43 protein-coding genes and 1 tRNA gene (2 of these 44 only partly in view) are annotated in these 57671 nt (G+C 70.5%); 27 read left to right on the top strand and 17 right to left on the bottom strand.

Features of this window, described 5'->3' with window-relative positions; genetic code table 11:
* A protein-coding gene (locus Q8A52_RS41785) for a DHA2 family efflux MFS transporter permease subunit (RefSeq protein WP_316762068.1) crosses the window boundary here: on the top strand, positions 1-504 show its 3' end. It extends 978 nt beyond the left edge of the window; only the last 504 of its 1482 coding nucleotides appear in the window; its start codon lies beyond the left edge, outside the window; it ends in the stop codon at positions 502-504.
* Here Q8A52_RS41785 and Q8A52_RS41780 read toward each other — a convergent pair.
* A complete protein-coding gene (locus Q8A52_RS41780; protein WP_316762065.1) occupies positions 435-1073 on the bottom strand; it encodes a hypothetical protein in 639 nt (212 codons plus the stop codon). The two genes, Q8A52_RS41785 and Q8A52_RS41780, sit on opposite strands and share 70 nt — an antisense overlap.
* Before the next feature lie 145 nt (positions 1074-1218).
* Here Q8A52_RS41780 and Q8A52_RS41775 point away from each other — a divergent pair, with 145 nt between their 5' ends.
* From Q8A52_RS41775 to Q8A52_RS41765, 3 genes are read left to right on the top strand one after another with little or no spacing between them, the layout of a single operon-like run.
* The gene (locus Q8A52_RS41775) at positions 1219-2592 is read left to right on the top strand and encodes a hypothetical protein (RefSeq protein WP_316762063.1); all 1374 of its coding nucleotides are present in this window, start codon (positions 1219-1221) and stop codon (positions 2590-2592) included.
* Positions 2593-5175: a tetratricopeptide repeat protein gene (locus tag Q8A52_RS41770; protein ID WP_316762060.1), complete on the top strand. Its 2583-nt coding sequence runs from the start codon at positions 2593-2595 to the stop codon at positions 5173-5175.
* Positions 5172-10190: a hypothetical protein gene (locus tag Q8A52_RS41765; RefSeq protein WP_316762057.1), complete on the top strand. Its 5019-nt coding sequence runs from the start codon at positions 5172-5174 to the stop codon at positions 10188-10190. Before Q8A52_RS41770 ends, Q8A52_RS41765 begins: the two co-directional genes overlap by 4 nt.
* Positions 10191-10279: 89 nt before the next feature.
* Here the strand turns inward: Q8A52_RS41765 and Q8A52_RS41760 are convergent, their stop codons facing one another.
* Positions 10280-10717: a hypothetical protein gene (locus Q8A52_RS41760; RefSeq protein WP_316762055.1), complete on the bottom strand. Its 438-nt coding sequence runs from the start codon at positions 10715-10717 to the stop codon at positions 10280-10282.
* 637 nt (positions 10718-11354) lie between these two features.
* Between Q8A52_RS41760 and Q8A52_RS41755 the strand changes: the two genes are divergently transcribed.
* A tRNA-Met gene (locus tag Q8A52_RS41755) sits at positions 11355-11429 on the top strand.
* Between the two features lie 82 nt (positions 11430-11511).
* On the opposite strand, the gene Q8A52_RS41750 is transcribed toward Q8A52_RS41755, so the two are convergent.
* The 3 genes from Q8A52_RS41750 to Q8A52_RS41740 all read right to left on the bottom strand — a co-directional run bounded on the left by Q8A52_RS41750 (position 11512) and on the right by Q8A52_RS41740 (position 15745).
* Complete coding sequence (locus tag Q8A52_RS41750; RefSeq protein ID WP_316762052.1) at positions 11512-12486, bottom strand: alpha/beta hydrolase; 975 nt, start codon at positions 12484-12486, stop codon at positions 11512-11514.
* Positions 12487-12832: 346 nt separating this feature from the next.
* Positions 12833-14230 carry a dihydrolipoyl dehydrogenase gene (gene lpdA / locus Q8A52_RS41745; protein WP_316762050.1) on the bottom strand — a complete coding sequence of 466 codons (1398 nt, stop codon included), beginning with the start codon at positions 14228-14230 and terminating at the stop codon, positions 12833-12835.
* Between the two features lie 294 nt (positions 14231-14524).
* Complete coding sequence (locus Q8A52_RS41740) at positions 14525-15745, bottom strand: hypothetical protein (RefSeq protein ID WP_408649349.1); 1221 nt, start codon at positions 15743-15745, stop codon at positions 14525-14527.
* 515 nt (positions 15746-16260) lie between these two features.
* Here Q8A52_RS41740 and Q8A52_RS41735 point away from each other — a divergent pair.
* Positions 16261-16599: a hypothetical protein gene (locus tag Q8A52_RS41735; RefSeq protein WP_316762048.1), complete on the top strand. Its 339-nt coding sequence runs from the start codon at positions 16261-16263 to the stop codon at positions 16597-16599.
* A gap of 77 nt (positions 16600-16676) precedes the next feature.
* On the opposite strand, the gene Q8A52_RS41730 is transcribed toward Q8A52_RS41735, so the two are convergent.
* Positions 16677-18089, bottom strand: a complete 1413-nt coding sequence (locus tag Q8A52_RS41730; protein WP_316762045.1) for an FAD-binding oxidoreductase — start codon at positions 18087-18089, stop codon at positions 16677-16679.
* Positions 18090-18163: 74 nt separating this feature from the next.
* Positions 18164-21388 (bottom strand): tetratricopeptide repeat protein, encoded by a 3225-nt coding sequence (locus tag Q8A52_RS41725; protein WP_316762042.1) that lies wholly within the window; start codon positions 21386-21388, stop codon positions 18164-18166.
* 220 nt (positions 21389-21608) lie between these two features.
* Between Q8A52_RS41725 and Q8A52_RS41720 the strand changes: the two genes are divergently transcribed.
* On the top strand, positions 21609-22163 hold the full coding sequence (locus Q8A52_RS41720; RefSeq protein WP_408649348.1) for a DoxX family protein: 555 nt from the start codon (positions 21609-21611) through the stop codon (positions 22161-22163).
* Positions 22164-22243: 80 nt separating this feature from the next.
* Complete coding sequence (locus Q8A52_RS41715) at positions 22244-22993, top strand: class I SAM-dependent DNA methyltransferase (RefSeq protein WP_408649347.1); 750 nt, start codon at positions 22244-22246, stop codon at positions 22991-22993.
* 80 nt (positions 22994-23073) lie between these two features.
* Here Q8A52_RS41715 and Q8A52_RS41710 read toward each other — a convergent pair whose 3' ends face one another.
* From Q8A52_RS41710 to Q8A52_RS41700, 3 genes are all read right to left on the bottom strand, one after another.
* On the bottom strand, positions 23074-23835 hold the full coding sequence (locus tag Q8A52_RS41710; RefSeq protein WP_316762039.1) for an SDR family oxidoreductase: 762 nt from the start codon (positions 23833-23835) through the stop codon (positions 23074-23076).
* 484 nt (positions 23836-24319) lie between these two features.
* A complete protein-coding gene (locus Q8A52_RS41705) occupies positions 24320-25447 on the bottom strand; it encodes a PP2C family protein-serine/threonine phosphatase (protein ID WP_316762037.1) in 1128 nt (375 codons plus the stop codon).
* Positions 25440-26483: an FUSC family protein gene (locus Q8A52_RS41700; RefSeq protein ID WP_316762035.1), complete on the bottom strand. Its 1044-nt coding sequence runs from the start codon at positions 26481-26483 to the stop codon at positions 25440-25442. The genes Q8A52_RS41705 and Q8A52_RS41700 overlap by 8 nt, the downstream gene beginning before the upstream one ends.
* 236 nt (positions 26484-26719) lie before the next feature.
* Between Q8A52_RS41700 and Q8A52_RS41695 the strand changes: the two genes are divergently transcribed.
* The 5 genes from Q8A52_RS41695 (at position 26720) to Q8A52_RS41675 (ending at position 32995) form a co-directional block, all read left to right on the top strand.
* Positions 26720-27214: a molybdenum cofactor biosysynthesis protein gene (locus tag Q8A52_RS41695; protein WP_316762032.1), complete on the top strand. Its 495-nt coding sequence runs from the start codon at positions 26720-26722 to the stop codon at positions 27212-27214.
* A gap of 88 nt (positions 27215-27302) precedes the next feature.
* Positions 27303-27608, top strand: coding sequence for a trypco2 family protein (locus Q8A52_RS41690; protein ID WP_316762029.1), 306 nt, complete (start codon positions 27303-27305; stop codon positions 27606-27608).
* 71 nt (positions 27609-27679) lie between these two features.
* Positions 27680-30802, top strand: a complete 3123-nt coding sequence (gene fxsT, locus Q8A52_RS41685; protein WP_316762027.1) for an FxSxx-COOH system tetratricopeptide repeat protein — start codon at positions 27680-27682, stop codon at positions 30800-30802.
* A gap of 479 nt (positions 30803-31281) precedes the next feature.
* Positions 31282-32655, top strand: coding sequence for an MFS transporter (locus tag Q8A52_RS41680; RefSeq protein WP_316762024.1), 1374 nt, complete (start codon positions 31282-31284; stop codon positions 32653-32655).
* Between the two features lie 109 nt (positions 32656-32764).
* On the top strand, positions 32765-32995 hold the full coding sequence (locus Q8A52_RS41675) for a hypothetical protein (RefSeq protein ID WP_316762022.1): 231 nt from the start codon (positions 32765-32767) through the stop codon (positions 32993-32995).
* Positions 32996-33145: 150 nt separating this feature from the next.
* Here the strand turns inward: Q8A52_RS41675 and Q8A52_RS41670 are convergent, their stop codons facing one another.
* Both Q8A52_RS41670 and Q8A52_RS41665 read right to left on the bottom strand, forming a co-directional pair.
* On the bottom strand, positions 33146-33445 hold the full coding sequence (locus Q8A52_RS41670) for a hypothetical protein (RefSeq protein WP_316762020.1): 300 nt from the start codon (positions 33443-33445) through the stop codon (positions 33146-33148).
* A gap of 228 nt (positions 33446-33673) precedes the next feature.
* Positions 33674-34630, bottom strand: coding sequence for a hypothetical protein (locus Q8A52_RS41665; protein ID WP_316762018.1), 957 nt, complete (start codon positions 34628-34630; stop codon positions 33674-33676).
* Positions 34631-34924: 294 nt separating this feature from the next.
* Between Q8A52_RS41665 and Q8A52_RS41660 the strand changes: the two genes are divergently transcribed.
* From Q8A52_RS41660 to Q8A52_RS41650, 3 genes are read left to right on the top strand one after another with little or no spacing between them, the layout of a single operon-like run.
* A complete protein-coding gene (locus tag Q8A52_RS41660) occupies positions 34925-35431 on the top strand; it encodes an SRPBCC family protein (RefSeq protein WP_316762016.1) in 507 nt (168 codons plus the stop codon).
* Positions 35431-36489, top strand: coding sequence for an LLM class flavin-dependent oxidoreductase (locus Q8A52_RS41655; RefSeq protein ID WP_316762013.1), 1059 nt, complete (start codon positions 35431-35433; stop codon positions 36487-36489). The genes Q8A52_RS41660 and Q8A52_RS41655 overlap by 1 nt, the downstream gene beginning before the upstream one ends.
* Positions 36486-36992 carry a winged helix-turn-helix transcriptional regulator gene (locus Q8A52_RS41650; protein ID WP_316762011.1) on the top strand — a complete coding sequence of 169 codons (507 nt, stop codon included), beginning with the start codon at positions 36486-36488 and terminating at the stop codon, positions 36990-36992. The genes Q8A52_RS41655 and Q8A52_RS41650 overlap by 4 nt, the downstream gene beginning before the upstream one ends.
* 90 nt (positions 36993-37082) lie before the next feature.
* On the opposite strand, the gene Q8A52_RS41645 is transcribed toward Q8A52_RS41650, so the two are convergent.
* The 3 genes from Q8A52_RS41645 to Q8A52_RS41635 form a co-directional block, all read right to left on the bottom strand.
* Positions 37083-37592, bottom strand: a complete 510-nt coding sequence (locus Q8A52_RS41645) for a hypothetical protein (protein WP_316762009.1) — start codon at positions 37590-37592, stop codon at positions 37083-37085.
* Positions 37593-37657: 65 nt separating this feature from the next.
* Positions 37658-38446 carry an ArsR/SmtB family transcription factor gene (locus tag Q8A52_RS41640; RefSeq protein ID WP_316762116.1) on the bottom strand — a complete coding sequence of 263 codons (789 nt, stop codon included), beginning with the start codon at positions 38444-38446 and terminating at the stop codon, positions 37658-37660.
* 179 nt (positions 38447-38625) lie between these two features.
* A complete protein-coding gene (locus tag Q8A52_RS41635) occupies positions 38626-39405 on the bottom strand; it encodes an SDR family NAD(P)-dependent oxidoreductase (RefSeq protein ID WP_316762006.1) in 780 nt (259 codons plus the stop codon).
* A 165-nt stretch (positions 39406-39570) separates the two neighbouring features.
* On the opposite strand from Q8A52_RS41635, the gene Q8A52_RS41630 reads away from it, so the two are divergent.
* The 9 genes from Q8A52_RS41630 to Q8A52_RS41590 all read left to right on the top strand — a co-directional run bounded on the left by Q8A52_RS41630 (position 39571) and on the right by Q8A52_RS41590 (position 50774).
* Positions 39571-39747 (top strand): hypothetical protein, encoded by a 177-nt coding sequence (locus Q8A52_RS41630; RefSeq protein WP_316762004.1) that lies wholly within the window; start codon positions 39571-39573, stop codon positions 39745-39747.
* Positions 39748-39996: 249 nt separating this feature from the next.
* Positions 39997-40449, top strand: a complete 453-nt coding sequence (locus tag Q8A52_RS41625; RefSeq protein ID WP_316762001.1) for a MarR family winged helix-turn-helix transcriptional regulator — start codon at positions 39997-39999, stop codon at positions 40447-40449.
* A gap of 10 nt (positions 40450-40459) precedes the next feature.
* Positions 40460-40882 (top strand): SRPBCC family protein, encoded by a 423-nt coding sequence (locus Q8A52_RS41620; RefSeq protein WP_316761998.1) that lies wholly within the window; start codon positions 40460-40462, stop codon positions 40880-40882.
* A gap of 304 nt (positions 40883-41186) precedes the next feature.
* The gene (locus tag Q8A52_RS41615) at positions 41187-44090 is read left to right on the top strand and encodes a SpoIIE family protein phosphatase (protein WP_316761995.1); all 2904 of its coding nucleotides are present in this window, start codon (positions 41187-41189) and stop codon (positions 44088-44090) included.
* Positions 44091-44287: 197 nt separating this feature from the next.
* On the top strand, positions 44288-45193 hold the full coding sequence (locus tag Q8A52_RS41610; protein WP_316761992.1) for a LysR family transcriptional regulator: 906 nt from the start codon (positions 44288-44290) through the stop codon (positions 45191-45193).
* Between the two features lie 140 nt (positions 45194-45333).
* Positions 45334-46692: an MFS transporter gene (locus Q8A52_RS41605; protein WP_316761987.1), complete on the top strand. Its 1359-nt coding sequence runs from the start codon at positions 45334-45336 to the stop codon at positions 46690-46692.
* 59 nt (positions 46693-46751) lie between these two features.
* Positions 46752-48398, top strand: a complete 1647-nt coding sequence (locus tag Q8A52_RS41600; protein ID WP_316761984.1) for an acyl-CoA dehydrogenase family protein — start codon at positions 46752-46754, stop codon at positions 48396-48398.
* Positions 48391-49593 carry a CaiB/BaiF CoA transferase family protein gene (locus Q8A52_RS41595; protein WP_316761981.1) on the top strand — a complete coding sequence of 401 codons (1203 nt, stop codon included), beginning with the start codon at positions 48391-48393 and terminating at the stop codon, positions 49591-49593. Before Q8A52_RS41600 ends, Q8A52_RS41595 begins: the two co-directional genes overlap by 8 nt.
* 2 nt (positions 49594-49595) lie before the next feature.
* Complete coding sequence (locus tag Q8A52_RS41590) at positions 49596-50774, top strand: acyl-CoA dehydrogenase family protein (protein ID WP_316761979.1); 1179 nt, start codon at positions 49596-49598, stop codon at positions 50772-50774.
* Between the two features lie 32 nt (positions 50775-50806).
* On the opposite strand, the gene Q8A52_RS41585 is transcribed toward Q8A52_RS41590, so the two are convergent.
* The gene (locus Q8A52_RS41585) at positions 50807-52570 is read right to left on the bottom strand and encodes an MOSC and FAD-binding oxidoreductase domain-containing protein (protein WP_316761977.1); all 1764 of its coding nucleotides are present in this window, start codon (positions 52568-52570) and stop codon (positions 50807-50809) included.
* Between the two features lie 867 nt (positions 52571-53437).
* On the opposite strand from Q8A52_RS41585, the gene Q8A52_RS41580 reads away from it, so the two are divergent.
* On the top strand, positions 53438-53920 hold the full coding sequence (locus Q8A52_RS41580) for a cupredoxin domain-containing protein (protein WP_316761975.1): 483 nt from the start codon (positions 53438-53440) through the stop codon (positions 53918-53920).
* A gap of 26 nt (positions 53921-53946) precedes the next feature.
* Here the strand turns inward: Q8A52_RS41580 and Q8A52_RS41575 are convergent, their stop codons facing one another.
* Entirely contained in the window at positions 53947-54996 is a 1050-nt protein-coding gene (locus tag Q8A52_RS41575; RefSeq protein WP_316761973.1) for a PP2C family protein-serine/threonine phosphatase, read from the bottom strand.
* Between the two features lie 525 nt (positions 54997-55521).
* Here Q8A52_RS41575 and Q8A52_RS41570 point away from each other — a divergent pair.
* Positions 55522-57671, top strand: the 5' portion of a protein-coding gene (locus Q8A52_RS41570; protein ID WP_316761971.1) for an excinuclease ABC subunit UvrA. 235 nt of this gene lie beyond the right edge of the window; 2150 of the gene's 2385 nt are visible here — the first part of the coding sequence; it begins with the start codon at positions 55522-55524; its stop codon lies off the right edge, out of view.

The raw sequence follows: 57671 nt of genomic DNA, 5'->3' as shown, positions 1-57671 counted from the left end.
CGCGGGTCGCGCATCCCGCTGCTGATCGCCGGGGCCGGTATCACCGCAGGCGGCGCGCTGGCGGTGCCCGCCACCCGCTCCGGCGGCGGCCCGGGCGTCCTGCTCTACGCGGCGTACGCACTGTTCGGACTGGGCTTCGGATTCGTCAACGCACCCATCACCGACACGGCGGTCTCGGGTCTGCCGCGCGCCCAGGCGGGGGTGGCCGCCGCGATCGCAGCGACCAGCCGTCAGGTCGGCGCCGCGCTCGGCATCGCGGTGAGCGGCGCCGTGATCGCGGCCGGGGCGCGCCCCGCCGTCTGGTGGATCACCGTCGGCTGCGGTCTGGCCATTCTCGTCCTGGGCATCCTGACCTCCGGCCCCTGGGCTGCTCACCGGGCTGGAGACGGCGGCAACGCAGCCGACGGGCAACCTCCGGGCCGGGCCGAGCCCCTTCACGAGATGCGGAACGACAGGCCCGGGTCGAACGGCTCGAAGGTGCCCTCGGTGAAGGACAGCAGATAGTGACCCGGTTCACGGAACAGCGCGTTCCGGCGGTCCAGCACCAGCAGTTGGCGGACGATCGTCACCTCCGCCTCCAGTACCACCTCCACCTGCTCGACCTCGGGCGGGCGCCGGACCAGGCAGTGGACCACACGACCGTGCGGGGCCAGCTCGACGTTGCCCTCGCACGGGCTGAAGTCCCACGTCATGCGGGGCTGCCCCACCCCGTAGGTGACAACGGTCTCGGAGATCGGGACATCGGTGTTGTCATGCGAAGGCGCCAAGTATGCCCCGAGCACGCGGGGATGACGGTACGTCACCGTGAGGCGCAGACGCTCGTAGCGGGCGCCGTCCCCCAACCGGTCGAGGTCGTAAGGGAACGTGACGTACGAATAGGCCCAGCGGTCCCAGCCGACCTGGTGGACGAGCCGGTCCAGGGTCTCGGCGTCGGCGTCCATCACCGTGGCGTGGCCGAAGCGGATGGCCGACTCCAGCCGCCGACGGCGGTCGGCGGCACCCATCACGGCGTCCTCGGAGTACAGCTCGTGGCGACCGGCCGGTCCCCGCGTGCTCTGCGGACCGTCGCTCATCCGGCCAACTCCCTTCCCCGCGGCCCGCCGTGGCCGGTGCCCGGCAGCCTAGCGCGAACATATGCGCACCGCTGCGACCGCGATGTCCCATCGGGCCCGATCTGACACACTGATCTGCCTGGGCACCGGCGCATGCGGAGGTGGCGTGGAGACGCGGGCGGCCGACGGCGAAACGGACCGGCAACTCGCCGACTTCCTGGGGGAGGACGCCGCCGAGGGGCTGGCCCAATGGCGGCGCTCCTCCGGATGGGCGGTGTCCCTGCCCGCCGCGCCGTGGACGTCGCGCGGCTACACCGACGCCTTCGTCGCCTCCCTCGTACTGCGGCCCCCGGGCGGCGACGATCTGAACCTCGTGGCCAAGGTCGTACCACGGGACAACCGGCGTGAACCGGACGCCCACCGGCGGGCGTTGGACGACGCGGCCGCCCAAGGCACTCCCGGTGCCGCCGAGTTCGCTCGGAGGCACTTGGTGGAGCTGGTGGCGCAGGCCGGACCGGTGGACACCCCGGCGGGCCGGACCATCTACTTCCAGCACCTGGCCGGGGGAACCGCGCTGTGCCGGCCGGTGGCCGACCTCGAGCGTCCGCGTCAGGCCGAGGAACTGGTCGACACATGCCTGATGGTGGCCCGGGCCGTCGCGGCCGAATGGAACGGTTCCGTACGGCGGACCGAGCAAACCGTGGCGGCGTTCCTCGACGAGGAGTTACGGGGTCCGCTGAGCGGCACGGGATCGGTGGACCGGTGGGCGGCGGTCGCCGGGCTCACCGGGCCGGCCGTCCGCTGGATCGTCACGGCGGAGGATCCCGAGCCACTGCCCAATCCGCTGCCGACGGCCTTCGGACGCACCGGCCAGGGCGACCGGAAACTCGACGTCCTGACCGCATGCGTCCACGGTGATCTGCACCTCGGGAACATCCTGGTGGTGCAGGACGAACAGGGCGGCGTCCAACCACAGACCTTCCGCCTCATCGACCTGTCGACATACCGCTGTGTCGGTCCGCGCGTACGGGACCAGATCCAGCTGCTGCTGTCCGCGGTGGCCTGGCTGTGGCCGGACCTCTCCGCATTGCAGAGGCAGGCGCTGCTGACGGACCTGACGCATCCGCACACCGCCGCGCACCCGCGGCAGGACCCCCTCGTCGCCCGGCTGATCTCGGGTGTCCATGACGCCACGTGGAGCCTCGTGGAGCCCAAGGGTTTCGGTGATGCCTGGCTGCGTCAGTACACGCCGGCGCTCCAGGCCGCCGCGCTCCGCTTCACCACCTTCACCAGCTTCTCTGCGGAGTTGCGGTGGTGGTTCATGCGTCTGGCCTGCCGGGCCGCCGGGCGATGGGCCGCGCTGACCGGGGCGCGAATCGGCAGCGAACGCCCCCGACTGCTCAAGAACCCGTTCACGGAGCAGCCGTCCACCTCGGCACCGCCGGGCGCCCGTGCCCCGACGCGGCCCGTCGCGCTGGGCGGGAGGCTGCTCGGTGAATTGCCGCGGCTGCGCAGGCCCGATGCGGAAGGGACAGGCTGAGTGGCCAACTCCGACTCCTACATGGGTGACATCACCCGGCACCGCATGGCCCCACTGATCTTCGAGGCATGGAACTCGGATTCCCCGCAGGCCCGCCGACGGCTCGCCGAACACCCGCCCCCAGGGGCGATCGCGCTGCGCTGCCGCTACCGCCACCTGTTGGACACGGCGGTCACCGGAGCGGCCGTGGAACCCGTGGACCCGGAGGAATGGCACCGGGCCCTGACGGCCGAGACCGAGGGGGACACGGCCATCCGCGAGGGCGGGTACGACCGTGCGCACACCGTTTTCGCGGACCTGGCCGCGGCCACCACCTCCGGTGTCACCCGGGTCAACGCCTGGCTCGGCGTGGGAGACGCCCACCGTCACCTCGACACACCGGAGCAGGCCGTCGCGGCCTACCAGCGAGCACTGGGCGACGCCGTTGCGCTCGGATACCGCTTCGGTGAGCTGCGTGCCCTCGTCGCGCTGGGCCATCTGACGAGGATGCACCACAGCGCGGGCCGCGCCACGGAGCGGTTCACCCGGGCCCTCACCCTGGCGGAAGAACTCGCCGACCCGGTGTACGAGGGCAACGCGCTGCTCGGCCTCGGCGAGTGCGAGGACCGGCTGGGCTCCCCCGAGAGGGCTGCGAAGACGTACGAGAGAGCCCACCGGGTGTTCGCGGCCGTTCACGGTGTGACCGGCCAGGCGCACTCGGCGCAGCGGCTCGGCGCCGTGCTGCTGCGCCTGCGCCGACCCGATGAGGCGACCACGTGGCTGGTGCGGGCGGCGCAGCTGTTCGACGCGGACGACGACCCGGTCGGAGTCACCAACGTCCTCGGTGACCTGGGCGATTTCCTGCTGCGCGGGAACGACCCCGACAGCGCCGAGGTCCAGTACCGTGCCGCGCTGACCATCGCCACCGAACGCGGGCTGCCACGGGCCCGTGCCCATGCCCTCCACGACCTGGCACGCGTCGCCCGCTCCCGGGCGGACTGGCACGCCGCGGTGACCGGGTTCGAGCAGTCCCTCGCGGCCTACCGCGAGCTGGACGACCTGCTCGGGGTGTGCACGGCGCTGGGAAAGCTGGCCGAGGCGCGGGAGGCGCTGGGCGAGGCCGGCCGTGCGCTGCGTGACCGGGTGGCCGCTGTGTTCGCCATCGAGGAGTTCCGGGCCACGCACCGCGAGTCGGCCGCCCAGCAGGAGTACCGGGGCCGGTTCGCGGGGGTGTACTCGGCCGCGCTGCGGGCGGCCGTGGCGGTGGGCGACGCGGCTTCGTTCGCCGTCGTCGCCGAGGCGCTGGCCGGCCGGCGCCTGGCCGGACTCGCCCAGGCGCCCCCGGACGCCGCTTCGGTGACCGACGCCGAGTTCGCCCAGGAGATGATCGTGCACGCCGACCAGCGCTGGGCCGCGGGCCGGCGCGGCCCCGTGCCCGGCACCCTCCTGCCGCCGGGCACGGACCGGCGCCGGCGGATCCTGCGCATGATGGGAGCCCTGGCGATACCCCAGGGCTTGCGCGAACCGGCCGAGGAGGCGCTTGAGGACGTCCTGGCGAGCGTGTATCTCCCACCCGCCGAGGACGGTGCCGATCTGATCCGCGATCTGCCGCCGGGCTGTCACGCACTCCAACCAGTCGTGGATCCCGACGCACCGGACCATGTCCACTGGCTGTGGCACAACGCCGAGGGACGTCCGGTCCTCGGCAGCGCTCGGCTCTCCGAGCCGTGCCGACGGCTGCTGGCCGTGTTGCAGGAGGACAGCGCCGAACGCAGTGCTCTGGTCCCGGGGCAGTTGGCACCGCTGGCCGAGCTCGTCCCCGATCGGCTACGGGACCAGCTGGCGGAGCCGGGGGACCACAGACTCCTCCTCCTGCCGGTGGGCGAGTTGTGGCTCGTGCCGTGGGGTGCCGTACCGCTGCGCGACGGACTGCTTCTCGGGCAGGCCGCCCGCTTCGCCGTGTGCCCTTCCCTCTTCCTGCAGCGAGCACTGCGCCGGCGCGGCCCCGCCGGCCCGGCCGACGCACCGGCCGTCTTCTGGCGCAGCCCGTACATCACCCACCACGAGCCCCTTCCGGTCGCCGGGCGCGAACTGGAGCGGCCCGCCGACGCAGGCGCGGTCAAACAGCGCCTGGGCGCCGGCTGTCACACGGTGATCGTGGTCTGCCACGGACGCCTGGTCCAGGGCACCGGCCACTACCTGGAGCTGGACGGCGAGAACTGGCTGCTCCCCGCCGATGTCCTGCGTGGTCTCCCACCACGGCGGCTGTACCTGGTCACCTGCTGGGGAGCGGGGATCCCCGGGCGCGCGATGACCGACCCGGTCAGCATCGCCACCCTCGCCCTGGCCCGGGGCACCGTCGAACTGCTCGCCACCGTGGGGGAGTTCAACGACACCCCGGTGGCCGAGGCGTTCGTACGACAGGTGCTCGACGCGCTGCACGGCGCGCACGGCACTGTGGCCGACGCGGTCCACCACGCGATCTCGGCGGCCTTCGCCTTCCCGGCGATGTGGGACTGTCCCGTCCGGGAATGGGGCGCGCTGCTCCCGATCGGCACCTTCCTCGACCCGACCGCCCCCGACATCCAGGAGGCGACCCGATGAGCCCCATGCCGGCCGGTTCCGCCGACGGCGCACCGAGCCCCGAGCCGTCCGCGCCGACCGTTGGCCCGGACCGCGTCGACACGGCCGCCCAACTCGCGGACCTGCTCGACGACGAGGTGGCGGGGCGCGCCCTGGCCGACTGGGCCCGGCACGGCGGGCACGGAGGTACGGTCCTCCCGGTCGAGCCCCGCTGGCGCCCCTCGGGTGAGAGCGCCACCGGCGCACTGCTCACGGCCGTGACGGTCACCCCCGGCGTGGGGGACGTCGTGGTCAAGGTGTGCGCCGCCGATCAGCGGTCCGAACCGGACGCGCACGCCCGCGCGGAGCGGGCCGGCGGCGACCGGGTGGCGCGGCAGGCGTTCGAGCCGTGGCCGGTGGGCGACGGACGCCTGCTGACCTTCCAGGCCCCCGCGGCCGGCAGCCTGCGCGACGTCGACACCCTGGCGGGGCTGACGGGACAGGACCTGGAGGACGCCTGCGCGCACCTCACCCGATGGCTGCTGACCGGCTGGAACCAGGGGATCCAAGGTGGCACCGCCGTGCCTGCCACCGCCGCCGAGGTACTCGCGGGCGAACTCGGCGCGCTGCTCTCCGAAGCGGGATCGGCACGGGCCTACGGCGCCCGTATCGCGGCCCTGGCCCCCGCCCCGACCTGGATCGAGGTCGACGGGCTTGTCCTGCCCAACCCGCTGGCCATGGCCGCCGGGTCGGAGGGGATCCCCGTCGTGAAGGTCGGCGTCGTACGAGGCCGGGCGCACGGCGACCTGCATCTGCAGAACGTCATGGTGCCGTACCGGCACGGACGCGTCCGGTACGCCGACTTCCGCCTCATCGACCTGGCGACCTTCGCCGAGGACGCCCCGCTGTCCCGGGACATAGCCACCCTGCTGTTGTCGGCTCTGGCACCCAAGGTGCGCGAGAAGCTGCCCGACGAACAGGAACGTGCCCTGTTGCGCTATCTGGTGGATCCGTCGGACCAGCACCTGGAACGGATCGTGCCGGGGGCGGTGCAACTGGTCGAGGCGGTGCGTGGAGCGTGTGAAGAAGCAGTCCCGGACAACTGGCGCGACCATTGGACCGACCACTTCCTCCTCAGCCTCCAGGCCACCGCCCTGCGTTTCACCACCTACGACAACCTCCTGCCCGCCGGGCGCTGGTGGTTCTTCCGGCTGGCGGCGCACGCCGGTGGAGCACTGCTCGCGCAGCACCGGTTGCGCGCGCCCGGCACGGGGACGCCTCTCGCACCTCCCGGATCGGCCACGCCGTCCGGGACTGCAGACCGGCCGGAGGCGGCGGAGGCCACCCTGCTGGCGGTCGACCGGCGAACCGTCCGCATCCTGGAGGCGGTGCTCCCGAGCACCGAGTCACCGGACGTCGCGGCGGTACGGCTGTCGGACCTGTACGTCACCCGCGACGAACAAGCAGGACTGCTGGACCAGTTGCGAGCCCAATGGGCCGGCCGGGACCGGCGGGCCGTCGCCGTGCTGGGGGACCCCGGGAGCGGCAAGAGCTGTGTGCTGTGGGGGCTGCGCCGCGCCCTGCTGGACGAGGGACGAGCCGTGGTCACCATCTCGGCGGCCGCCCTGCTCGGCGGCCCGGACCAGCCCGCCGAGCTCAGCGTGCCCGCGCTGCTCGGGGGGTTGGAGGCGTACCGGCAGCGGCTGGAGCGGGCGGAGCCGGGGCCGCCGCCCGCCCTGCTGCTGGACACCGCCGACCTGCTGTTGCACAACTCCGTGGACGCCGGACGGCTGGTGACGGTGGTCAAGGACGTCCGGGCGACCGGTGTGGCCGTCGTCCTGGCCTGCCGGTCGGCGGAGGCGCGGATGCTGGAGGAGGGGTACGCCGACGGGACCCAGCACCGCATCGCCGAGCTGCTGTGCAAACGGCATCTGGGCAGCTACGCGGACGGCCGGACCGAGGGGGATGCGGACATCCGTGACGGCTGGGCCCCCGCCTCGGAGCTCGGCCGGGCGGTCGACACACATCTGCGCGTCTTCTGCCGGGAGCCCGGCGACCCGGCGCCGCGCCAGGCCGACGGCACGGCGGCGAACCGCCCCCTCGATCCGGCCCGCGCCGGACGGATGCGCCAGATCCTGGCCTCGGCCGTCGCCCGCGGCCTGCCCCTGGGGCAACTGGTCCGGCATCCGCTGTCCCTGCGCATGATCTTCGACCTGTACGCACCGATCGGCCCCGGCGACCAGGACCTGGACGCGACCGGCCTGTTCGACGACTACTGGGAGCACCGGATCGTCGCCGACACCCGGCACACGGTCGGCGACACCGGTCCGACGGGACCCGAGGCGGGCCGCGACCTGTCCACGGCCACCCGCGTCCTGGGGCTGGCCATGCTCCGCGCCGGCAAACCCGAACTGCCGCGCACCAGCGCACGCGAGGCCCTGGCCAAGCGGCTGCGCATCCCACCGCGTGACGGCGACAAGATCCTGTCCGTTCTGCTGCGCCGCGGTGTGCTGCGGGAACTCGAACGCGATCAGCTCGCATTCCACCACCAGGCGTTCGCCGAATACGCGGCCGGACGGGCCCTCAGCCACTCCGGACCCGGCGCGCTGGCACTGGCCGCCGCACGCGTTGCCGAGCGCCCCGAGGACCTGCTCCTGGCCGAGGCCGTCCGGCACGCCTTCCACACCGCCGACCGAGACGGTTCCTACGACTGGTATCCGCCGCTGGGCGCGCTGCTCGACGCCGGCGAGGCGGTGTCCCGGCTGACCGCCCTGCGCATCCACGCCGGTCTGTGCCATCCGCCCGAGCGGGCCGTCGAGCAGGGCGCCCGCGCCCTGACCACCGCAGATCCCGTAGAGACGGTGACCTACCTGACGGTTCTCAACGGCACCAGCCGGCCCGCCTGGTACGCCTGGCCCGTGGTCCTGCGCACCCTGTGGGACCGGGGCGAGGAGGAGACCCGCCGTCGCGTGCTGACCGCCCTCATCCACCTCGCCCGGCAACAGCGCGACGTCGCGGCCGACTTCGTCGCGGACATCCGGCTGCTGCGGTTTCCCGACGCGCAGTCCCTGAAGTGCCTGCCGCCCGGAGGAGCCCTGGTCCAGCTGCTGCTGGCACTGGATGCGGCCGATCCGGAGGCGACCGCGCGGGGCTGCGACCGGCTGATCGAGGCGGCCGCCCGCTTCCGCGACCGTACGGTCTACCAACGCGCCCTGTACGCCCTGGCCCGGCTCACCGAGGAGCAGCCCGGCACCTACGCGGACAGCGCCGCGCGACGGCCCGCTGAGCTGGCCCTGCTGCCGCAGGAGAAACCGTGGGCGGGCGCCTTCGACGACCTGATCGCCGCCGCCGCCGTCGCCTGGGCGGCCGCCCGCCGCGGCGATGTCGTGCCACTGGACATCGCGGCCCGCTGTGCCGCGGCGATGGCGAGCGGCACCACCACGGTGTCCGACCGCGCCCTACTGCGGGGAATCGCCGAACTGCTCCGTATGGAAGGCGAGCAGACGGTCCATCAGGTTCTCGACACCGTCGCCGCTGCCGTCGCCTTCCCGGCTGCCGCGGCCGACGGCGCCAAGTACCTGATCGCGCCGCTGCTGGCCGTCCCCGGCGACCTCCCGGGACCGCGCGCGGCGCGCTCCTGGTGCCGCGCACGCCTGCGTGCCGAACCCGGAACCGACCTGGACGCGGGCGTCACCGGCCTGATCGCCAAGGCGCTCGACACGGACAAGGTGCCCCTTGCCGGCGCCACCGTCGCCGACTGCATCCACCCGGGGACCGAGGAGCCCGTCGAGCCCCGGCCGGGCGAACTCGCGCACTGGCTGGCCCCCTCCTGGTCGCCGGCTCTGACCGCGGCCGCGGCCGGAGGCGGTCACCCGCATGCCCGACTCGCCCTGGGACTCACGCTCGTCGCCACCGACAGCGCCCGGCATCCGGCTCCGGCCCGGCTGCGGGAGGCGGTCGCCCGCAGGGCTGCCGACGGCTCCGGTCATCTTCTCGCCTGGCTGCGCGCCGAGGCCGCCGTCTCCGGGCGCCGCGAGGGTCTGAGGCGGCTGGCCGAACTGGACCGCGACATGCTCAGAAACGGGCTGGACGACCCGGCCCACCTGGACGAACTGCATGCCATCGCGCGACATCTGCAGAGCGTCCCGGGCCCCGACTGGCTGGCCGGCATGCGGCTGCGCCTCCTGCTGGTCTCCTGGGGCCTGCTCGAGCCGGCGACCGCCGAGGACACGGCGGACCAGTTGCGTACCACCCGGCAAGCCGCCTACCGCCGGCAGATCATGGACCTCACCATGGCGCACCTGCCCAGGGCCAACGGCCTGTGGCGCGCCGAGGACCCGCTGCGCGTCCTCACACCCGTCCTCGAAGAGATCGTCGCCCTCGGCAGCGAGCAGCTGCGCCACTACGACCCGGCCGACCACCACGCCCGCCAGATCGTCCTCGCCGGCCACGAGGCGCACCTCTTCCTGTTGGCCCTGCACGCCCATTTCGCCGACCTGTCCACGCCCGCCCTGCGCACCTCCCTCGCACGGGTCGACGAACTCGCCTTCGCCCCGCTCGGCCTCCATCTGCCGCCCGGTGACAAGGAGGCCAGACCCCACTGCTGGCGCCGTCGGCTGCGCCATCTGCCGGCCCTGGCCGTGCGGCTGTCCGGCGCCGGGCACCTGACCCGGGCTCAGGACCTGCTGGACACGGCGATCCGCACGATGAACGAGGCCGATCCCCGGCCCCGGCAGAAGTGGCGCAACCCTGCCGCCAACACCTGGCGCCCCTATCTGCGCATCCTCAGCCGGGTGGAACGGGCCGGGCTCAAGGAAGTGATCCTCGACTACGCCGAGCGGGACTTGTGGATGGCCCGCCATCTCGTCGAGGTCGCCGCTCAGACCCTCGGCGACATCTCCCCGGAGCTGTACGCCCTCATGCGCCACCCGAGCACCCCGACCGCTTTGCTGGAACCCCTGCGCCGCACCGCGTCCTGGGCCGGCCGCGGCGACTTCGGAACGCCGTGGCCGGACATCTTCGCCCGGCTGGACGGGGTTCGATCACCGGACTCCTGATGGCCGCCGCCGCTCAGGTGTCATCGACGTCGCCGACCGTCCCTTCCCCTGGGTGAGGAACTCCGACCGTGTGCCGGGAGCCATCGCCGTCAGCAGAGCGGCGAAGTGGCCACCGCGGCGCAGCCAGTGCCGGCCCCGGTCGGGCAGTGAGGCAGGCGCGGCGGCCCGGACCAACCTCCCGAGCACTCCTGGTGGCGGTATCGGCTCGTAGCGCCGTTCGGACGGTCGGGCGAGGTCAACCAGCGAATCACACGATCGGCGTCGGCACGGACCAGCGGGCCGGGCGCTCGGCGCAGCGCGGGCGGCAGGCTCTGGGGTCCGCACTGCGCCAGCAGTGCCGGCACCTGCTCGGGGTGCAGCGGCGCGAGCGTCGTTCCGTGCAGGCGCCACCACTCCTCCCGTTGCTGTTCGCGCCCACGGTCGGCCAGGGAGACATCGGCATGGTCCAGCACAGCGTCGGGATGCCGGCGAGCGAGCCTCGTCCAGCCGTCGACAGCGTGCGCGAGCGCAGGCAGTTGCTCGCCCACGAAGGAGGCGGAACAGGCCGGGAGCAGGCGCGGGGCCTCGGCGTCACCCCATTGATTGCGCGCGCAGTCGTACGACCAACCGCTCGGCAAGCGCGGTACGACCGCCCGAGGCGAGCAGGTGTGCCAACCGCTTCCGCGGCGCGGCCGGTGCGTCGTCGTACGCCGCCTCCCACCGCTTCGTCCGGCACGGGAAGAACACGGGCGGCGCGCAGGGCGTAACCGGAGACGACCGGGTCGCGGTCGGCCAGCCGCTCGGCCAGGAAGCCGACGTCCTTGCCGGCGAAGGCGGCCAACGCCGCGAGCCGTCCCTCGTACAGCCTCCGCGCGTCCAGGTCGGCGAGCAGCGGGCCGAGTTGCCCGTCGTCGGTCAGCCGGTGTGCAGTTCTCGCGGTGAGGGAGAGGCGGGCCGGAAGGGCAGTGGGTCGAGCGCGGAGACCAGGTGACCCGCGGTGGTCGGCATGCGCCGATTGTGCCAGCGATGATCCGCGCACGCGATCGATCATGTCGTGCGGTCGGGGGCGCCATGAGCCGCAGCATGCTCGTCCCGCGACATGCGAGCAGAGTAGGCGGCCCAGAGACACCGCACCGGAAAAATCCCTGCCGGTCTCGTGGGTGTGGCGTACTGTGGAGTTACCGACGCGGGGTGGAGCAGCTCAATAGCTCGCTGGGCTCATAACCCAGAGGTCGCGTGGTTCAAATCCCGCCCCCGCTACGAAGGGGTGCCGCAGGGCGCCGCCGTGGCGGTCGGAGGGCCGTGCTGGTGACTCCGGCCGCCTCAGCGGGTCTTCAGGGTTTCACTTGCCGTGGAGAGCGTTTCTCAGCGCGCCGACGGCGATCCGGCGGGCCACGTTCGTGGCGTAGCAGTCGCGGAGGCTGTCGAGCATCAGGAAGTCGTGGACCATGCCGAGGACACGGACGGCGGTGACCGGCACGCCGGCCTCCCGCAGCCGGGCAGCGTAGGCCTCGCCCTCGTCGCGCAGTACATCGGCCTCGTCGGTGACGACCACTGCGGGCGGAAGGTCCTTGAGGTCGTCCAGGGAGGCGAGCAGCGGTGCCGCATAGCGCTCCCTGCGCTGGGAGTCGTCGGTCGTGTACTGGTCCCAGAACCACATCATCCCGTCCCGGGTGAGGTAGTAGCCCTCGGCGAACTGCAGGTACGACGGCGTGTCGAAGTTCGCGTCGGTCACCGGGTAGAGCAGCACCTGCGCGGCGAGTCGGACGTCGCCGCGGTCCTTGGCCATCTGGGCGAGAACGGCTGACATGTTGCCGCCGACGGAGTCGCCGCAGACGGCCAGGCGCGAGGAGTCGAGGCCGTGGTCGGCTCCGTGGGCCACGACCCATTGGGCGACGGCGTAGTTCTGTTCGTTCTGGGTCGGGTACTTGGCTTCAGGTGCGCGGTCGTAGACGGGGAAGACCGCTGCCGCGTCGGCGCCCACGGCAAGTTCCCGTACGAAGCGGTCGTGGGTGTTCTCGTCGCCGAAGACCCAGCCGGCGCCGTGGATGTAGAGGATCACGGGCAGGGGGCCGTCGGCACCCTTGGGCTTGACGATGCGGGCCCGGACGGTGCCCCATTGCCCGGCATCGACGCTGACCCAGTCCTCGTCGATGGGGGGCTTCTCCACGCCCTCCCCGGTCTGCAGGCCGGCGAGGATGTCGCGCCCCTGGTCGGGTGGGACCTCGTAAATGCGGGGGTGGGGTGCGGTGGCGTCGACGAGTTCCTTTGCCGCGGGCTCAAGCTGGGGAGTGGGCGGCGGGGGCAGGTGCTGCATGACGAAACCTCCCAGGATTGCAAGTCGGCTGAGGCGGGCCCGATTGATCCGTGATCCCGTTCCCCTGGTCCTTGGAGGGCCGATCCGGACGTGCCGGTGAGTCGGCGACCGGCGCTTGACGAAGCGCTCAAGAGGGGAAGCGACACGGCATTGAGCGGTGCCATATACGTGCTGGGTGATGACGGTCGGACCGAGCACTCGATATCGGCTTTCAGCCTCAGTCTGACACCCCGCACGAGGAACCACGCGTCGTGCGTGGTCCGGTAACCGGGGGACTACGGGCAGTACGAACCAGGTCGGCAACCAGGGAACGACACTGCGAAGCCGCCCCCTCACCGCTGGTGAGTCAGAGGTTGATCATGTGTCCCGCAAGACCGTGCAGGGCGTCCTGGACGGCTTCGCTCAGCGTCGGATGCGCATGGACGTTCCTGATCAGCTCGGTCACCGTCAGATCCCACTTCTGAGCCAGAGTCAGTTCCGGCAGGAGTTCCGTCACGTCGGGGCCGATCAGGTGGGCACCGAGGAGTTCGCCGTGGCGGGCGTCACCGATCAGCTTCACGAATCCGACGGTGTCGCCGAATCCGTGTGCCTTGGCGTTGGCGGTGAACGGGAACTTCGCCACGCGCACATCGAAGCCTTCGGCGCGCGCCTCGCTCTCGGTCCAGCCGAAGCCGGCGATCTGGGGTTGGCAGAACGTGGCGCGCGGGATCATGCGGTAGTCCAGCTCCATGGTCTCGGCGCCGGCGATGCTCTCGGCGGCGACGATGCCCATCGCCTCGGCGGTGTGGGCCAGCATCAGCTTCGCCGTGACATCGCCGATCGCGTAGATGTGCGGCCGGCTGGTACGGCAGTGTCCGTCGACGTCGATGGCCCCCCGCTCGGTGAGCCGTACCCCCGTACTGGACAGGCCGTAGCCGGCGGTACGCGGTTGGAAGCCGGTGGCCTGCAGTACTTTCTCCGCCTCCAGGACCTGGGGACGGCCGCCCCGCTCGACCACCACGCGGACGCGGTCCTCGGCCTCCTCGATGGACTGGACACGTGCGGACGTCAGCACCTTGATCCCGAGTCGTTTGAAGCGCTTGGTGAGCTCCGCCGATACCTCCTCGTCCTCCAAGGGCGCGATGCGGTCAAGGAACTCGACCAACGTCACCTCGGCGCCGTAGCACCGCAGCAGATAGGCGAACTCGACTCCGATGGCTCCTGCACCCGCGATGATCAGGCTTGTGGGGAGGCGGTCGGCGAGGATCTGTTCCTCGTAGGTGACGACCCGCTTGCCGAGCCTCGTGCCGGGAAGCAGCTTCACGGTCGCACCAGTGGCGATGACGCAGGAGCGGAAGGACAGCGTTTCCTCGCGGTCACTCATCCGCACCTGCAGGGTGTGCGGGTCGAGGAAGGTGCCCTGGCCCTCGAACTGCGCGATCTTGTTCTTGCGCATCAGATAGGTGACGCCCTTCGAGCGCCCCTCGGCAACCACACGGCTTCGCTCGTACGCCGCCCGGTAGTCCAGGGTGACATCTCCGCTTGTCTTCACCCCGAACTTCTCGGCGTCGTGCAGGAACAGTTGCGCGACCTCGGCATTGCGCAGCAGGGCCTTGGCCGGGATGCATCCGATGTTGAGACAGACACCGCCCCAGAACCGGCCCTCCACGATGGCCGTGCGAAGTCCCAACTGGGCGCAGCGGATGGCCGCCACATATCCGCCCGGGCCGGCGCCCAGGACTACGACGTCGAAGTCCGTGCTCATCGCTCCACCTCACCGAGGCCGGTGGTGTTCGCGGCCACGTGACAGCCCAGACACCCAGGTAGTTTACCTCCGGCTCGCGCCGCGCGGCTCGTTGTCGATCTCGGCGGAACAGCCGATCCGGGGCCCGGGGACGGTGATGTGCCGAGGCTGTCGAGAGGCGTGCGGGCGGCCGAGCGCGCCCGTACAACGGCGATGGTGCAACGGCTGTTTCTGAGCGGGAGTTCAAGGAGATCGAGGGGCAACGGCACGGCGCCGTCCTGGTAGCTGTGGCCACGGCTGTCTACTGGCTTCCGCCTACGCCGTCATCGTCCTGCCGGCGGCCGGCCCCGGGATGGTCGCCGGATCCTGTGACCGTCTTCCGCCCCGCTTGCCCCGAGGCGCGCGCTGGGGCCACCACAGGACGTACGCGGCGGAGCCCACCGCGAAGGTGAGGCGGATGAGGCCGCGGGCGGAGGCGGAGGGGATCAGCAGGGCGCTGCCGTACAGGGAGATGAGGGCGATCCAGCTGACCCAGGGGACCAGCCGGCGTTGGCCGATCGAGTCCCAGATCAGGGTGCCCAGGAGGACCGAGGCGTTGTAGTACGTGTACACGCTCGGGTCCAGGACGATGCGGGCGTCGGCGGCGAGCAGGACGACCGCCGGCCAGCGGTCCCGGCGCACGGCCAGCGCCCCCAGGGTGATGCCGAGGGCCATCTGGGCGGGACGGTCCCACCAAGGGGTGGCGGTGTCGTACACACCGAACCAGCGGAGGGACGATGCGGGCTGGTTGGGGATCGTGAAGCGGGCCGCGGCCAGGGTCTCCATATGGCTGAGGTAGAAGGGCAGCCAGGCCACGGCGACCAGGCCGAAGGCCCATGCGGCGGCGCGCGGGCGCGTGGGGCGCGGCAGTGCCAGGAGGAGGGGCAGGAAGCCGACCGCCCACGGCTTGGAGGCGACCGCCAGGGCCAGGAACACGCCCACGGCGGTGGCCTTGCCGCGGACCAGCGCGCGTACGGCGAGTGCGGTGAAGAACAGTGCCAGCACGTCGTCGAGGTGCGCGAATCGCACCGAGACCTCGACCCACATGGGGATGAAGGCCGCACCGGCGATCAGCACGCGCTGCTGGAGGCGCTTGTGGTTGAGCCCGGTGCCGCGGTAGTGGTCGGCGGCGGCTCGCCCGACCATGACCAGCAAGTACAGGCCCAGGCCCGACATGAACGCGTCGGCGAGTTTCTCGCCCACGTCGGCGGGGAACGGTGCGAACAGCCCGGCGACCAGGAAGCTGACCGGCCCTATCTGCAGTTCGGGGTGATTGGCGTAGAGCGCGAGACCGCCGCCGGGCACCTGGTTGAAGAGCAGTTGCTGGCCGGTTCTCAGGTAGTGCCAGGACACGCCTCCATGGCGTTCGGCCACGACGAACCACACGGCCGTCCACAACGTCAGCAGCACGTTGTGCCACCGCACCGGATAGCGTCCGATCCGGCCGATCCGCGCCCCGTCCCTGGGCACGGCTTCCGCCGTCTCCCGGTTCCGCACAATCCGTCCTTCCTGTCCGCCCGCGCTCGGCGTCGGGACGGCCGAGGACGCGGGCGCTGCACAGCGTCATCTCTGCAGAGGGACTCCGCATGCTCCGGGTTCCTGAAGACGGTGTTTCTTTAGACGCTTGTGGGTAGTTGAGGGCTCGGCCGGCGGTGTGCGCGACGGCTGTCTACTCGACCGCTCGCTGCTTCGACGGCCACTGGTTCACGACCTACGAGCGGCCGGACCGGGGAAGCGACGAATGACGTTGCCCGACAGCCGTCTTGGCTCTTCTGACGTCGTGTTCTTCCGATCCGCGAGATGCTGCGCGACAAGCTGGACGATACGATGGGAGCCGTATCGGACCCCGCCAATGCCTCGGAAAGCGAACGGCATCCATGGTTCATGTGGGGTGATACGCGCACGGCGTGATGAGCGAGGATTCCGGCCTCGGTGTTCTGTGCGACCGCTGCCGCGGGTGACGGAGCCGTCACGTCCCACCGGTCGCATCGACAGCACCAAAATCAGGTTGAATGATGAACCGGACTCGTCTCGCAGCACTCACGTTCCTCGTCGCCCCCGCGCTCGCGATGGGCCCCGCGGCTGCCGCACACGCCTCCACCGGCGTCGCGCCCGGCGCCACGTCGCGCGCGGCATGTCATATGGAAAAGGAGTCGAACGGCAAGTATCACGTCTGGGGCGTGGGATTCCCCGGTGGCACCAAGGTGACCTACTCGGGATCCTCCTCGGGCACCGTCTCCACGAGCAAGTCGGGGCGGTTCGACCTCGGCGGCCTCAGCGGGAGCAAGTGGGTCGTCAAGACTCCCCATGGGACGACCACGGTCACCTGCACCATGATGATGCACGGCTGACGGGGCGTGACCCCCCCCGTGCGACGACCGCGTGTCGGCGCCGACGTCGCACGGAGTGCCAAAGCTGCCCGGTCGGGTCACACCGCTGCCGAGGGGCGGATGTTCTGGTTCAGGCGGAACAGGTTCGTGGGGTCGTAGGTGTCCTTGACCCGCACGAGCCGTTCGTAGACCGCGTCCGGGTACGAGGCGCGCACCTTGTCCTCGGCACCGTCGCCGGTGAAGTTGACGTACATGGCGCCGTGGCCGTGGTGTGCGATCTCCTCGCGGGTGTTGCGGGCCCAGGTGACATGCGAGTCGAAGTCCGTCGCGTCGGGGGAACGCGCGATCACGTTGCACAGCACACTCGGGTCCCGCTGGCTGAACGCCGTGGACTCGGCGGGCACTCGGGCGAAGGCACCGCCCAGTTGGTGCAGATGCACCTCGCTGGAGGGCGTCGGCGTCGTCAGATGGAGTCGCAGTACGGCGTCGAGCGCGGCGTCGGACGGCTCGATGAACGCCGAGGTGAAGTAGTTGTGGGCGCCGGCCGTCCACAGCGGGTCGAGCATTGTCTGCATGGCCGTGTACGGCATGGGTCCCATGACGTCGGCGATGGGGGTCCCCAGCGTCCGCAGGGGAGCGACGGCCGCCTCACCGGCCGCGGGGTCGCCCGCGTACATGCCGGCCAGGACCACGATGCGGGTGCCGTGGACCTCCGGGGGCAGGAAGGGCAGAGGAGGTGCGGTGGTCAGGTTGATCAGCGTCGTCAGGTCGTCGGGCATGCTCGCGGTCAGCTCGCGCCAGCCCGTGACGACCTGCCGGGCCTGCTCGACGGGATAGATGATCAGGCCGCCCAGGACCTGTGGCCCGACCGGGTACAGCTGGTACTCGAGCGAGGTCACGACGCCGAAGTTGCCGCCGCCGCCCCGCAGGGCCCAGAAGAGTTCGGGGTGCTCCTGCTCGTCCGCGCGCACCACGCGGCCGTCCGCGGTCACGACCTCGGCCGCCGTCAGGTTGTCCGAGGTCAGACCGTGGCGGCGCAGGAGCCAGCCCACGCCGCCGCCGAGCGTGAAGCCGGAGATACCGGTCGTGGAGATCAGACCACCGGTGACGGCCAGGCCGAAGGCCTGGGTTTCATGGTCGAGGTCGCCCCAGGTCATGCCTGCCTGGGCGATCACCCGGCGGCGTACGGGGTCGACGATGGCGCCCTTCATGGGCGACAGGTCGATGACGATGCCGTCCTCGCACGTCGAGAACCCGGCGATGCTGTGGGCGCCGCCGCGCACGGCGACGAGCAGGTCCTGGCTGCGGGCGAATTCGACGGCGCGCATCACGTCCGCGGTCCCCGCGCAGCGCACGATCAGTGCCGGGTGCTTGTCGTGGGCCGCGTTCCAGACGGCGCGGGCCTGGTCGTAGTCGTCGTCGCCGGGGCGGACGACGGTGCCGCGCAGGCTTGCTTCCAGCTCGGCGATGGTGGCGTCCCCCAGGATGCCCTTTGCCGTGTCGATCGACATGGTCGGCTCCTCGGTATGAGTACGGGTGTTTGAACTGATACTCAGGACCGTAGGCAGCGGCTCTTAGCATCCACTCAGCAGCCGCTTTGCCCGGTGGGCGCCGTAGGCAGCGTGCGCCGCAGGAATGCCGGGCCACGGGTGCCGCCGAGGCGGGTGAAGAGGCCGGCGGCCCGGGCGGCCGCGGTCTCGGCGGCGTCGGGGTCGCCCGTCTGCCGCAGGAGTTGCGCCAGCATGAGGGAGACCCAGGCGGCGGCGGAGGTCGAACCGGCGACGTGTTCCAGGTCCTGGGCGCGGGTCAGCAGGGTGCGGGCTCGTGCCGTGTCACCGGCGGCCCGGGCCACGTGCGCGAGGTGGAGCAGGCTGTTGGTGGTGCCGGGGATGTCGTCGGTCTCCTCGAAACCCGCGAGGGCACGGGCGATGGTGGCGTGCGCCCCTTCGGTGTCCCCGTCGGCGAGCTGGAGCAGGCCGAGGCAGCCGAGGGTGATGCCTTCCTCCCGCCGGTCGCCGAGTCGGCGCCTGATCGCCAGTGCCGCGTCGAGGTACTTCCTTGCCGCGTCGTGGTCGCCCCGGCTTCGGTGGATGTTCCCGAGAGTGTTGAGGGCCAGGGATTCCCCGTGCGGGTCGGCGAGCGCGCGGAAGCAGTCGACACTGCGTTCGGCGGCAGCGACGGACCCGCAGGTGTCGCCCTTCAGCCGGTTCGCCCAGGCGAGATTCGCCAGGAGGTAGCCACGCGCCCGGGACGGACCGACCGCGCGGCCGGCGAGGACCGTTTCCTCGAAGAGCACCGAGACCTGTCCCACCGCGTCGTCCGCGACCGCGTATCCGGGTGTCATGACCGGGAAGAACCGGCCGGTATCCGCCTCGACGTCGTCCAGCAGCCGGAGGCCTTCCATGCAGGCTTCGCGGGCCACCGTGCCCTCACCCCGGCAGACGGCCCAGACGCCCTCGAGGTGCGCGGCGACGGCGAGGACGGAGGGGGCGCTCGCCTCGCGGGCGAGCTCGCGGGCCCGGTCGAGGGCGGTGCGGGCGCGGTCCCACGTGCCGTGCATCCAGAGCAGGATCGCCTGCTGGTAGTGGGCGCGTGCGAGCGCCGCCGCGTCCGGCCACCGCTGATGGATTTCGACGATCTGCTCGGCGATGTCCTCCAAGGGGGAGCCGTCCCCGAGGCGGATCGCCAGCACGGCCCGTCCCATCAGCGCTCTCGCCCGCTGCGGGGTGGGTTCCGGTGCGGCGGCCAGGGTGTCTTCCAGCCAGCGGCGGCCCTCGGCGAGACGCCCGCGTTCGGGCCAGAACAGTCGCAGGGCGACGGCCAGACGCAGCGCAGTGTCCGGTTCGTGGCGCAGGAAGGAGCGCAGGGCGGCCCGGAGATTGCCGTAGTCGGCCTCCAGCTCCAGCGATGTCGCTCCCGTGACTCCGGTGGGCGGCTCGCGGTCCCGCGCCTCGGCGAGGGCCAGGTAGAAACGCCGGTGCCTGGCCTCGGTCGCCACCAGTTCTCCGGCGGCCCGCAGGCGCTCCGTGGCGTACTGCCGGATCGTCTCGAGCAGCCGGTAGCGGACCTCGTCCTGCCGGGGCTCCACCCACACCAGGGATTTGTCGGCCAGCCTGCCGAGGAGGTCCAGCACAGGCATGTCGTGGGTACCGTCGGCGCACACCTCTTCCGCCGCGGCAAGGGAGAACCCGCCCGCGAAGACCGCCAGCCGGCGGAACAGGCACCGTTCCTCGTCGTCGAGCAGCCGGTGGCTCCAGTCCAGGGTGGCCAGCAGGGTCTCCTGCCGGGTCGCACCGCGTCGGCTGCCCCGCCCGAGCAGGGCCAGGGCGTCGTCGAGCCGTTCCGCGATCTGGCGCGGGGCCAGCACGTGCACCCGAGCCGCCGCGAGCTCCAGGGCCAGGGGCATCCCGTCCAGCCGGAAACAGATCTGCGCGACGGCCTCCGCGTTCTCCGGGGCCAGCCGGAATCCGGGGACCACGTCGGCGGCCCGCTCCACGAACAGCCGTACAGAGGCGAAACGGCCCAGTTCCTCCACGGGCGGCAGCCGGTGCGGATCCGGCAGACCCAGCGAGGGCACCCTGAAGGTGCGCTCCCCGTAGCTGCGCAGCGGCTCGCGACTGGTCGCGAGTACGAAGACGCCCGGGCAGTGGGCCATGATCTCCGAAGCCAGGGCCGCGCACGCGTCGATCAGGTGTTCGCAGTTGTCCAGCACCAGCAGCATCGCCCGGCCACCCAGCTGTGCGATCAGGGCGTCGCGGCCCACGCCGGACGGTGGGAGCTGTATTCCCAGAGCTGCGGCAACCGCCTCGGGCACGAGGTGCGTCTCCGTCAGTCCGGCGAGGTCCACGAACCAGGCCCCGTCCCGGAAGTCGTCGCCCCGACGGGCCGCCACGGCGAGCGCGAGCCGGGTCTTGCCGCAGCCCCCGGCCCCGGTGAGGGTCAGCAGCCGGCTCCGTCCGAGCAACCGCTCCACCTCGGCCATCTCGCGCTCCCGGCCGATGAGGGCGGTCGCCGGTGCCGGCAGATGGTGCCGTGGGGGCTTCGGCGGCTGTTCCCGGGCCTCGACGGAGTCGGCGAGCAGCCCACGGAAGAGGCTGCGCGTCTGCGGGTCGGGGTCGGCGCCCGTGTCGCGGCGGAGCGCGTCCCGCAGACACTCGTAGTCGGCCAGCGCCTCCCTGCGTCGCCCGGCGTCGGCCAGGACCCGCATCAGCGCCCGGTGGCCGGGCTCGTGCAGAGGCTCCTCGGCGACCAGGGCCCGCAGCACGTCGATCGCTTCGTCTGTGCGGTGATCGCGCTCGAGCGCTTCGCCCAGTCCCAGCCTGAGAGCCGTACGCCGTGCCTCCAGCGCCTCGGCCGCCTCGGCCGCCCAGGGCTCGTAACGGTCCTCGGGCAGCAACCCGGGTTCGGCCAGGGCGAGCGCGGCACGGTAGTCCACGGCGCCGTCGCCGGACGAGGCCTGCCGGGCCGCTTCGTCGAATTCGTCGAGGTCGATCCGCACACCGCCGTCGGGGCCCAGCAGCACCATGTCGTCGCGGAGCACGACGACGTCTCCCGGCGCCCCCGTGCCGGCCAGTGCGCGCCGCACGGCGTACAGCACTTGGTGCAGATTGTTCGACGCGGCCGTCCCGTCGAGGTCCGGCCACAGCAGGTCGTAGAGCCGCTCCCGGTGGATCTGGTGGCCCGGTGACAGGCACAGCAGCTTCAGCAGGCTCCGGGCCTTGCGCAGCCGCCACGCCCCGGCGGCGACCGGACGGCCCTCGACCGCCACGGCGAAGCCGCCGAGGAGCCGGATGTACACCTCATCGGCCATGGCTGCCCTCATGAGCAGGCTACCGCCAGACCGGATCCGGGACCCGTGAAACGGTACGGCCCCGCACGCGCCCAGATGCATGATCATGGCCGCTGCGGAAGGATCGGCAGGGGCGGTCCGCGCCCTGCGGTGCTGCGCTGGGCTCACCGCCGACCGGTGCCTCGGCCTCCGTCCGAGCTGGGGGTAACGCCCTTTCCGGTGTTGTTACCGGAGCATTGACATGTATGTGAAGCACATCTTGCGCCGTCGGTCGGGCCCCACGGAGGACGAAGGCGTCACCACCGCACGGACGTCGTCCGCTGCCGACTGGGGCCTTTTGCTCATCAGACTGACCTTCGGACTGCTGATGGCCGCGCACGGCGCGCAAAAGCTGTTCGGGATCCTCGGAGGACATGGTCTTACGGCGGTCGGCCATTCGTTCGCCGGCCTCGGCTTCCGCCCGGGAAAGCTCTTCGCCGCGATCGCCGGCCTGTCCGAATTCCTCGGTGGCCTCGGCCTGGCCCTCGGACTGCTCACTCCACTGGCGTCCGCCGCCCTGATCGGCGTGATGATCAACGCCATGGCGACCGTCACCGGTGCCCACGGTCTGTGGGAGACGGACGGCGGTGTGGAGTACAACGTCTGTATCACCGTGGTCGCCCTGGCCGTCGCGGCCATCGGACCGGGTCGGCTCGCCGTCGACCGGTTCCTGCCGTGGGGCGCGGGCGGCTGGGGTGCGGCCGCGTTCGCCCTCGGCTTGGGAGGCGCAGCCGCTGCCATCACGTTGAGCCTGTGAGGCCGGTGCGCCCGGCGACTTGGGCGCTGAAGACGTAATTCGTTGGCGGCGCACCCGCCTGCGTGTCAGCGTGTTGCCTCATGGAACAGGACGTATGGACGGAGCAAGTGGCCCGGACGTACGACAATTCGTCCGCGTACATGTTCGCGCCGGAGGTACTGGAGCCGACGGTCGAATTCCTCGCCCGGCGTGCCGAGGGCGGTCCGGCGCTGGAGTTCGCGATCGGGACGGGCCGGGTCGCACTGCCGCTGCGGGAGCGGGGCGTGTCCGTCACCGGGATCGAGCTGTCCGAGCCCATGGTGCGGGAGTTGCGCCGCAAGCCCGGCGGGGACGGCATCCCGGTGACGCTGGGGGACATGTCCGACGTGCGGGTGCAGGGCGAGTTCGGCCTCGTCTACCTGGTCTACAACACCATCGGGAATCTGCTCACGCAGGACGAACAGGTCGCCTGCTTCCGCAACGCCGCGCGCCATCTGCGCCCCGGTGGCCGCTTCGTGATCGAGTCGGGCGTGCCGGATCTGCAGCGGTTGCCGCCGGGGGAGACCGCCCGGCCGTTCCACGTCGGCGAGCACCATGTCGGCTTCGACACCTATGACTTGGTGAACCAGCGCCTGGTCTCCCACCACTATCGCCTCACCGATGGCCGGGCCGAGGTCTTCCACTCCCATCACCGGTTCGTCTGGCCCTCCGAGCTGGACCTGATGGCACGGCTCGCGGGACTCGAGCCGACCGAGCGGTGGGCCGACTGGAGCGCCACGCCGTTCACGGCGGACAGCAGAGCGCATGTCTCGGTGTGGCAGAGGCCGTACGACGGATCCGCGGCCGGGTGACCGGACTGGCGGCATCGATCGCCGCCGGTGAGCCGCTCGGCAAGCTGGATCTCGTCCGTCGCCATGTGCACCGAGGGGACTCACTGAGGGAGCAGCTGCTGTCCGCCGTCGATGTCGTACGTGGCGCCGGTGAGCGCGCCGTTGCACATGATGTGCACGCCGAGGGCGGCGACGTCCGCCGGCCCGACGACCCGTCGGATGGGCAGGGTGGCACGCAACTGCTCGCGCCGGGCCTCGAGTTGTTCGCCCAGGAGTGAGGCTGACAGGGGCGTGTCGACGAAGCCGGCGGCGATGAGGTTGACCCGGGTCGGTGCCAGCTCCAGCGCCAGGTTGGCGATGAGGGCGGGCAGAGCGGCGGTGGCGGCGGACACGACAGCCTTGCCGACACCGGGGCGCCGGCCTCCGGTGCCGCCGATGAACAGCAGCGTGCCGCCGGCCCGGACCTTGCCACGGCTGTAGAGGGCGGTCCCCAGCGTGATGGCCAGGCGCTCGTCGAAGGCGCGTCGGGCGGCTGCGAGGTCCATTTCCGCCAGGGGCATGTAGAAGGGGCCGCCGGCGGTGACCATCACATGGTCGACGGGACCGGACAGCTCCTGGAAGAAGCTCTGCAGGCGGTCGGTGTCGGTGGCGTCGAACGTCGCGGTGCCGAGAGGGTTCAACTCGTCGGCGGCCCGCTGCAGTCGCTCGGGACTGCGTCCGACCAGGATCACCTGGCCGCCGCCTGCGCGGACCTGGCGTGCGGTTTCGAGCCCGATGCCCGCGCCGGCTCCGATCACCACCACCGTCTGGTCGGTGAGATCAGGTCGGCCCCGGGTACCGGGAACGGGCGGTTCGGCAGGCATGGCATCACCTCCGCGGAGGGCCGGCACCTCATGATCGTGCTTCGTGCACTCCGCGTCGTCGTGCTTGAGTGCTGCCCGTCGCTCGTGCCTTCGCCGGGACAGCCTTCGCCCCCATTGTCGCCCGCCGGACCGCTGATCGCTCTTTGCCGGCCCAGCTGTCCGCTCTGCTCACGCCGACCCGCAACAGCCGTGCCGGGAGGGGGTTCGACGGTCCGTCGGGTGGGCCGAGAGGATTCCGGGGACCAAAGCGCAGTGAGGGGGAACGGCATGATTCTGCTCGTCCTGGTGGCGTCCTGGTGCTGGCCGTTGGAGGGTGTGTCTGCGTGGTGTGGGCTGCGCGAGGCGGGCCACGCTGGTCGCGAGCCGTGGCCACCGCGACGTTGACGGCGGGCGAGCCGGCGCGCCGGGCGGGGCGGGGCGGAAGGACCGTAACTCGAGCCCGAGTGAATAGTGCCTGTCCGGCGTGCACGACTGCTCGGCCCGACTACCTGGACCACGGGTATGACGCCCGGTGCGGGCCGGTGTGCTGCTCCAGTACGACGAGAGCGCCGTCGTCGGCCGGTCCGCCCTCGCTGTGCCGCAGCAGGTCTCCGCGCAGGCCCCGCACCATGTCCTCCAGGGGCTCGGCACTGCGGGCGTGCGCGTGGGCGCCGAGGTCGTGGTGACGGCCGCCGCGGTCACGGGCCTCGATGAAGCCGTTGGTGTAGAGCAGCAGCCGGTCGCCCGGACGGAACTCGATGGTCTGGGTGACCGGTTCGGCGCCGACGAGACGGGCGAGCCCGATGGGCGCCCCGGGCGCAGAGGGCGTGTGCGCGCTGACTTTGTCGCCGCGCACCCTCAGCGGCTCCGGTTGCCCGCAGTGGATCACTCGGGCCACGGGCTCGTCGTGGGGGAGTTCCACGAGGACGGCGGTCGCGTAGCGTTCGCTGAACGGCTCGTCCCGCAGCGCGCGGATCTGCCGGGTGGCGCTCGTCTCGAGCCGGTTGCACACATCGGCCAGGCATTCTTCCTCGTGAGCAGCCTCGCGAAAGCTGCCGAGCAGGGTCGCGGAGGCCGCCACCGCCGAGAGTCCCTTGCCCTGGATGTCTCCGACGAGGACCCGCACGCCGTACGGGGTGTGCAGGGCCTCGTAGAAGTCACCGCCCCCGGTGCCCTCCGAGCGCGCAGGTACGTAGGTGGCGCACATGTGCACGGTGCCCATACGGCGGGGCAGGGGGCGCAGCGCGGCCTGCCGTGCGGTGTCGGCGACCGACTGTGCCTGTCGCGACCGGCGTTCGCGCCGGCACCGTACCGAGCACGCCGGCAGCCCGGCCAGTGAGACCACCACCAGCGTCAGGATCGTCACGTCGCCGGTTTCCGTGCTCCATCGCCCCTGGACCAGCTGCACCAGTGCGGTCGTCGCCGTGGCGGCACCGGCCAGCGCGGCCGTCACGCCGACTCCGTTCAGGGCCGCGGCGAGTACCGGAACGGCGGCCATGACGGGCAGCACGTGCAGACGGTCTCCGATCACGAGGTCGGTCACGGCGACGACGGCCAGCAGACAGAGCGGTGCGCCCCATCGCGCGGCCGGGGAGGCAGAGCCCGAGCGCAGCGGCGAAGGAACCTCAGACATGCTGGTTCACCTCCGTGGAGCACGTCGGGGCACTGGGACGCTGCGGGTGCGCGTCAGCGGGGTCGCGGTCCAGACACGCGAGCATGTCCTCCAACTGGCCCGCCAGTCCGCGGTCCTTGTTCGAGCCGGCCTCGGCGTGCAGATGCCGTCCCGCCCATCGTGCGGCCGGAAGGATCGGGTGCGCACGGCCGCCCTGACAGGAACGGACGCACATCGCCGTTCCGACGAGCAGGCGTGCCCCGTTGGGCCGGAAGTGCGGGGTGACGGGTTCGTCCCGGTGCCGGCTGCCGTGACGCGGCGACTTGGCCTCGTCCTCCAGCAGCTGCCCCATGTCCCGTGCCCGGTCGGCGACGTGCGCCAGCGTGTCCAGGACGGTGTGGTCCAGATGCCGGACCGAGCCGCGGGCCGCCGACCGAAGATTCCACCGGCGGCTTTCGCGTGCGGCGATCAGCTCGGTGTCCGCTCGGGACACCGCACCGGCCAGCCGCACGGGCCAGTCCGCACCGAGGAGTTCCTGTGGGCGGCGGTGTTCGCGCAGCGCCAGCGCGAGGTGTTCGAGCACACGCGCCAATTGGTCGCGGAGATCGTCCAGCGCCCGTTCGGCGGGCCGGAAGTGGAGCGGCGGAAACAGCACGACGGTGACGGCGGTACCGATCACCACACCCACGGCGGTCTCGATCACATGCGGGGCGAGATCGTCCCACAGGTGACTGCGCGCCATGGCGAAGGCGAACAGCGCTGTGATGGGGACATGGACGCCGTGGTGTCCGAGGCGGTCGTATCCGGCGACGACGATGGCCGAGAACACGACGATGCACAGTGCCGGAAGAATGGGTCCCACGAGGATCCCCACGGGGACGGCGATGAGAATGCCCAGGGCGCAGCCCGCCGCGTACTGGGCCGCCGCCACCAGCGAGCGGAACGCCGAGGATTCCGTGATCAGCAGTGCGGCCAGCGCGGCCGGATAAGGGCTGTGGCTGCCCAGTGCCGTGCCGCACACCACCCAGGCCAGACCGGCCGCGGCGGCGGCTCGCACGGGCGCCTGCCAGCGGCGACTCGGTTGTGTGGCGAGCTGTACATGATCGAGTGCGCTCCGTATGAGAGGTGCAGTAGACATCCCGGTGGTTATTGCCGTGTCTGTGCGGAGAAAACCCATATGTCCCGTTTGATGGATTCTTTGCCTGGCCCACCCTGGACGTGGCGCTGCGGCAGCCATGACACCGGCGAGCCGGCCGGACCCTTCGAGCCGGTCGCACCCTTTAGGCTCGCCACGTGCAAGAGGTGGAGATCGTTCAGCTGCTCGTCTCGTCGGTGCACCGCTTCGAGGGCCGCCCGGGAGACGGCGTTCCCGAGTTCCCACCGGACGAACTCGTCACCTCGGCGCACGTGCGCGAGGGGCTGGGCATCGTGGGTGACCGGTACTTCAACCGTCCTGCGCACCGCAACGCGTCGATCACCCTCATGGCGGCAGAGCGTCTGCCCCAGGACGGCCCCCGGGAGGCGGACCTGCGGCGCACCCGGCGCAACGTCCTGCTGCGCGGGGTGGACATCGACTCGTACATCGGTGCCACGGTCTTCCTGGACTGCGGCACCGGACCCGTCGTGCTGGCGGTGCTGAGCGCGGCCCGTCCCTGCGCATGGATGAACACCACGCTGGGGCCGGGCGCACAGCGGGCGTTGCGCGGCGGCGGGGGTGTCCGCTGCCGTCCGCTCTCCGACGGCATCCTCACCGTGGGGCCCGCCTCTTTCGGGGTGTGTCCGCCCTGAATTCAGGCTATTTCGCCGAGTGGGTTGAGCGGTTCTGCGGTGCTCCGTACAGTCGTGACCCCAATGCGGGGGGTGCTGGTCACGGGGGATGAACATGATCGATTTGGCCGACGTCATCAGAGATCTGCGCGAAGAGCTGCAGTCGGCGATCCGCGCTGGTGACGGTGAGTCGCTCCGCTTCGAATTGGGACCCATCGAACTCGAGGTTTCCGTCCAGTTGGAGAAGTCGGCGACCACGGGAGCGAAGGTGCGCTTCTGGGTGGCGGAGGCCGGGGCAGAGGCTTCCGCGCGCCGGGCGGGGACACAGTTGGTGCGGTTGACCTTGCAGCCGCAGCTGGCGGGCACGGACCGCAGCCCCCTGGTGTCGGGTCGAGCGGCCCCTGGTGAAGAGTGATCGGGCCCTCCCACGGGCTGGACCCTTCTCGTGCGGTCCAGGTGGTCACCGCGGTCACAGGCGGTGGCGGGATGCGCGGTTCGGGTTATCTGGTCAGGACAGGCCTGGTGTTGACCGCGGAGCATGTGCTGCGTGGCGCCGCCTCCATCATGGTTCGGCTGATTCCCCATGTCGGTGTGACCGAGGATGTGGCAGCCGAGCTGGTCTGGTCGAGTACGGCGGCCGATGTCGCCGTGCTGAGGTTCGCCGGCGCTGCGACAGCGGTGGCACCGGTGCGCTACGGGCGCATGGGGCAGCAGGACGTCGTGCCGTGCGAGGCTGTGGGCTTTCCTCGATTCAAGATGCGGGCCCATCGGCAGCCGGGCCCGGGCAGCGGAGCGTCTTCGTTCAGGGACTCCCATCACGCCCGCGGCGAGGTCTCCATGCTGTCCAACCGACGCGAGGGCAGGCTTGAGTTCACCCTCCACTCGTCGCCGTCCGACCGGGACGAGAAGCATTCGCCCTGGGAGGGCATGTCCGGAGCGGCCGTGTTCAGCGGCGGCGCCCTCGTCGGGATCGTCGGTGAGCACCACCTGGCGGAGGGGCCGGGCGCCCTGACCGGCAGCCTGGTCGAGAGTTGGTACGCGACGCTCGACACCACCGAGGCGTTACGCCATCTGCAAGCTCTTGTCGGCCTGCCGGCGCACGTTGGTGACCTGCCGCCGGTGAGGGCCTCGTCGGCAGGAGAGGGCAACGCCGGGCAGGCCGGTGGTCCGCCGTGGGTGGCCATCGAGCAACTGCACGGTCGGCGGGTCGACGCCCACTTCGTGGGTCGCGGCGAGATACTCAACGAGCTCCGAACCCGTCTGTCTGCGGCGTCCGGCTCGTCGGAGGGCAACGTCCAGGCGCTTGTCGGGCCGCGCGGCTTCGGCAAGACGCAGATCGCGTTGCGATATGCGCAGGAGTATCGCCAGGACTACGACGTCATCGCCCTGATTCCGGCGCGTGATCCGGTGACGGCAATGACGCATCTGGCGGAGCTCGCCGGGCGGTTGGGACTGCCGCGCAGCGAGCGGGTCGACGAAGACGCCTGGCGGGTGCGTGACCACCTCGCTGTCCGTGACCGCTGGCTGCTGATCCTCGACGGCGCCGTGGACGTCCAGGCGCTGGACGGCTTCATTCCCTGGCGCGCCGAGGGGCATGTGATCATCACGTCGTGGTTTCGGGGCTGGCAGGAGCGGTGCGGTGTACTGGACGTCCCCGCGCTGCCACCCGCCGACGCGGAGCGGTACCTGGTGGGGAAGGCCGGTGGGCACCTCGGCGGCGGGCTGGCCGCGCGGATTGCCGAGGCAACCGGGTACGCGCCGATCGTGCTGGCCCAGGCCGCAAGTCTGATCGAGCGCGGACTCTTCGCAGGCGACGAGTACCTGACCATGCTCGACGACGATGCCTCGGGCCTGATGAGCGGCGAGGAGCGGGACGGCCTGGTGGTCCCTGGCTACGGAAGTGCTGTCGGCGTCGGCTGGCGCGAGGTGAAGAGCCGGGTCGAGGAACGCGCGCCGTCGGCGGTGCACCTGTTGGAGCTGTGCGCCTTCTTCGCCGAGGAGCCGGTGCCGCTCCATCTGCTGCGGCCCACCGCCGCGTTGCCCAAGCCGTTGGCGGATCTGCTGTCTAAGCCGGTCCACCGGGTCGCCGCCGCCGCGGCGCTCGACGACTCGTCCCTTGCCCAGCTCGCCGAACAGCCCGCACCCGACCCGGCGTTCAGCCACGCCTCCCGGCGCCGGGCGCCCAGACCGCTTGCCGTGCACAGTGTGACCCAGCGCGTCGTCCGTGCCGCCCTCAGCCCGGAGGCCTGGGCCGGATACGCGTCGGCGTCCTTGGCTGTCATGGCCGCCGCGCTGGCCGAGGACCTGGAAGACCCCTCGCAGTGGGAGGCGTGTGCGGGGTTGCTGCCGCACGCCGCGACCGTGGCCGACCGTGCTCTGCGCCATGGCATCGATCTGAGCGAGGCGTTGGTGCTGAGCGCGCGGCTGGGGGAGTACCTCATCCTGCGCGGGCTGCCGGCCGCCGCGGTGGAAATGCTGCGCCAGGCGCGTGACCTGGCCGGTACGGGCGCAGTGACACCCGAGGCGGTGGTCCGGCTGGACGTCGTCCTGGTGGATGCCACGCGTGCGGCCGAGCGGCTGGAGGAGGCCGCGGCGCTGGGGGAGCGGACGCTGGAGGCGTGCCGGTCCCATCTGGGCCCGACCCACCGCGTCACGCTGCAGGCGCTCGCCGAACTCGCCCATGTCCACGGCGATCTCGGTCGAACCGAGGAGGCCGTCGAGATGGCCGGAGCCGCCCTGTCGGGTCAGTGTGCGCTGCTCGGGGCCGATCATCACGACGTGCTCAGGACGCGCAGCGACCTCGCGGCGATGCTCGGCCGAGCCCACCGGTTCGAGGACGCGGTCACACTTCAGGAGGAGGTCCTCTCCAGTCGGCGCGGCGCCTACGGGGACGATCACTTCCTCACGTTGCTCGCCGCCAACAACCTCGCCGACTCCTACGAATGCCTGGGTCGCTTCCAGGACGCCGCGGACATCGCCACTCCGGCACTGGACATGGCGCGTCAGGTGCTGCCCACCGGCCACTACCTGGCTCTTCAGCTGCTGAAGAGGTGCGCACGCCTGGCCGGTCAGCTCGGCAACGCAGGCACCGCCGCCGAGCTCTTCACGGACCTGTGGGACGTCGGCCGGGCGCTGTACGGACCGGACAGCCCGGAGAGCCTGGACGTGTTGCGCGTCGCGGTGATCCTTCACAGCCAACTCAACCACTGGGCGAAGGCGCGTGAACTCCAGGAGGCGCTGATCGCGCTGCTCGACCGCACTGCGGGCGATCCGACCGTCGACCTGGCCGGCGAGCAACTCAACCTCGCCTACCTCCGCCACCGTGACCACGACACGGCGTCCGCACTGAGTCTGGGAATTGCCGCCTGGCGGCGCATGGCCGCCGAGCACTCACCGCAGAGTGAGCCCCTTCTCGAAGCCACCCGCACCCTCGCGCAGATCCTGGCTGCGACGGTGCACCACGAAGCCATGGCCTCCGCGCTCAAAAGGGGAAGTGCGTTGTCACTTCCCGAAGTATTCCAAGACAGTGAGCTGCACTTCTCAGGGGTTCCGAAAGGTGCCGTCGAATCACTCATTGCGGCCGTGGAATCCAGCATGGATGTCAAATGAAAACCAGCCGTGGGCCCACCGCCTGAATCGGCGGGCCCACGGCCTCGGAAGGAGTGAGCGACCGCAGTCGCTACTTTGTCGCCTTCTTGATCAGTGCAGCCACCCCCGCTGCCGCTGCGGTTGTCACGGCGGCCGCGGCGGCGACCGGAACCCACACGGGTGCCGTCGCCACGACAACCGGTGCGGCGGCCGCCGCGGCCGGAACTGCCGCTGCCGCCACCGCCTGGGCCGCATTACCACCGAATTGAAGCGCCAATTCGATCATCCCCCTGGTTCGAGAGCCCCCGATTCAGGACTCGCGTGTGAAACGCTATACCCACGACCCAAACCCGAAACCGGAAATCGCCAGAATTTCTTCACGCATCCTGTCGTAACTTTCCCTACGCCCGCGCAGGCGTATCGAATTTCTTTTCGGGTCGCGGTCGTGGACTCGTAGCCACAATGTGCGCGCTATGTCCCTTAGTGTGGCTTTCGCGCGGATGCTATGTGGACGGGATGGAGCTGGGGACGCATTGGCACCACTGCTCGCGGTGTGCGCCGGGTATTTCATGGTGATCCTGGACGTGACCATCATCAACGTCGCCGTGCCGGTGGTGGGCCGCGACCTGTCGGCCTCGCTCACCGGCATCCAGTGGATCACCGATGGATACACGCTCGTCTTCGCGGGCTTCCTGATGACCGGTGGCGCGCTGGGCGACCGCCTGGGCAACCGCCGGGTGTTCTGCTCGGGTGTTGCGCTGTTCACCGTGTCCTCGGCCGCCTGCGCATTCGCACCCAATGCTCCCTTCCTGGTCGTTGCCCGGCTGGTGGAGGGGCTCGGCGCGGCGCTGATCGTGCCCGGCTCACTGGCTCTCCTCCAGCAGGCCTACCCGGCGCCGGCCGCACGCTCGCGGGCCTTCGGGCTGTGGGGCTCGATGGCGGGCATCGCCGCTTCCGCCGGGCCGTTGCTGGGCGGGCTGCTGGTCACCACAGCCGGTTGGCGGTGGGTCTTCCTCATCAACCTGCCCGTCGGCGTCGCGTGCCTGATGCTGACGCTGAGGCACGTGACGCGCTCACCCCGGCAGGCCGACCGGGCGCTGGACTGGCCGGCGCAGTGTGCGGTGGTGGCCGCCGTCGCGCTGCTGACCGCCGCGCTCAACGAGGCCGGAAGGCGCGGCTGGTCCGATCCCGCGGTTCTCGCCGGATGGGGACTCGCCGCGCTGGCCGCCGTGGCGTTCGTGCTGCGTGAGCGGCTGGCCCGGTCTCCCGCCCTTCCGCTGAGCCTGCTGCGTTCGCGTGCGATGAGCGGTGGAGCCGTCATCGGTCTGCTGTTCAACTTCGGTTTCTACGGCATGGTGTTCACCGCCAGCCTGGAGTTCCAGCACCAGCGCGGCTTCAGCGCCCTGGCCACGGGGGCGGCACTGTTCCCGGCGGTGGCGATGACGATGTTCGCCTCCGTCCTGTCGGGGCGACTGTCCCGTCGCACCGGCGATCGTCCACTGGTGACCTCCGGCATGCTCCTGGCTGGCCTCGGCCTGGCCGGCTGGGCCGCGGCGGGATCCGATCCGCCCTACCCGCTGCTGGTGGCTCCGATGATGGCCGCGGGTTTCGGCACCTCCTTCGCTCTCACCGGCTCGACCGCCACCGTGATGGGTGCCGCACCCCCGGCCTACGCGGGGGCCGCCTCCGCCCTGTTCAACACCACCCGCCAGATCGGCAGCGCCACCGGTGTGGCACTCGGCGGCAGCCTGCTCGCGACCGGCGCCGACTACGGCGCCGGACTGCGCACCAGCATGGCCATCGGCGCGTGTGCCTACCTGACCGCCGCGGTCCTCGCGTGGCGGTGCGTACCGGGAAAGCCCGAAGGGTCGTAGCGCGTCCACCAGGACGCCCCGTAGCCAAGCGCCCCGGAGCCTCGTCACTCTTCAGCAGGAGACGTGCCGGCTCCCGGCCGGCCGGCAAGGCAGGCGAGCCATCGGCGGCGTGGCCTGGTCCGCCGACCGGCACAAGCAGGGACTGTTCACCGATCCGCCCTACTACTCGCCACCGGCGACGGCCGGCCGCAGCGGCCGGACGTACGAGACGGTCGACGACGTCAAGGGCCTGAACCTGGGCACGGTCATGCCGGTCCCTGGTAGCCGATGTATCTGCTCCAGGGCGACCGGGATCGCCCACGCGCGGCCGACGGGTGGACCGGTAATGACGATCGCATGAGGCGCGAAGCCGTCCCGCTCGGACATCCGGATGAGATGCGAGCAGGAAGGCGACACCGGCGGTACCGGGGCTCTGTCGTCAGGGGACGGCCGAAGGACCCGGAGCCGATGACTCCAGGTCCTCCTGCACGCGAAGCGCCCCGCGGCCGGTTCACTCGGCGCCGCTGACTCCAGGGGTGATGAAGCGCCGGTGCAGCGGACAGAACTCGCTCTCGGGCTCGCCGGCGATGCCGGCCTTCTCGACTGCCGGGGCCAGGCGTTCGGTGAAGAAGGTCTGGAAGACCTCCTCCGAATCCCAGACATCGACCACGTGGAGCCCCTGGGCGTCGAACCAGGCCACGTGTACCTGCGCGCCCGCTGGGGCGGTCTCCTCCCAGCCCACCGCGTCGCGCACCGTGTCGTACTGCTCAGGGGTCACCCCGGCCCAGCTCATGGACATCACCACAGCCATGTTCCGCTCCTTGTCCGCACCATGTGACGACCAGCCCGCACACCGGCCGACGGCCCGACAGCGCGCCGTGCACGGCCGCTGCCGCCCATCGTGGTGGCCCCGGAATCGTCCCGCGGGAGACATCCGTGGCGAAGAGCGTGCAGAGGCACGGCACGGGCACGTCTCAACCCTGTGCGCCCAGCACGCGCGCCGGTCAGTTCGCGGTCGACATGGTCCGGCCGGTCCCGGTCACATGCCGGCCGTGGACCTGTTCCGCGCCTTCTCGAACTCGGAGACGGGATCGCCGCCGACGCGCCAGGGCCAGGCGGTGACCGTGCCGTTGATCGCCTCGAAGACCGGACGGGCCTGGATACGCCGCTCGGCGGCCATCAGCGCGTACGCGAGCAGGTTGAGGTCGGCAAGGGCGGCGGCGTGCTGGAAGAACCCCGGCTGGGCCCACGTCTGGGCCGCACGGTCGAGGGCCTGGGCGGCCGGTGCGTGGGCCCAGTGCTTGCGTGCCATCAGCGCCTCGACCCCGCCCAGGGTGAGGACGGACTGGTACTGCATGACCTGGGCGGTGAGCTCCGTCGCCGCGCAGGGCGCGTTCTCGGGAGTGCGGGCGCGGACGGCGTCGACGAAGTCCAGTACCTGGATGCGCGACCCCATTTCCTCCGGACCCAGATAGGCCAGCATGTTCAGGTACGCCTCGCGATTCCAGCGGTCACGCGTCAGCACTTCGTTCCACAGGCCGAAGACCTCTGACTGATTGAGGCGCTGCAGCCGTGCCAGACCCAGCAGGACCACCCAGGGGGTGGGGTCCGCCGGGGCGAGTTCGGCAGCCCGCAGACAGCAGTCGGCGACAGTGGCCGCGTCCTCCAGGTGCCCCTGCGAGCGTCCGCGTATGAGCTGCGCCCATGCGTGCAGTACGAGCGCGTTCACGTTGCGCGGCTCACGTGTGGCCCAGGCCCGGGGTACGTGTGATTCCGACAGGCGGTACGCCAGGACGGACATCTGGTGCGTGCGGCGGTCCCAGTCCTCCGTGCCTGTGTCCAGGAGACGTGATAGCTGAGCCGTGCAGAGATCCGTCGTCGCGATCGTGCCCGTGCTCATTGTCGCCTGGAGGGACTTGAGCAGCTTGCTGAGGGCAGCGTCATCGAGCTCGGGCGCGAGGCGTGCCCTTCTGCGACGACTTGAGAGGAATGCCATGCACGGAGGCTAGATGGGAGGAGCGGTTCCGCAAGGTATGCACCGAGATCGTTATCCGTTTCACGTGTCAGCGCGTATTACTTGCTCGTACGGCGAGACGCGTGTATCTGCCACGCATCAATCCGGCGTCGCCCCGCGTGCTCCTGCCGGGGGTCTGTGGTGGGCCGATTGTCCGAACTGGGCGGACATGGGGTGTGAGATGCCACTGTACATGTGAGCCTAGGTATTGACGTGGAAAGTCTTGTTACGAAACTCTGGTCTCGGAGCCCCTGAAGACGAGGAGGCCGGCTCACGATGGAGTGGACGGGTGCGCGGTACGCGGACAAGCCGAACGTCGAGGTGAAGACCTGGATCGACGCCGCCCCTGAGCGGGTGTGGGAGCTGGTGTCGGACGTGACCTTGATGCCGGGCATGAGCAAGGAGCTGCAGTCGGTGGAGTGGCTGGGCGGCGTGGGCCGGCCGGCCGTCGGCGCCCGGTTCGTGGGCCTTAGCAGGCACGAGTCGTTCGGCGAGTGGGAGACCACCTCCACCGTCATCGAGTGCGAACCCCCGAAAGTGTTCGCCTGGGCGGTGCAGGATCCGGACGAGCCCGGTGCGGTCTGGCGATTCCGGCTCGAGCCCGAGAACGGCGGGACGTCACTGACGCAGTGGATGCAGATGGGCCCTGGGCGTTCGGGCCTGTCGTTCGCGATCGACGCGATGCCGGACAAGGAGCAGAAGATCGTGTTCGTCCGTATGCGCGAGTTCGAGCGGAACATCGGCGTGACCCTGGAGCACATCAAGAAGCTGGCGGAGTCGTGATGCGGACCGCGACGACGGTCGAGGCGTCGAGCTTCGACTCCTGGAGCCGGCAGGCGGACTTCGTGGTCGAGGCCGAGAAGCTGGGCATGGATGTGTGCTGGGTGGCCGAGGCGTGGGGCTCGGACGCCCCCTCGGCCCTCGGGTTCTACGCGGCCCGCACCGAGCGGATGCTGCTCGGCTCCGCCGTGATGCAGGTCGGCACGCGTACGCCGGTAGCGCTTGCGCAGGCGGCGATCACCCTCTCCAATCTCTCCGGCGGACGTTTCCTGCTGGGACTCGGCCCCTCCGGTCCCCAGGTGATGGAGGGCCTGCACGGCGTGCCGTTCGCCCGCCCCTTGGTGCGAGTCCGCGAGACCGTGGAGATCGTCCGCCAGGTGGTGGCGGGCGGCAAGATCTCCTACTCGGGCGAGGAGTTCCGTATTCCGATGCCCGGCGGGGAAGCCAGGCCCATGCGCCTGTCCATGCGGGCCGAGCACCCGGTCCCCGTCTACCTGGCCGCCCTGTCACCTGCCATGCTCCGGCTCACCGGAACGGTCGCCGACGGTTGGCTCGGCACCAGCTTCGTACCGGAAGGCGCTGGGGATGCCTACTTCGCCCCGCTGGACGAGGGGTTGGCCCGCAGCAACCGCACCCGTGCCGACTTCGATGTCTGCCAGGGCGCCGAGGTCGCCTTCGCGCCGGACGAGGAGGCGCTCGGCGCCATGGTCGCCGACCGCAAGAAGGAACTGGCCTTCAGCCTCGGTGGGATGGGATCGGCGTCGACGAACTTCTACAACCGGGCCTACAGCCGCCAGGGCTGGTCCAAGGCGGCCGCCGAGGTGCGTGAACGCTGGCAGGCGGGCGACCGGGAGGGTGCGGCCGACCTGGTCACCGATGACATGGTGCTGGCCACCACGCTCATCGGCACCGAGGGTATGGTGCGGCAGCGGTTGCGTGTGTGGCGCGACGCGGGTGTGGACACCGTACGCCTCTATCCGGCCGGGGAGACCATGGAAGCCAAACTTGACACGCTGGGACGGGCGATCGAGCTGGTCCGCGAAGTGAGCGGAGAGTCGTGAGCCCCGCGCGCCCGTCGTTCGCGAACTGGCCGTGTTCCATCGCCCGCACGGTCGACGTGATCGGCGACGCCTGGACCGCCCTCGTCCTGCGGGAGGCGTTCTACGGCATCCGTCGCTTCGACGAGTTCCAGCAGGAGCTGGGCATCGCCCGCAACACCCTGGCGGACCGGCTGCGGCGCCTGGTCGACGAGGGTCTGCTGGACAAGCGGCTCTATGAGAGCGAGCCGCCCCGTCATGAGTATCTGCTGACGGAGAAGGGGCGGGACTTCTTCCCCGTCCTGGCCGCGATGACGCGGTGGGGCGACAAGTGGCTCGCGGGGGATGAGGGTGTGCCCGTCACCCTCCACCATGAGGTGTGCGGCCATGACGCCCACGCCGAGACGGTCTGTTCGGCATGTGGTGAGCCGATGCGCTCCGAGGACACCTCCCCGCGGATGGGGCCGGGTTACCCGGAGCGGCTGCGGACGCGGCCGGACATCCAGCGCCGTTTCGCCCGGTCATAGGCAGTTCCCGCGGTGCGTGGACGAGCATGGCGGCAGTCGTGCTCATCCACGCACCGCGACATGTGTGCGACCCCATGGCCGGCCGGGCTGTCACGCCGTGGTTTCGGCCCCGGCCCCGTCCGGCAGGAGGGACAGGAGCTGCTTCGTGTGACCGGGCAGTTCCACTTCCGCGAGGCCCGTGATGAGGTCCCTCAGCGGCATGGGCTGATCGACCATGAGGGTGTCGTCGGACAGCAGCAGGGTGGGCACGAGCGTGTCGAGTTCGGCCTCGCTCAGCATTGGCCCGCCGAGCACGCAGAGGGCGTCTCCTTGGACGCGGATGCGGTCCCGGAGCCCCGCATTGCCGCCGGCACGCGCGATGACGCGTTGGATGGTCCAGGTGTCGAGCGCGATGCGGTTGTCGTACGTCGTGTGCGCTCCCGAAGCCACGGCGGAGACGGTGGCGATGGTGGCGGCATTGATGATGGCGACGTGCGCCAGAATCTGGTCGGCGTTCCACTCGCCGACCGGCGGGACGGGGCTCGGGTCGGCGGCGTCAGCCACAGTGGCGGCGGCATCCAGCAGCGCGCGGTAGGCGTCCCGGAGCGGGGTGATGTCCATCGTGACTCCTTCGTTCTGCCGTGATGTGCGGCGTGAGCAGGGGAAGGGACGTGGCGACCGCCGTCTCAGGTGTGCGCGCGATGCATCTCCCAAGGTGCCTGCGGGAGGACGTCGCCGGTCTCGAGGAGCGACTTGAGGTTCGCCAACACGGCCGGCCATCCCTGCGAAATGCCTTTGTACATATCCAAGTTGGGGAGGTTCTCGTGGGTCACGGTGAGGCGGACGATGTCCTGGTGCGGTTCGACAAGGAAGGTGACGACCGACGGTTCCCTCGGCTGTTCGGCGTCGGGGGAGTCCTCGAAGGTGATGACCAGGCGCGTCGGAGGCTCGACTTCCAGTACCCGGCCGACGACGTCGACGGCGCCTGATCCGTCGACGCGTCGGTGCTCCCAGGGCGAGCCCGGCTGCCAGTCCGACACATTGGCGTGTCCCCAGTAGCGCGCGGTCAGGTCGGCATCGGTCAGGGCCTGCCACACCTGCTCCGCGGCGGCGCGGATGTAGGTGACGTAGACGTATGCCGGCACGGACGTGGGTTCATCGGTCATGGCGTGCTCCTCTGCCTGGTGCTTGATGGCACTGATCGCTTGTAGGCGGGGCTTGTCGAACCCCGATATCCAGCGCTCCTCGATCTCGTGGATGGGTGTCGGGTTCAGGTAGTGCAGTCGCTCCCGCCCACGTCGCACGACAGTCACGAGGTTGGCCCGCTCAAGAAGGTCGAGATGCTGTGTCGCCGACTGGCGCGCCATGTCCAAGCGCTCGCAAAGCTCGCGCAGCGTCTGGCCGTTGTGCTCACGCAGACGGTCGAGCAGCAGTCGTCGGGTGGGATCGGCCAGCGCTTTGAAGACCGAGTCCATTGCCGTCGCTTCGTGGCTCACAACTCATTATGCAGGTATCTACCTGCATAATGTCAATGACGAAACTCAGGGGTGCTCATCTGGGCGCATTTGGGGCTGGTCGAGGAAGGTGTGGGGCGGGACTTCCGACGGGTAGCGCTCCAAGGTGGTCAGGGTGCCTCTCCCCGGACCGGCTCGGCTCAGTGAACGGAGAACCCGCCGTCGACGAAGATCGCCTGCCCTGTGACATAGGAGGAGGCGCGGCTCGCCAGGAACACCGCCGCGCCCGCGAAGTCCTCGGCCAGGCCGTTGCGCCCGATCATCGTGCGTGCGGCGAGCGCCGCCACCCTCTCGGGGTCGGATGACAGCCGTGCGTTGAGTGGCGTCATGACGAAGCCTGGTACGAGCGTGTTGCAGGTGACGCCGTACGGCGACCACGCCTCGGCCTGGGAGCGGGCCAACGACTCCAACGCGCCTTTGGAGACGCCGTAGGCGCCGCTCTGGACGAACGCCCGATGAGCCTGCTGCGAGGTGATGTGGATGATGCGTCCGAAGCCGCGCTCGGCCATGCCGGGCCCGAACCGCTGTCCCAGCAGGTAGGGCGCCTCGAGGTTCACCGCCATGGTGGTGTCCCACACCTCTTCGCCCAGTTCTCCCATGGGAGGGCGCAGGTTGACCCCGGCGGAATTGACGAGGATGTCGGGCTCCCCGAACGCCTCTGCCGCCTCCTCGGCCGCCGCACGCACACCGTCTCGAGTGCTCAGGTCGGCGCTCACCCAGGCCGCTCGGCAGCCGTGGGCCGCCAACTCGCTTACGGTTGCCGTCAGTTCCGGCTCCTTGCGGGCCACGACCACGACACTCGCGCCCGCGCGTGCGAGGGCCCCCGCGATGGCTCGGCCGATGCCGGAGCTACCGCCGCTCACCACTGCGATCCGGTCGTCCAGCGAGAACAGTTCGGAGAGGTACGCCTGCGAGGTCATGCCCGCACCCTACGGTCCACCGGGTCGTGTGCGTGCTCCGGTGGCGCGGCCGGGCGCCCACTGCTGTGGGGACCGGTGCCCGTACGCGGACGCGCCCTGGGCCGACCTGGCGCCGCTGCGATCCGGGGAGGACCATGGAACACGAGCGACCGAGGGAGGCCCGCCATGAAAACCGGAGCCTCGGATTACGACGCCTGGCTGTACTCCCACACCCCCTCCCAGGCCGAAGGGGAGCGCGAGGAGCCCACAGAGCGGTCGGCCATGGAGCAGCACCCGGACGTCCCCAGGACCGAGCCGTCCCAGGCAGAGGGCGAGCGCATGGACGACATCCCTACGGCATGACTGCCGCTGGGCCGTGTCTCTTTGATGGGTTGGTCGGCTGATCGGATGTGTCTGTTTCAGTAGTGACAGAGCCCCGGTGCGGTCGGCTGCGCCGACAGCCGTCGGAGGCTGAGCTGGACCTCTTGTTGCCCGGCGTTGCACCAGCTGCACGCTGCCCGAGATGCGCCACCGCATGCGTACTCAGATCCCCGTCCGGTGAGAGGAGTAGATTGCCTTGACAATTGTTGCCGCGGCAATAATTATGAATTCGTGAGCAAGGCAAGCGGACTCCACGACCACCTCGGGTACTGGCTTCGCCGCCTGTCCGACGAGGTGCACAGCCGGTTCGAGGCGGAGCTGGGCCGGTACGACGTCACTGTTTCCCAGTGGGGTGTGATGGTCAGCGTTTTCCATGGCCATGACGCCACGAAAGCGGTGGCCGCCCACATGGACATCGACCCCGGAGCCGTCTCCAGGCTGGTCGACCGCCTCGTGGCCAAGGAGCTGGTCCGCCGCGAGCCGGACCCCGCCTCCCGGAGGACCGTCCGGCTCGTCCTGACCGACCAGGGCCAGGCTCTCGTGCCGGTCCTGGCCGAAATTGCCGACCGTAACGACGCCCACTACTTCGGCTCGCTCGACGCGGACCAGCGGCGGCAGCTGGAGACGTGGATACGGCGCCTGGTGGGCGAGGCTCACCCCGCATCCGAGCGCGACACCCCCTAGAAGGCACACCATGAGCATCGCCCCCGCCGTCACCAAGACCGTCAGCATCGACCGCCCGGTCGCCGAGGTGTACGCATTCCTGGCCGACCCCGCGAACTGGTCCAGGTGGGCCGTGGTCAACATCCAGTCCATCGAGCCCACCACCGAGTCCGACTGGTGGCAGATGTCCACCCCCGCGGGGCCGGCCAAGCTGCGCCTGCGGGCCGACGCCGAACTGGGAATCCTCGACCACGACTACGTCGACGACACTGCCTCCTGGCGGGTCCCGGCCCGCGTGGTGCCCAACGGTGACGGCGCCGAATTCATGATGACCTTCTATCAGCCGCCCGGCTTCACCCTTGAGTTCTTCAGGGACCAGATCAACCTCGTCGACACCGAACTGGCCACCCTGAAGAAGATCCTCGAGACCAGCCCCAGCGGTAACGAGGAGTGAGCTGACGCCACGCACGGTTGATCGGGTGCGAAGGGGCTCCCCAGGGCAGAGGAAATCACCTAAGTTGTTCCGGTTAGGATGGATTCCACGGATGTAGATCGCTGCTGGTCCACATCCGATCGCATGTGTCCGAGCGGGTCCCCCAAGAAGTGAGCGGAGGCGAGGGTCGGTAGTGGTGAGTACCAGAAGCGGCGATGCGGACCACACCGGCCCGTCCATACCCCACGTCCCCCACCCACTGCACCAACCGCAGGGCCTGGGGACCATGCAGAGCGCACGGCCCGTGGAACGGCACCGTATGCGGATGCTGCTGCTCGATGCCGTGGACGAGGACCGGCGCGATGTCGAGGTGCTGCTGACCGGGCTCCAGCAGGCGGTAGCCGAGGTGCACGGCCTGGGCGGCATGGTGCATCTCCCGGGCGGCGGCATGAGCGGCATCCTCTACCTGGTCGCCGACAGTGGCCTGCCGGAGGCGATGACCCGGCCCTGGCTGATCATCCCGGTTCGGGGCACGGCGCCGCCCAGCAGGGCCGCCCACAGCGACACCGTCACCTGGCAACCCGACCTGGCCCCGCCCGACCCGGTGCCGGGCCGGGACCCCGCGGCCCTGTGGCCTTCCCGACTGCCCGTCGGCATCGGTCACCTGTCCGTCCCCATTCCGAGCGGTGGCTGGCGACGCGGCGCGCTCTCCGTCCTCTTCGCCCCGGGCGCCGAGCCCGGCGCGGCGGAGCACGCGTTTCTGAACGAGGTGGCGGCGTGGATGTCCGGGAGGCTCAGGTCGTCCGGAATCCTCAATCCGTCCCCCACCCTGCTGCGCGCGCTGGAGAACGGCCCAGGACCGCGGGAGGCCGCCGCACCGTGGGACGCGGAACGGGTGCCCGCCATCACGTACACCTGGGACCTGCGCACCGGCGAGCTGACCGCCGACCTGCCCGTCGAGGAGGTGCTGGCCGGAATCGATCCGGAGGTGATGAGCGGCGGCATCGAGGCGTGGGCAGAGCTGATCCACCCGGACGACCTGCCCGGGGCGGTGGCCGGCTTCGACACGGGTATCCAGATGCGCGGCGGCTTCCAGAACGAGTACCGGATCCGGCGCCAGGACGGCACATACCTCTGGATCGAGGCCTGTGCCCGGACGATCACGGACGAGGAGGGGGCGCCGGTGAAGGTGACCGGCACCCTGCGGGACAGCAGCGAAACGCATGCCGCTGCCGAGTCGGTGGGGCGGGCGCTGCAACACATGAGCGACGGCTTCGTCGCCCTGGACACGGACTGGCGCATCGGATTCCTCAATCAGGCCGCCGAGCGGCTCCTCGGCGGCGCGGGAGATGTGGCCGGGGCCCTGATCTGGGACATTCCCGCCGTACGTGCCGTGCCGGGGCTGGAGGAACGGTGCCGGGCCACGGTGGCCGGGGGCCAGCCGGCCGGATTCGACGTACCGGGGCCGGACGGGACGTCCTGGTACCACCTGCGGCTGGTGCCGGTGCCGGAAGGCCTCACGCTCTACATCACCGACACCACCGAGCGGCATCTGCGGGAGGCCGAGCGGGCCGCCGCGGAGCGCGCGGCCGCGGAGCGCGCGGCCCTGGTGCAGCGGATCACGCGGGAGCTGGCCGAGGCTGTCACGGCCCAGGACGTGATGGCGGCGGTGGCCGACGGCGTGATGACACCCCTCGGGGCCACCGGACTCATCATGGCCGGCGTGGTCGGCGACCGGCTGACCGTGGTCGGCTCCCGGGGACATTCGGAGCGCTTCACCCGACTGCTGGACGGGCAGTGGGCAGCGAAGGACACCACGAACCCGGTGAGGGACGCCCTGCAATCCCGTACCCCGCTCTACATCTCGTCCCCGGAGGAGTTCCTGAAGCGTTACCCGGGGACCGACGTCCTGATCAGGGAAGGCGGCACCGAGGCGTGGGCTTTTTTGCCGCTGGCGGTGTCGGGGCGCGGGATCGGCGCGGCGGTGATCTGCTTCGGCCGACCGCGGGTGCTGGACGATGACGAACGAACGCTGCTGACCGCGCTCAGCGGACTGATCGCGCAGGCCCTGGAGCGGGCCGGGCTGTACGACGAGGCGACGACCCGGGCCCGTACCCTCCAGCGCGGCCTGCTGCCGCAGGAACTGCCCGAGCTGCCCGAGGTGACGGCGGCGGCGCGCTACCAGCCGGCCAAGCAGGGGGCCGACGTCGGCGGCGACTGGTACGACGTGATCCCGCTCTCCGCGGCCCGGGTGGCGTTCGTGATCGGCGACGTCATGGGTCACGGCATGGCCGAGGCCGCCACCATGGGCAGGCTCCGTACGGCCGTCCGCACCCTCTCGGAGCTGGAGCTGCCGCCGGACGAAATCCTCGACCACCTCAACGACATCGTCGGCGAGCTGGGCACCGATGTGTTCGTAACCTGCCTGTACGGCATCTACGACCCGGTGACCCGGCTTCTGTCGTACGCCAGCGCCGGTCAGCCGCCCCCTGCGGTGGCCCACCCCGATGGCACCGTCACCTTCCTGTCCATGACCCCTGACCCGCCACTGGGGGTGGCCGCTCCGCCCTTCGAAACCCGCGAGGCCCTACTGCCCGCCGACAGCCTGCTCGCCCTCTACAGCGACGGCCTGGTCGAGAGCAAGGACAGGGACGTCACCACCGGCATGAACCGCCTTGCCGAGCTCCTCTTCGAGTCCGTGAACGCCACGCCGACCTCACCGGCGGACGCGTCCGGCCTGGACGACCTCTGCGCCACCCTCACCTCCGCTCTCCTCCCCGCACACGGCGAGCTGGTAGACGACGCCGCCCTGCTGCTGGTCCGCACCCACCCGCTGGACGCGGAGAACGTCGCCGAGTGGCCGTTGCCGGAGGACCCGGTGGCGGCGGGCCAGGCCCGCGAGCTGGTCCGCGCTCAACTCACCGACTGGAACCTGACCGATGAGGACCTGATGATGACCACCGAGCTCCTGGTCAGCGAGCTGGTCGGGAACGTCGTCCGGCATGCCTGCGGCCCCATGCGGCTGCGCATGCTCCGCAGCCGCGCACTGATCTGTGAGGTCTCCGACGCCAGCCTGACCACGCCGCACATCCGCCACACCTCGGCCACCGACGAGGGCGGCCGCGGCCTTCAGCTCATCGCCGCACTCTGCCAGCGCTGGGGCACCCGCCACACCCGCACCGGCAAGTCCATCTGGACCGAACAGCCCCTCCCCACCGCCTCAGCTTGACGGCCCTCTGGCGCTCCCGTCACGAGACGGCCATGGCAGGTGGGCGTGTCGGGTGAGGCGCTTCGCGTGTCGATGCCCAACCGGCCCGCGGCGGTCGGCGGTAGCGCGCTCACATGGGCTGCTCGGAACCCTGCGCGCCGAGAAGATTCTTTGCCCGAGAGGGACTGAGCAGCCCGGCCCCTGGCATTGTCTGTGGCGTGGAGCTACGTCACCTTTCCGGATTCGTCGCCGTCGCCGAGGAACTGCACTTCGGGCGCGCCGCCGAGCGGCTGCACATCGCCCAGTCGCCGCTCAGCCAGCAGATCCGGCTGCTCGAACGCGACCTCGGTGTGAAGCTCTTCGATCGCACCACCCGTTCCGTGCGGCTCACCGCCGCCGGGCAGGCGCTGCTGGAGCCGGCCAGGCATCTGCTGGCCGAGGCGTCAGCGGTGCGCCGCACTGTGCAGGCCGCGCATCTGGGCGAGGTGGGCCGGGTCACGATCGGATTCGCGGGCGCGAGCAGCTATTCGGCGCTGCCCCTGCTCACCCGGGCGGTCACCTCCGAGTTGCCCGGCATCGAGCTGGTCCTGGAGGGCCAGACGTACACCGGTGAGGCCCTCGGCCGGATCGCGGACGGCTCGCTGGACGTGGGTTTCGTGGCCCTGCCGGTGCGGCGCGGGATCAGCACCCGGGTGGTCCAGATGGAGCGGCTGATGCTCGCCCTGCCGGACAGCCATCCGCTCGCGCAGCGCCCTGACGTCACGTTCGCCGACCTGGCGCACGAGCCGTTCGTGACCTTCCCCGTCTCGCGCGGCTCCGCGGTGCGCGAAGCCATGGTGCAGGCCTGTCATGAAGCCGGGTTCGCGCCGCGGATCGTCCAGGAGGCCCCCGACTCGTACAACCTGCTGGCCCTCGTGGGTGCCGGCGTCGGACTCGCGGTCGTGGTCGAGTCGGCGCGTGCCATCCGGTTGGAGCACGTGGTGTTCCGGCCGCTGGCCGGGGACGACGTGCCGGTGCTGCCGATCGCCCTCGGGTGGCGGACGGGCAATCCCTCGGCGGCGCTCGAGGCGGTGCTTCACGTCGCGGAGCGGGTGCTGCCCACCCCGCGGGATTATGACGGATGACATCTCAGCGGAGTGAGCTTTTGGTCTTGGACATGTCCTAATCCCGGGGTGCACAGTGGCCTGCATCCCGCCAAGGACACAGGACGGCCGCTCCGTCCCTTCCTCACGGCGGGATCTGCCGCTACGAGAGGACGCTCGTCATGCAGCAAGACACCCCCGCCCCCAGAACCCCCGCCGCCAGAACCTCAACCGCTCTGCCCTCCACGCGCGAGGCGCGCCGTGCCGGTGTCAGCGCCTTCATCGGCACCACCATCGAATGGTTCGACTTCTACATCTACGGATCGGCCGCCGCGCTGGTCCTCGGCAAGGTCTTCTTCGCCGATGCCTCGCCCGCCGTCGGCACCCTCGCCGCCTTCGCCACCTTCTGGATCGGCTTCCTCGCCCGCCCCATCGGCGGCCTGATCTTCGGACACTTCGGTGACCGCCACGGCCGTAAGACGGCCCTCGTCGTCACCCTGGTCATGATGGGCGGCGCCACCTTCTGCGTCGGACTGCTCCCCGGATACGCGCAGATAGGCGCCGCCGCCCCGATCCTGCTGGTGCTGCTGCGGTTGATGCAGGGCATCGCCATGGGCGGCGAGTGGGGCGGCGCCGTGCTCATCGCCACCGAATTCGCCCCGCCCAAGCGGAAGTTGCTCTATGGAGCCTTCGCCCAGCAGGGATCCCCGGTCGGCAATCTCCTCGCCACGCTCGCCTTCCTCGGCATCGCCCAACTCCCCGACGCCGCCTTCGAGTCCTGGGGCTGGCGTGTCCCCTTCCTCGCCTCCGCCGTCCTCGTCGCCGTCGGTCTGGTCATCCGACTGCGGCTCGCCGAGACCCCCGAGATGGCCGCCGTCCTGGAGCGGAAACAGACCTCCAAGCTCCCCATCAAGGACGTCGTCTCCACCTACCCGCTGCTCGTCCTGCTGGGTGTGCTCGCCGGCACGGCCGGAGTCGCGATCACCTACGTCAAGACGACCTTCGCGCTGTCCTGGGCAACGACCGATCTGGGCTTCGACAAGTCCACCTTCCTCACCGTCATCTCCCTGGCCCTGGTCGTCCAGGTGCTGGTGCAGCCCTTCGGCGCGGTCGTCGCCGAGAAGTGGCCGGTGCGCAAGGCCGTGCTGTGGATGCTGCTGCCCGAATTCGTGCTCCTGCCACTGATGTTCGTGCTCGTCGGCACCGGGAACTTCTGGCTCGCCGTACTCGGCATGGGCCTGGCCACCTTCCCGCACGCCATGTATTACGCGGCTCTCGCCGGGATCCTCGCCCGCGTCTACCCCGTCGAGGTCCGCTACACGGGCATGTCCCTCTCGTACCAGGTGTGCACCGCGCTCTTCGCGGGGACGGCCCCGATCGTCTCCCAGTACCTGCTCACCGCCACCGGCTCCATCTGGTCCGTCGTCGCTCTCGGACTCGGCTACGTCGTGATCACGCTCGTGGGTGTGATTCCGCTGCTCGCCCGCACCGGTCAGACGGTCCCGGCTCCGACCCCCGAACCCGCCGCATCCGCCGCCTGAGCAGGCCGCTCCGCTCCCTTCACCCGAGCAGGCTCTTCTCTCCAGGAGAAACCACCGCGATGAACTTCGCCGAACAGGACCCGGCCCTGCGCCCGCTGCTGGACCGGGTCCTCGCCCCCGAAGACCGGTCCCGTATCGAACCGCTGCTCGTCGAGCTCGGTGCGCTCGCGGCCGGCGAGATCGACGAGCAGGCCAGGCTCGCCGACGCCAACCCGCCCCGGCTGCGCCCGTACGACCCGGACGGTGAGCGTATCGACGAGATCGACTTCCACCCGGCGCACGACCGGCTGGCCGAGATCGCCTACGAACGCTTCGGTCTCGCCGCCATGTCCCACCGCCCCGGCGTCCACGGCTGGCCCACGAAGACCCCACACACCGTCAAGTACGCACTGTCGTACCTCTATGTGCAGTCCGAGTTCGGCATGGCCTGCCCGCTGTCCATGACCGACTCGGCCGCCCGCGTCCTGCGTCTGTTCGACCCCGAGCGTTACGCCGCCGAGATCACGGCGCTCACGTCCGCCGACCCCGAACGGCGCGCCACCGGGGCGATGTTCATGACCGAACGGCAGGGCGGTACGGATGTCGGCCTGACGGCGACCGTCGCCACCGACCACGGCACGCACTGGACGCTGAACGGCGCCAAGTGGTTCGCGTCCAACCCGGGCGCGGACGTCGTCCTCACCCTGGCGCGTGTCCCGGGACAGGGCGAGGGCACCCGAGGGCTCGGAATGTTCCTGGTGCCGCGGCTGCGCCCGGACGGCTCCCGCAACGCGATCCGTATCGACCGGCTCAAGGACAAACTCGGCTCACGGTCCATCCCCAGCGGCGAGGTGACCCTGGAGGACGCGTATGCGACCCCGGTCGGTGAACTCACCCGCGGTTTCGCGCAGATGGCCGAGATGCTCAACGTCTCCCGGTTGTCCAACGCCATGCGGGCCACCGCGCTCATGCGCCGCGCGGTACGCGAAGCTGTGCAGCACACCCGCCGACGTGAGGTCTTCGGGCGCCCGCTGTTCGAACAGCCGCTGATGCGGGCCACCTTGCTGCCTCTGCTGCTCGACGCCGAGGCCGCGCTCGGCTTCGTACTCGAGGCCGCCGCCCGCCTGGACGCCGCGGACGCCGGGGACGGCGCCGCCCGTGAGCTGGTGCGGATCCTCACTCCGCTGGCCAAGTACACCCTGTGCAAGCGCGCCCGCACCGTCACCGGCGAGACGATGGAGATCCGCGGCGGCAACGGCTACATCGAGGACTGGGTGGACCCCAGGCTGCTGCGCGACGCCCACCTCGGCTCCATCTGGGAGGGGTCGTCGAACGTCATCGCGCTCGACGTGCTGCGCTGCATGCGCCGGACCGACGCCCACCACGCCCTCGCCGACACCTACGGCACGCGGCTCGGCGACCTGTGGCAGACCCTGCGCACCAAGGGCGACAGGGTCCTCGAACTCCCCGAGGACGAACAGGAGATGCGCATCGGACGGTACGCGGACGAGCTGAGCCGAGCCGTCATGGCGACACTGCTCCTGGAACAGGGCGACTACGAGTGGTGGGCCACCGGCAATGCCCGCAAGCTGCTCGTCGCCCACACCTACCGCGCACTGCTCGACGACCCGGGCGCGCTGCCCCGACCCGCCCTGGACCGTCTCGCCGAACTGGCCGACGGTGGACAGGTACCGCTCACCGGCGCCAAGGAGGTCGCAGATGCCTGAGCCGCTGTCCGGCATGCGTGTGGTCGATCTGTCGAAGATCCTGGCCGGACCCTACGTCACGATGTCCCTCGCCGACCTGGGCGCCGACGTCATCAAGGTCGAACACCCCGACGGCGGTGATCCGACCCGCAGTTGGGGCCCGCCTTTCCAGGGCCCCGACGCCACGTACTTCCTGGCCGCCAACCGCAACAAGCGCTCCGTCACCCTCGACCTCAAGTCCCCCGAAGGCCAGGAGGCCGTGCACCGGCTGATCGCCACCGCGGACGTCGTCGTCGAGAACTTCCGCCCCGGCAGCTCGCTGGCCCGCAGCTTCGACTACCGCGAACTCAGCGAGCGCTACCCGCGCCTGGTCGTGCTGCACATCTCCGCCTTCGGCGAGAGCGGACCACTGCGCGACGAACCCGGCTACGACATGGTGGCGCAGGCCGCCGCCGGCCTGATGTCCCTGACCGGCGAGCCGGACGGACCGCCCGTGCGCGCCGGATACGCGATGGGCGATCTCGGCGCCGCGCTCTTCGGGACCATCGGTGTCACCTCGGCGCTCGTGGAGCGCGAGCGGACGGGACGCGGGCAGTACGTCACGACCTCGCTGTACGAGTCGCTGCTCGCCCTGCACGTCAACTGGGCCACCGGATACTTCGCCACCGGCGAGCGGCCCGCCCGCCTCGGCTCCGGGCATCCGAGCCTCGTGCCGTACCAGGCGTATCCGGCCTCCGACGGGCACTTCGTGATCGCGGTCGGCAACGACGTCCAGTTCCGCAAGCTGTGCGAGGCCCTCGGCCACCCCGAATGGGCCGACGACCCGCGGTTCGCCGCCAACCGCGACCGTGTCGACAACCGCCGCACCCTCAACACCGAGCTCAACGCGGTCCTGACCGGCGCCACCGTCGCCCACTGGTGCGAACTGCTCAAGGACGCGGGCGTACCCGTCACCCCTATCCGCACCCTCGACGAGGTCTACGACTGCCCGCAGACCGAGGCGCTCGGCATCGTCCAGAAGGCGGACCACCCCGAAGTCGGCCCGCTCCAACAGGTCGCCTTCCCGGTGAACTTCCGCGGCGAGCGCCCGCCCGTACGGTCCGCGCCGCCCACGCTGGGCCGGCACAGCCACGACGTACTGGCCGAACTCGGCTACGACGAGGCGCAGATCGCCCGTCTGCTCGACCACACTCCGCACCGGACCCAAGAGGACTGATCATGCCCTTCCCATCCCTGGACCCCGCCGACCCGCTCGGTCTGGAAGCCCTCCTGGGCGACGAGGAACGGGACGTACGCGACACCGTCCGTCAGTACTGTGCCGACCGGATCGAGCCGTACATCGCCGACTGGTTCGAGCGCGGCGAGCTTGGCGACCTGCCGGAACTGGCCCGGGGTTTGGGCAAGCTCGGGCTGCTCGGTATGCATCTGGAGGGGTACGGCTGCGCGGGCATGTCCGCCCTTGCATACGGCGTCGCGTGCCGAGAACTGGAGGCCTGCGACTCGGGGCTGCGGTCGTTCGTCTCCGTGCAGGGGTCCCTCGCGATGTTCGCCGTTCACCGGTTCGGGAGCGAGGAACAGAAGACGGAGTGGCTGCCGCGGATGGCCGCCGGCGAAGCCGTCGGCTGCTTCGGTCTGACCGAGCCCGACCACGGCTCGGACCCGTCGTCCCTGCGGACCCGGGCCCGCCGCGACGGCGGCGACTGGATCCTCGACGGCCGCAAGATGTGGATCACCAACGGGTCGGTGGCCGACGTCGCGATCGTGTGGGCGCGCACCGACGACGGCATCCGCGGCTTCGTCGTGCCCACCGCGACGCCCGGCTTCTCCGCGCCCGAGATCAAGCACAAGTTGTCGCTGCGGGCGAGCGTCACGAGTGAACTGGTCCTGGACGGTGTGCGGTTGCCCGCGAGCGCACTGCTGCCCGGGGCGCGTGGTCTGTCCGCGCCGCTGACGTGTCTGAACGAGGCGCGCTACGGGATCGTGGGGGGCGTCACGGGCGCGGCGCGTTCGGCCTGGCAGGCGGCAGCCCGATACGCGGCTCAGCGTGAGCAGTTCGGAAAGCCGCTCGCCGCCTTTCAGCTCACCCAGCAGAAGCTCGTCGACATGGCCCTGGAACTGCACAAGGCCACGCTCACGGCCCTGCACCTGGCGCACCTCAAGGACGGGCCCGGAGTCCAGCCCGCACAGATCAGCTTCGGCAAGCTCAACAATGTGCGTGAGGCCATCGAGATCTGCCGCACCGCCCGCACGATTCTCGGCGCCAACGGCATCTCGCTGGAGTACCCGGTGATCCGGCACATGAACAACCTGGAGTCCGTCCTCACCTACGAAGGCACCGGCGAGATGCACACACTGGCGCTCGGCCAGGCACTGACGGGACATCCGGCCTTCCGCTGACCGTCCGGCCGGCGGGTGCGGCTGCCGGCCGGCTAGAGATCGAGGACGACTTCGGTGGTCGGCTCGCTGCAGCAGACGAGGACTGAGCCGGCCTCGGGGAGTTCGAGGGGTGGGGTGGTGTAGGTGACGTCGCCCGACAGAAGGTGGGTGACACAGGTGTGGCAGACGCCGGTGCGGCAGGACCAGCGGGTGGGGATGTCACAGGCTTCGGCCAGATCGAGGAGTGAGGCGTGAGCCGGGGACCACGGGGTCGTGATGCCGCTGCGGGCGAAGGTGATGACGGGTCCGGTGCCCGGTGGACCGGGGGGTTGGTGCGGCCGTACCGCGGCGGCGGGTGTCACGCCGGGATTGATGGCGGGCAGGGCGCTGAACTGTTCCGTATGGATCCGCTCGGGGCTCAGGCCGTGATCGCGCAGAAAGCCTCCCAGGTCGTCCATGAAGGCGGGGGGTCCGCAGAGGTAGGCGTCGGCGTCGACGGGAATGTCCATGGCCGCGAGTGACCGGGCGGTCGGACGCCCTTGGGTGACGTGGGGCTCGTCGAGACCGGGGGCGGCTCCGGCGCTGTAGTAGATGTGCTCGTGGGCGTGGGGAAGTTGCGCCAGCAGCGCGTGGGTCTCGTCCGCGAATGCGTGGTGGGCGCGGTCATGGGCAGTGTGGATCCACCAGACGGGGCGTGGATCTCCGGTGGCGGCGAGCCGGTGGAGCATGGCCAGGACGGGAGTGGCGCCGATCCCCGCGGAGATGAGGACGACCGGACGGGTGCCGTCTTCCAGGACGAACGTCCCGCGGGGGCTGGCTATGTCCACGAGGTCCCCGAGGCGGAGCGTGGCATGAATGTAGGCGCTGACTTGCCCGTGCGGCTCGTGCTTGACGCTGATGCGGTAGCTGTCGGCCGTGGGCGCCGAGGACAGGGAGTAGCTGCGCACTGTGGGGGCGGCATCACCGATGGCGAGGCGGACGGAGAGGTACTGGCCCGGGCGGGCCTCGGGCAGCGGTGCGCCGTCGGCGGCGTCGAGGTAGATCGACGAGACGGTCGGGGTCTCGTGGACGATGCGGGCGACACGCAGTGGCTTGAAGCCCGGCCATCCCGGCGCTTGCCCGGCCTGCTGGGCGCCGGCGCGTTCGGCCGGCCATCCCGGTTCCTGCGTGGGCGGCTGCGCGGCGGCGAGTTCACGGAAGGACTGCTGCCAACCGGGGCTGAGGGCAGGGATGTTCAGTGCTTTGCGTAGCTTGGCGGGGTCGCAGCCGGGGAGATAGAGCAGCGCGTCGGTGTCGGCGACGCTGAGTTCCTCGGGATCCCTGCGGGTCAGGGTGATCTCGTCGCCGGCCTGGACGCGTCCCTCGGTCAGGACACGCAGGTAGAAGCCGGGGCGGTGGTGGGCGACCAGCAGGGAGGCCATGGTGGGTTCGCCCAGGCGCAGGCCGACGCGGTAGCAGGTCACGCGCGGCTGGGTGACCTCGAACTCGGCTTCGCCGATGCGGTATCGGTCGCCGATGCACACCTCGTCATCGGGCAGGCCGTCGACGGTGAGGTTCTCCCCGAACATCCCGAAGGTGAGGTCGTCGCGGCCGAGTTGTTTCTGCCAGTACTGGTAGGACTGCACCTGGTAGACGAGCACGGCACGGATTTCGCCGCCGTGTCCGGCCAGATCTCCCTGGCCGTCTCCGTCGATGTTCAGCCGCCGCGCCATCCGGGGGCCGTCCACGGGGGACTTCCAGGCTCCGGTACGGACGGTCCTTCCCTGCCAGGAGACGTCCCTGGGCGTTCCTACGTTGACGGACAGAAGCGTCGGCATTGCGGACCTCCTGTGGGGTGTCCGGCCGGGCCGGCCCCCGCATGGCGCAGTGAACTGTGCGCTCGGGCCGATCTTAGTTCGTGTACCGGTCGCACCGCGATTCCGTGATCATGAGTCGTCGGCGGCCGCGCCGTCGCGGGTGCGCTGGTAGTGGCCTCGCGTGACGGGTATATGAGCCCGACCGAAGTCTAACCGATGAAAATGGCTTGACAGGTTAGGTCGGGTGTGCTCGGCCGGGGCGCGTCCCCGTTCGGACATACGGGCATGACGGACAGGTCGGGCCGGTCGTCCTTGGCTGTGATCAGGGCCGACTCGCCTTCGTGCAGGGTGACTGGAAGAGCGGCGGAGCCGGCTTCGGTGATCGTGTCGGGTTCAAGGTGGTGGGAACCATGGATCAGAGCGCGGTCCAGGGACGTGGTCTGCGGACAGCAGTGCGCGGCGTGCACGTACAGCGTCCGCGTCCGGCCCCCGCCCGCTCCCGCCACGTGGTGACGTGCTGTCCGCCTGCCGGCAGCGGCTGCTCTGCGGCGGTCACGGCGTCGTGAACGCGGCCCGCGGACTGATGGCGTCGGCCAGATGGAACACCCGGCGGAGCTGTTGCCTCCAGGCGACTCCGTGATTCATCGGAGCTATCTCTTTTGATGCACCGGAGAGATGGGCTACTTCCGTGGCGTCGTGACCGGGATAGATCCGATGTGTTAGGCCTGGAGGTCCCGCAGGAACCGAGCGGAATCCCCGTGCCTCACCACCTCGCAATCCATCACGGCCCCTGCCGCGTATCTGTCATGAGGGATGTCCATGAGGGATGTCGGTCAGGGACGTCAGTGAGGGATACGGCCCGACCGGAACGCGGGAGGAGGGCCGACCGTGGCTGGAAGGTTGAACCGGAGCGGAGCGGCGGCAGGGGCGTGCGCGGTGGCGCTGGCCGCCGCACTTTCCGCGTGTGGGAACTCGGGCTCGGGCAGTGGGGGAACAGGGGCCACGTCCAGCCCGACACGGAACGCCAAAGCGGGGTCCACGACGGTGACGGTGCAGATGACCGAGTACCACCTGGCCCTGTCGGTGAAGACGTTCAAGGCCGGTGACTACACGTTCGTCGCCAAGAACGCCGGGCACGTCGTGCACTCCCTGGAGGTCGAGGGTCAGGGCAGCGAAGTGGGGCTGCCGCACGGCCTTCAGCCGGGCCAGTCGGCCCAGCTCAAGGTCAAGCTGAAGAACGGCTCCTATGAGCTGTACTGCCCGGTGGACGGGCACAAGGACATGGGCATGAAGGCGGAGATCACCGTCGGCGGAGGCAGCGGCGGCAGTAGCGGTGGCGGCGGGAGTTCCAGCCCGGGCAGCGGCTACTAGCGCCACCACGACTTGATCCACTTTCGCTAGGCCTCGAGCGGAGGGTGGTGAGTCCCAGGACAGCTGGAGCGTACGGCGAGGGCCGCGATGTCGTCCTCGAGCCTTCCACCGCTGTAGTGGACCAGGTCCTCGTGAAGCCGGCGCAGCAGCTCACGGGGCGGCGCCGGTCCGAGCCGGCGCATCCAGTCCGCCAGCGGGAAGAACTTCCCGGTGCGGTCGCGGGCCTCCGACACGCCGTCGGTGTAGAGCAGCAGCTGGTCGCCCGAGGCGAAGGTGATGGTGTCGATGCTGTAGTGGTCGCCGAGAAGATTGGCCAGGTTGAGGGGCGGCGAGGGGGTGGTGGGCTCAACGACCCGGACCTCCCCGCGCCGCACCAGCAGTGGTGGTGGGTGCCCGCAGTTCAGAATTCTGATCTGCCCGCCGTCGTAAGGGATCTCGGCGAGCAGAGCGGTGGCGAAGTGCTCCGGCTGATCCGGGGACAGGGACGCGACGCTGTAGCGGGTGATGCTGGTTTCCAGGCGATGGATGATGGCCTTCAGATCGGGCTGGTCGTACGCGTTCTCCCTGAAGCAGTTGATCACCGCCGAGGCCGCCCCCACCGCCTGTAGGCCCTTGCCGCGCACGTCACCGATGAGCAGCCGGACCCCGTACATGGTGTCGGCCGCCTCATAGAAGTCGCCGCCGATCCGGGCGTGCTCCGCGGCCGCCAGATACAGCGACTCGATTTCGACGTCCTGGATGCGGGACGGCAGGGGGCGCAGCAGCACCTTTTGGGCCGCGTCGGCGACGAGGCGCACCTGGAAGAGCATCTCCTCCCGCTGGAGACGGAGATGGCTCGCATACGCGGCCGCCAAGGTCACGGCGATGATCGCGGCAGCCGTGTACGGCGTTCCGAGGTCGGAGTAGACCATGCTGAGCCCGATCATGACCGCCAGGCAGAACGCTCCCAGGAGGATCGTGGGGAGGACGGGCCACATCGCGGCGGCGAGGGCGGGCGCCGCCGGCAGCAGGCGGCTGAAGGCGATCTCCCTCGGGGTGGCGAAGGCCAGGCCGGTGATCAGGGCGGTGAGAAGCACCGGTGACAGCAGTACCGTTTCGCGTCGGCCACCGTAGGGAGGGCGGCGGTGCCGCGGCCGTCCTGACCTGATCACAAAACGTATCCTATCGGGGTGAAGTGGACATCGCGCCGCGATGGGGTGTGGCCTCGCGCGGCCGCGTCGTGTCGGCGACCGGATCGACCGGAACTGCGCTCCTGAGTGACCGGTTCAGATCGCGCCTACGGCGAGTCGCCGTACGACTACGTGATGCCCTCCCGCGTGGCCGAACAGGCGACCGGACCGGTCAGGAATGAAGAAGCGCGGGCCACGGAGCCGCGGCTAGCGTGACCGTCATGCACGTCGCGTTTCACGAGGCCGGCCGCGCCGGGGGGCGATCTCGGTCTGCACCACCGGCACCGTCGATCGGGTGGACGGCGTAGCGTTGCCGCGACCGTGCCGACACAGGGGAACAAGACCTACCGCTCGTGGCTGGTCAGATCGAGCCAGGCGACGCCGACGGAGACCGCGAACGCGGCCCGCGAAACAGATGGAGAGACGATAAGCATGGACAAGACGACGGACACGCGGTCGCCTGCGCTGCACGTTGCCGACAGCCACGATCTGATCCGCGTGCACGGCGCGCGCGAGAACAACCTCAAGGACGTCAGCATCGAGATCCCGAAGCGCCGGCTGACCGTGTTCACCGGCGTCTCCGGCTCGGGCAAGAGCTCGCTGGTGTTCGACACCATCGCCGCGGAGTCGCAGCGGCTGATCAATGAGACGTACAGCGCCTTCGTCCAGGGCTTCATGCCCACGCTGGCCCGGCCCGAGGTCGACGTCCTCGACGGGCTCACGACCGCGATCATCGTCGACCAGCAGCGGATGGGCACCGACCCGCGGTCCACCGTCGGCACCGCCACCGACGCCAACGCCATGCTGCGCATCCTCTTCAGCCGGCTGGGCAAGCCGCACATCGGCTCGCCCAAGGCGTACTCCTTCAACGTCGCCTCGATAAGCGGGGCTGGGGCGGTCACGGTCGAACGCGGCGGCAAGGCCGTCAAGGAGCGCCGCAGCTTCAGCATCACCGGCGGCATGTGTCCGCGCTGCGAGGGCCGGGGCACGGTCACCGACATCGACCTGACCCAGCTGTACGACGACAGCAAGTCGCTCAACGAGGGCGCGCTCACTGTCCCCGGCTACAGCATGGACGGCTGGTACGGCCGCATCTTCAAGGGCTGCGGCTTCTTCGACCCGGACAAGCCGATCCGCAAGTACACCAAGAAGGAGCTGCACGACCTCCTCCACAAGGAGCCGACCAAGATCAAGGTCGAGGGCATCAACCTGACCTACGAGGGCCTCATCCCGAAGATCCAGAAGTCGATGCTGTCGAAGGATGTCGACGCGCTGCAGCCGCACGTCCGCGCGTTCGTCGAGCGGGCGATGACGTTCACCGTCTGCCCGGACTGCGACGGCACCCGGCTCAGTGAGGCGGCCCGGTCGTCGAAGATCAACGGGACCAGCATCGCCGACGCGTGCGCGATGCAGATCAGCGACCTCGCCGAATGGGTCCGCGGGCTCGACGAACCGTCGGTCGGGCCGCTGCTGTCGGCGCTGGGGGAGACCCTCGACTCGTTCGTGGAGATCGGTCTCGGCTACCTCTCGCTGGACCGGCCCTCGGGCACGCTGTCCGGCGGCGAGGCGCAGCGCACCAAGATGATCCGCCACCTCGGCTCCTCGCTCACCGACACCACGTACGTCTTCGACGAGCCCACGATCGGCCTGCACCCGCATGACATCCAGCGGATGAACAACCTGCTGCTGCGGCTGCGCGACAAGGGCAACACCGTGCTCGTCGTGGAGCACAAGCCGGAGATGATCGCGATCGCCGACCATGTCGTCGACCTCGGCCCCGGCGCGGGCACGGCGGGCGGCACCGTGTGCTTCGAGGGCACCATCGAGGGGCTGCGGGCCGCCCGCACCATCACCGGCCGCCATCTCGACGACCGGGCCGCCGTCAAGGAGACGGTGCGCAAGCCGACCGGCACGCTGGAGATCCGTGGCGCGACGACGAACAACCTGCGCGACGTCGACGTGGACATCCCGCTCGGTGTGCTGACCGTCATCACCGGCGTCGCCGGCTCCGGCAAGAGCTCGCTGGTGCACGGCTCGATCCCCGCCGACGAGGGTGTGGTGTCGGTCGACCAGGGCGCGATCCGCGGCTCAAGGCGCAGCAACCCGGCGACCTACACCGGGCTGCTCGACCCGATCCGCAAGGCGTTCGCCAAGGTCAACGGGGTGAAGCCGGCGCTGTTCAGCGCCAACTCCGAGGGCGCCTGCCCCACTTGCAACGGCGCCGGCGTCATCTACACCGACCTGGCGATGATGGCCGGTGTCGCCACCACCTGCGAGGAGTGCGAGGGGAAGCGGTTCGAGGCGTCGGTACTTGAGTACCACCTCGGCGGCCGCGACATCAGCGAGGTGCTCGCGATGCCGGTGAGCGAGGCCGAGGAGTTCTTCGGCGCAGGTGAGGCACGCACGCCGGCCGCGCACAAGATACTCGAGCGGCTCGCCGACGTCGGCCTCGGCTACCTCACCCTCGGCCAGCCGCTCACCACGCTGTCCGGCGGCGAGCGACAGCGGCTCAAGCTGGCCACCCACATGGCCGACAAGGGCGGCGTCTACATCCTCGACGAGCCGACCACGGGCCTCCACCT

The sequence above is a fragment of the Streptomyces herbicida genome (genome assembly GCF_032656585.1).
GTDB classification, from domain to species: Bacteria; Actinomycetota; Actinomycetes; order Streptomycetales; family Streptomycetaceae; genus Streptomyces; species Streptomyces herbicida.
The sequence above is the reverse complement of the archived record's forward strand: the minus strand, read 5'-3'. Positions and strand labels throughout refer to the sequence as shown.

Bases quoted from the DNA above. Each gene is read 5' to 3' on its own strand.
- Q8A52_RS41705 (WP_316762037.1), bottom strand. From the start codon at position 25,447: ATGTCTGAGGTTCCTTCGCCGCTGCGCTCGGGCTCTGCCTCCCCGGCC.
- Q8A52_RS41670 (WP_316762020.1), bottom strand. From the start codon at position 33,445: ATGGCTGTGGTGATGTCCATGAGCTGGGCCGGGGTGACCCCTGAGCAG.
- Q8A52_RS41660 (WP_316762016.1), top strand. From the start codon at position 34,925: ATGGAGTGGACGGGTGCGCGGTACGCGGACAAGCCGAACGTCGAGGTG.
- Q8A52_RS41655 (WP_316762013.1), top strand. From the start codon at position 35,431: ATGCGGACCGCGACGACGGTCGAGGCGTCGAGCTTCGACTCCTGGAGC.
- Q8A52_RS41600 (WP_316761984.1), top strand. From the start codon at position 46,752: ATGAACTTCGCCGAACAGGACCCGGCCCTGCGCCCGCTGCTGGACCGG.
- Q8A52_RS41630 (WP_316762004.1), top strand. From the start codon at position 39,571: ATGAAAACCGGAGCCTCGGATTACGACGCCTGGCTGTACTCCCACACC.
- Q8A52_RS41620 (WP_316761998.1), top strand. From the start codon at position 40,460: ATGAGCATCGCCCCCGCCGTCACCAAGACCGTCAGCATCGACCGCCCG.
- Q8A52_RS41635 (WP_316762006.1), bottom strand. From the start codon at position 39,405: ATGACCTCGCAGGCGTACCTCTCCGAACTGTTCTCGCTGGACGACCGG.
- lpdA (WP_316762050.1), bottom strand. From the start codon at position 14,230: ATGAGCACGGACTTCGACGTCGTAGTCCTGGGCGCCGGCCCGGGCGGA.
- Q8A52_RS41710 (WP_316762039.1), bottom strand. From the start codon at position 23,835: ATGCCTGCCGAACCGCCCGTTCCCGGTACCCGGGGCCGACCTGATCTC.
- Q8A52_RS41765 (WP_316762057.1), top strand. From the start codon at position 5,172: ATGAGCCCCATGCCGGCCGGTTCCGCCGACGGCGCACCGAGCCCCGAG.
- Q8A52_RS41680 (WP_316762024.1), top strand. From the start codon at position 31,282: ATGCTATGTGGACGGGATGGAGCTGGGGACGCATTGGCACCACTGCTC.
- Q8A52_RS41715 (WP_408649347.1), top strand. From the start codon at position 22,244: ATGGAACAGGACGTATGGACGGAGCAAGTGGCCCGGACGTACGACAAT.
- Q8A52_RS41725 (WP_316762042.1), bottom strand. From the start codon at position 21,388: ATGGCCGATGAGGTGTACATCCGGCTCCTCGGCGGCTTCGCCGTGGCG.
- Q8A52_RS41605 (WP_316761987.1), top strand. From the start codon at position 45,334: ATGCAGCAAGACACCCCCGCCCCCAGAACCCCCGCCGCCAGAACCTCA.
- Q8A52_RS41595 (WP_316761981.1), top strand. From the start codon at position 48,391: ATGCCTGAGCCGCTGTCCGGCATGCGTGTGGTCGATCTGTCGAAGATC.
- Q8A52_RS41585 (WP_316761977.1), bottom strand. From the start codon at position 52,570: ATGCCGACGCTTCTGTCCGTCAACGTAGGAACGCCCAGGGACGTCTCC.
- Q8A52_RS41615 (WP_316761995.1), top strand. From the start codon at position 41,187: ATGCTGCTGCTCGATGCCGTGGACGAGGACCGGCGCGATGTCGAGGTG.
- Q8A52_RS41730 (WP_316762045.1), bottom strand. From the start codon at position 18,089: ATGTCGATCGACACGGCAAAGGGCATCCTGGGGGACGCCACCATCGCC.
- Q8A52_RS41735 (WP_316762048.1), top strand. From the start codon at position 16,261: ATGATGAACCGGACTCGTCTCGCAGCACTCACGTTCCTCGTCGCCCCC.
- Q8A52_RS41590 (WP_316761979.1), top strand. From the start codon at position 49,596: ATGCCCTTCCCATCCCTGGACCCCGCCGACCCGCTCGGTCTGGAAGCC.
- Q8A52_RS41690 (WP_316762029.1), top strand. From the start codon at position 27,303: ATGAACATGATCGATTTGGCCGACGTCATCAGAGATCTGCGCGAAGAG.
- Q8A52_RS41720 (WP_408649348.1), top strand. From the start codon at position 21,609: ATGTATGTGAAGCACATCTTGCGCCGTCGGTCGGGCCCCACGGAGGAC.
- Q8A52_RS41780 (WP_316762065.1), bottom strand. From the start codon at position 1,073: ATGAGCGACGGTCCGCAGAGCACGCGGGGACCGGCCGGTCGCCACGAG.
- Q8A52_RS41750 (WP_316762052.1), bottom strand. From the start codon at position 12,486: ATGCAGCACCTGCCCCCGCCGCCCACTCCCCAGCTTGAGCCCGCGGCA.
- fxsT (WP_316762027.1), top strand. From the start codon at position 27,680: ATGCGCGGTTCGGGTTATCTGGTCAGGACAGGCCTGGTGTTGACCGCG.
- Q8A52_RS41645 (WP_316762009.1), bottom strand. From the start codon at position 37,592: ATGGACATCACCCCGCTCCGGGACGCCTACCGCGCGCTGCTGGATGCC.
- Q8A52_RS41640 (WP_316762116.1), bottom strand. From the start codon at position 38,446: ATGGACTCGGTCTTCAAAGCGCTGGCCGATCCCACCCGACGACTGCTG.
- Q8A52_RS41665 (WP_316762018.1), bottom strand. From the start codon at position 34,630: ATGGCATTCCTCTCAAGTCGTCGCAGAAGGGCACGCCTCGCGCCCGAG.